This is a genomic window from Paracoccus albus (genome assembly GCF_027913035.1).
GTDB classification, from domain to species: Bacteria; Pseudomonadota; Alphaproteobacteria; order Rhodobacterales; family Rhodobacteraceae; genus Paracoccus; species Paracoccus albus.
In genome coordinates, this window is record NZ_CP115775.1 from 1182641 (window position 1) to 1237687 (window position 55047).

General features: G+C 60.9%; 62 protein-coding genes and 1 pseudogene (2 of these 63 only partly in view). 54 read left to right on the forward strand and 9 right to left on the reverse strand.

The window, feature by feature from the left end; translation table 11 throughout:
* From PAF20_RS05880 to PAF20_RS05895, 4 genes are all read left to right on the forward strand, one after another.
* Window positions 1-828, forward strand: partial view of a YcjX family GTP-binding protein gene (locus tag PAF20_RS05880; protein WP_271072782.1) — the 3' portion only. Its footprint begins 552 nt before the window's first position; the window shows 828 of its 1380 coding nt (coding positions 553-1380); its start codon lies beyond the left edge, outside the window; the stop codon is at window positions 826-828.
* Entirely contained in the window at window positions 825-1907 is a 1083-nt protein-coding gene (locus PAF20_RS05885) for a YcjF family protein (RefSeq protein ID WP_271072783.1), read from the forward strand. Before PAF20_RS05880 ends, PAF20_RS05885 begins: the two co-directional genes overlap by 4 nt.
* A 93-nt stretch (window positions 1908-2000) precedes the next feature.
* Entirely contained in the window at window positions 2001-3125 is a 1125-nt protein-coding gene (locus PAF20_RS05890; RefSeq protein WP_271072784.1) for a Ppx/GppA phosphatase family protein, read from the forward strand.
* Window positions 3125-3898, forward strand: a complete 774-nt coding sequence (locus PAF20_RS05895) for an RlmE family RNA methyltransferase (protein ID WP_271072785.1) — start codon at window positions 3125-3127, stop codon at window positions 3896-3898. The genes PAF20_RS05890 and PAF20_RS05895 overlap by 1 nt, the downstream gene beginning before the upstream one ends.
* A gap of 6 nt (window positions 3899-3904) precedes the next feature.
* On the opposite strand, the gene miaA is transcribed toward PAF20_RS05895, so the two are convergent.
* Window positions 3905-4795, reverse strand: a complete 891-nt coding sequence (gene miaA, locus PAF20_RS05900) for a tRNA (adenosine(37)-N6)-dimethylallyltransferase MiaA (protein ID WP_271072786.1) — start codon at window positions 4793-4795, stop codon at window positions 3905-3907.
* A gap of 80 nt (window positions 4796-4875) precedes the next feature.
* Here miaA and pyrH point away from each other — a divergent pair, with 80 nt between their 5' ends.
* Window positions 4876-5643, forward strand: coding sequence for a UMP kinase (gene pyrH / locus PAF20_RS05905; RefSeq protein ID WP_271072787.1), 768 nt, complete (start codon window positions 4876-4878; stop codon window positions 5641-5643).
* Here pyrH and PAF20_RS05910 read toward each other — a convergent pair.
* Genes PAF20_RS05910 through PAF20_RS05920 form a run of 3 tightly spaced genes read right to left on the reverse strand, consistent with a single transcriptional unit; the run spans window position 5600 to window position 8849 of the window.
* The gene (locus PAF20_RS05910; RefSeq protein ID WP_271072788.1) at window positions 5600-6970 is read right to left on the reverse strand and encodes a cytochrome P450; all 1371 of its coding nucleotides are present in this window, start codon (window positions 6968-6970) and stop codon (window positions 5600-5602) included. The genes pyrH and PAF20_RS05910 overlap by 44 nt on opposite strands.
* On the reverse strand, window positions 6967-8136 hold the full coding sequence (locus PAF20_RS05915) for a hypothetical protein (RefSeq protein WP_271073262.1): 1170 nt from the start codon (window positions 8134-8136) through the stop codon (window positions 6967-6969). Before PAF20_RS05915 ends, PAF20_RS05910 begins: the two co-directional genes overlap by 4 nt.
* Window positions 8136-8849 carry a DUF599 domain-containing protein gene (locus PAF20_RS05920; RefSeq protein WP_271072789.1) on the reverse strand — a complete coding sequence of 238 codons (714 nt, stop codon included), beginning with the start codon at window positions 8847-8849 and terminating at the stop codon, window positions 8136-8138. The genes PAF20_RS05915 and PAF20_RS05920 overlap by 1 nt, the downstream gene beginning before the upstream one ends.
* 125 nt (window positions 8850-8974) lie before the next feature.
* Between PAF20_RS05920 and PAF20_RS05925 the strand changes: the two genes are divergently transcribed.
* From PAF20_RS05925 to gluQRS, 6 genes are all read left to right on the forward strand, one after another.
* Entirely contained in the window at window positions 8975-10420 is a 1446-nt protein-coding gene (locus tag PAF20_RS05925) for an FAD-linked oxidase C-terminal domain-containing protein (RefSeq protein WP_271072790.1), read from the forward strand.
* A complete protein-coding gene (locus tag PAF20_RS05930; protein ID WP_271072791.1) occupies window positions 10410-11447 on the forward strand; it encodes an FAD-binding protein in 1038 nt (345 codons plus the stop codon). The genes PAF20_RS05925 and PAF20_RS05930 overlap by 11 nt, the downstream gene beginning before the upstream one ends.
* A complete protein-coding gene (gene glcF, locus PAF20_RS05935) occupies window positions 11444-12730 on the forward strand; it encodes a glycolate oxidase subunit GlcF (RefSeq protein WP_271072792.1) in 1287 nt (428 codons plus the stop codon). The genes PAF20_RS05930 and glcF overlap by 4 nt, the downstream gene beginning before the upstream one ends.
* A 317-nt stretch (window positions 12731-13047) precedes the next feature.
* Window positions 13048-13506 carry an Hsp20 family protein gene (locus PAF20_RS05940; protein ID WP_271072793.1) on the forward strand — a complete coding sequence of 153 codons (459 nt, stop codon included), beginning with the start codon at window positions 13048-13050 and terminating at the stop codon, window positions 13504-13506.
* 373 nt (window positions 13507-13879) lie between these two features.
* Window positions 13880-15214, forward strand: a complete 1335-nt coding sequence (gene trmFO, locus PAF20_RS05945) for a methylenetetrahydrofolate--tRNA-(uracil(54)-C(5))-methyltransferase (FADH(2)-oxidizing) TrmFO (protein ID WP_271072794.1) — start codon at window positions 13880-13882, stop codon at window positions 15212-15214.
* Window positions 15196-16038 carry a tRNA glutamyl-Q(34) synthetase GluQRS gene (gene gluQRS, locus PAF20_RS05950; RefSeq protein WP_271072795.1) on the forward strand — a complete coding sequence of 281 codons (843 nt, stop codon included), beginning with the start codon at window positions 15196-15198 and terminating at the stop codon, window positions 16036-16038. The genes trmFO and gluQRS overlap by 19 nt, the downstream gene beginning before the upstream one ends.
* Window positions 16039-16217: 179 nt before the next feature.
* Here the strand turns inward: gluQRS and hisI are convergent, their stop codons facing one another.
* On the reverse strand, window positions 16218-16577 hold the full coding sequence (hisI, locus tag PAF20_RS05955) for a phosphoribosyl-AMP cyclohydrolase (protein WP_271072796.1): 360 nt from the start codon (window positions 16575-16577) through the stop codon (window positions 16218-16220).
* A gap of 58 nt (window positions 16578-16635) precedes the next feature.
* Between hisI and PAF20_RS05960 the strand changes: the two genes are divergently transcribed.
* Together PAF20_RS05960 and PAF20_RS05965 are read left to right on the forward strand one after the other, a co-directional pair.
* Complete coding sequence (locus PAF20_RS05960; RefSeq protein WP_271072797.1) at window positions 16636-17091, forward strand: iron-sulfur cluster assembly scaffold protein; 456 nt, start codon at window positions 16636-16638, stop codon at window positions 17089-17091.
* A gap of 102 nt (window positions 17092-17193) precedes the next feature.
* Window positions 17194-18442, forward strand: a pseudogene (locus PAF20_RS05965) (IS256 family transposase).
* Between the two features lie 274 nt (window positions 18443-18716).
* Here PAF20_RS05965 and PAF20_RS05970 read toward each other — a convergent pair.
* Entirely contained in the window at window positions 18717-19130 is a 414-nt protein-coding gene (locus tag PAF20_RS05970) for a DUF7282 domain-containing protein (RefSeq protein ID WP_271072798.1), read from the reverse strand.
* Between the two features lie 100 nt (window positions 19131-19230).
* The gene (locus PAF20_RS05975; protein WP_271072799.1) at window positions 19231-19395 is read right to left on the reverse strand and encodes a hypothetical protein; all 165 of its coding nucleotides are present in this window, start codon (window positions 19393-19395) and stop codon (window positions 19231-19233) included.
* A gap of 258 nt (window positions 19396-19653) precedes the next feature.
* On the opposite strand from PAF20_RS05975, the gene rpmC reads away from it, so the two are divergent.
* The 32 genes from rpmC (at window position 19654) to pdeM (ending at window position 43859) form a co-directional block, all read left to right on the forward strand.
* Window positions 19654-19860 (forward strand): 50S ribosomal protein L29, encoded by a 207-nt coding sequence (gene rpmC / locus PAF20_RS05980; protein WP_271072800.1) that lies wholly within the window; start codon window positions 19654-19656, stop codon window positions 19858-19860.
* A gap of 10 nt (window positions 19861-19870) precedes the next feature.
* Entirely contained in the window at window positions 19871-20119 is a 249-nt protein-coding gene (rpsQ, locus tag PAF20_RS05985; protein WP_271072801.1) for a 30S ribosomal protein S17, read from the forward strand.
* 65 nt (window positions 20120-20184) lie between these two features.
* Complete coding sequence (rplN, locus tag PAF20_RS05990; RefSeq protein ID WP_036703723.1) at window positions 20185-20553, forward strand: 50S ribosomal protein L14; 369 nt, start codon at window positions 20185-20187, stop codon at window positions 20551-20553.
* A complete protein-coding gene (gene rplX / locus PAF20_RS05995; protein ID WP_147095529.1) occupies window positions 20553-20858 on the forward strand; it encodes a 50S ribosomal protein L24 in 306 nt (101 codons plus the stop codon). Before rplN ends, rplX begins: the two co-directional genes overlap by 1 nt.
* A complete protein-coding gene (rplE, locus tag PAF20_RS06000) occupies window positions 20858-21418 on the forward strand; it encodes a 50S ribosomal protein L5 (RefSeq protein ID WP_271072802.1) in 561 nt (186 codons plus the stop codon). Before rplX ends, rplE begins: the two co-directional genes overlap by 1 nt.
* 19 nt (window positions 21419-21437) lie before the next feature.
* Entirely contained in the window at window positions 21438-21743 is a 306-nt protein-coding gene (gene rpsN / locus PAF20_RS06005) for a 30S ribosomal protein S14 (protein ID WP_271072803.1), read from the forward strand.
* Between the two features lie 10 nt (window positions 21744-21753).
* Complete coding sequence (gene rpsH / locus PAF20_RS06010) at window positions 21754-22152, forward strand: 30S ribosomal protein S8 (protein ID WP_271072804.1); 399 nt, start codon at window positions 21754-21756, stop codon at window positions 22150-22152.
* Between the two features lie 10 nt (window positions 22153-22162).
* Complete coding sequence (rplF, locus tag PAF20_RS06015) at window positions 22163-22696, forward strand: 50S ribosomal protein L6 (protein WP_271072805.1); 534 nt, start codon at window positions 22163-22165, stop codon at window positions 22694-22696.
* Between the two features lie 11 nt (window positions 22697-22707).
* A complete protein-coding gene (rplR, locus tag PAF20_RS06020; protein ID WP_271072806.1) occupies window positions 22708-23067 on the forward strand; it encodes a 50S ribosomal protein L18 in 360 nt (119 codons plus the stop codon).
* 118 nt (window positions 23068-23185) lie between these two features.
* Window positions 23186-23779, forward strand: a complete 594-nt coding sequence (gene rpsE, locus PAF20_RS06025; RefSeq protein WP_271072807.1) for a 30S ribosomal protein S5 — start codon at window positions 23186-23188, stop codon at window positions 23777-23779.
* A 12-nt stretch (window positions 23780-23791) separates the two neighbouring features.
* Window positions 23792-23980, forward strand: coding sequence for a 50S ribosomal protein L30 (gene rpmD / locus PAF20_RS06030; RefSeq protein ID WP_271072808.1), 189 nt, complete (start codon window positions 23792-23794; stop codon window positions 23978-23980).
* A 127-nt stretch (window positions 23981-24107) separates the two neighbouring features.
* The gene (locus PAF20_RS06035; RefSeq protein WP_271072809.1) at window positions 24108-24539 is read left to right on the forward strand and encodes a hypothetical protein; all 432 of its coding nucleotides are present in this window, start codon (window positions 24108-24110) and stop codon (window positions 24537-24539) included.
* A 66-nt stretch (window positions 24540-24605) separates the two neighbouring features.
* Window positions 24606-25232: a phosphatase PAP2 family protein gene (locus tag PAF20_RS06040; protein ID WP_271072810.1), complete on the forward strand. Its 627-nt coding sequence runs from the start codon at window positions 24606-24608 to the stop codon at window positions 25230-25232.
* 530 nt (window positions 25233-25762) lie between these two features.
* Complete coding sequence (gene rplO, locus PAF20_RS06045) at window positions 25763-26248, forward strand: 50S ribosomal protein L15 (RefSeq protein ID WP_271072811.1); 486 nt, start codon at window positions 25763-25765, stop codon at window positions 26246-26248.
* 120 nt (window positions 26249-26368) lie between these two features.
* Window positions 26369-27742, forward strand: coding sequence for a preprotein translocase subunit SecY (gene secY, locus PAF20_RS06050; RefSeq protein ID WP_271072812.1), 1374 nt, complete (start codon window positions 26369-26371; stop codon window positions 27740-27742).
* A 39-nt stretch (window positions 27743-27781) separates the two neighbouring features.
* Entirely contained in the window at window positions 27782-28435 is a 654-nt protein-coding gene (locus PAF20_RS06055; RefSeq protein WP_271072813.1) for an adenylate kinase, read from the forward strand.
* 217 nt (window positions 28436-28652) lie between these two features.
* Window positions 28653-29021 carry a 30S ribosomal protein S13 gene (gene rpsM / locus PAF20_RS06060; protein ID WP_271072814.1) on the forward strand — a complete coding sequence of 123 codons (369 nt, stop codon included), beginning with the start codon at window positions 28653-28655 and terminating at the stop codon, window positions 29019-29021.
* Window positions 29022-29033: 12 nt separating this feature from the next.
* Entirely contained in the window at window positions 29034-29423 is a 390-nt protein-coding gene (rpsK, locus tag PAF20_RS06065) for a 30S ribosomal protein S11 (RefSeq protein WP_271072815.1), read from the forward strand.
* A 118-nt stretch (window positions 29424-29541) separates the two neighbouring features.
* Complete coding sequence (locus PAF20_RS06070) at window positions 29542-30558, forward strand: DNA-directed RNA polymerase subunit alpha (RefSeq protein ID WP_271072816.1); 1017 nt, start codon at window positions 29542-29544, stop codon at window positions 30556-30558.
* A gap of 116 nt (window positions 30559-30674) precedes the next feature.
* Window positions 30675-31094, forward strand: a complete 420-nt coding sequence (rplQ, locus tag PAF20_RS06075) for a 50S ribosomal protein L17 (protein ID WP_271072817.1) — start codon at window positions 30675-30677, stop codon at window positions 31092-31094.
* 268 nt (window positions 31095-31362) lie between these two features.
* The gene (locus PAF20_RS06080; protein WP_271072818.1) at window positions 31363-31974 is read left to right on the forward strand and encodes an autoinducer binding domain-containing protein; all 612 of its coding nucleotides are present in this window, start codon (window positions 31363-31365) and stop codon (window positions 31972-31974) included.
* A 299-nt stretch (window positions 31975-32273) separates the two neighbouring features.
* On the forward strand, window positions 32274-33602 hold the full coding sequence (locus tag PAF20_RS06085) for a replication-associated recombination protein A (protein ID WP_271072819.1): 1329 nt from the start codon (window positions 32274-32276) through the stop codon (window positions 33600-33602).
* 157 nt (window positions 33603-33759) lie between these two features.
* On the forward strand, window positions 33760-34134 hold the full coding sequence (gene crcB / locus PAF20_RS06090; protein ID WP_271072820.1) for a fluoride efflux transporter CrcB: 375 nt from the start codon (window positions 33760-33762) through the stop codon (window positions 34132-34134).
* On the forward strand, window positions 34131-35177 hold the full coding sequence (locus tag PAF20_RS06095) for an RluA family pseudouridine synthase (RefSeq protein WP_271072821.1): 1047 nt from the start codon (window positions 34131-34133) through the stop codon (window positions 35175-35177). Before crcB ends, PAF20_RS06095 begins: the two co-directional genes overlap by 4 nt.
* Complete coding sequence (locus tag PAF20_RS06100; protein ID WP_271072822.1) at window positions 35174-35827, forward strand: HAD-IA family hydrolase; 654 nt, start codon at window positions 35174-35176, stop codon at window positions 35825-35827. The genes PAF20_RS06095 and PAF20_RS06100 overlap by 4 nt, the downstream gene beginning before the upstream one ends.
* The gene (locus tag PAF20_RS06105) at window positions 35824-36534 is read left to right on the forward strand and encodes an ATP12 family chaperone protein (RefSeq protein WP_271072823.1); all 711 of its coding nucleotides are present in this window, start codon (window positions 35824-35826) and stop codon (window positions 36532-36534) included. Before PAF20_RS06100 ends, PAF20_RS06105 begins: the two co-directional genes overlap by 4 nt.
* Before the next feature lie 120 nt (window positions 36535-36654).
* Window positions 36655-37680 (forward strand): amino acid ABC transporter substrate-binding protein, encoded by a 1026-nt coding sequence (locus PAF20_RS06110; protein ID WP_271072824.1) that lies wholly within the window; start codon window positions 36655-36657, stop codon window positions 37678-37680.
* A 104-nt stretch (window positions 37681-37784) separates the two neighbouring features.
* Window positions 37785-38258 carry a pyridoxamine 5'-phosphate oxidase family protein gene (locus PAF20_RS06115; protein WP_271072825.1) on the forward strand — a complete coding sequence of 158 codons (474 nt, stop codon included), beginning with the start codon at window positions 37785-37787 and terminating at the stop codon, window positions 38256-38258.
* Window positions 38259-39266, forward strand: coding sequence for a ligase-associated DNA damage response exonuclease (locus PAF20_RS06120; RefSeq protein WP_271072826.1), 1008 nt, complete (start codon window positions 38259-38261; stop codon window positions 39264-39266).
* Window positions 39266-40846 (forward strand): cisplatin damage response ATP-dependent DNA ligase, encoded by a 1581-nt coding sequence (locus PAF20_RS06125; RefSeq protein ID WP_271072827.1) that lies wholly within the window; start codon window positions 39266-39268, stop codon window positions 40844-40846. The genes PAF20_RS06120 and PAF20_RS06125 overlap by 1 nt, the downstream gene beginning before the upstream one ends.
* The gene (locus PAF20_RS06130; RefSeq protein ID WP_271072828.1) at window positions 40843-43242 is read left to right on the forward strand and encodes a ligase-associated DNA damage response DEXH box helicase; all 2400 of its coding nucleotides are present in this window, start codon (window positions 40843-40845) and stop codon (window positions 43240-43242) included. Before PAF20_RS06125 ends, PAF20_RS06130 begins: the two co-directional genes overlap by 4 nt.
* The gene (gene pdeM / locus PAF20_RS06135; RefSeq protein ID WP_271072829.1) at window positions 43239-43859 is read left to right on the forward strand and encodes a ligase-associated DNA damage response endonuclease PdeM; all 621 of its coding nucleotides are present in this window, start codon (window positions 43239-43241) and stop codon (window positions 43857-43859) included. The genes PAF20_RS06130 and pdeM overlap by 4 nt, the downstream gene beginning before the upstream one ends.
* On the opposite strand, the gene PAF20_RS06140 is transcribed toward pdeM, so the two are convergent.
* Window positions 43856-44365 carry a MarR family winged helix-turn-helix transcriptional regulator gene (locus PAF20_RS06140; protein WP_271072830.1) on the reverse strand — a complete coding sequence of 170 codons (510 nt, stop codon included), beginning with the start codon at window positions 44363-44365 and terminating at the stop codon, window positions 43856-43858. The two genes, pdeM and PAF20_RS06140, sit on opposite strands and share 4 nt — an antisense overlap.
* A 342-nt stretch (window positions 44366-44707) precedes the next feature.
* Between PAF20_RS06140 and PAF20_RS06145 the strand changes: the two genes are divergently transcribed.
* From PAF20_RS06145 to PAF20_RS06170, 6 genes are all read left to right on the forward strand, one after another.
* Window positions 44708-46294 carry an ABC transporter substrate-binding protein gene (locus PAF20_RS06145; RefSeq protein WP_271072831.1) on the forward strand — a complete coding sequence of 529 codons (1587 nt, stop codon included), beginning with the start codon at window positions 44708-44710 and terminating at the stop codon, window positions 46292-46294.
* An 80-nt stretch (window positions 46295-46374) separates the two neighbouring features.
* Complete coding sequence (locus tag PAF20_RS06150; RefSeq protein ID WP_271072832.1) at window positions 46375-47382, forward strand: ABC transporter permease subunit; 1008 nt, start codon at window positions 46375-46377, stop codon at window positions 47380-47382.
* A 3-nt stretch (window positions 47383-47385) separates the two neighbouring features.
* On the forward strand, window positions 47386-48294 hold the full coding sequence (locus PAF20_RS06155; protein ID WP_271072833.1) for an ABC transporter permease subunit: 909 nt from the start codon (window positions 47386-47388) through the stop codon (window positions 48292-48294).
* A gap of 3 nt (window positions 48295-48297) precedes the next feature.
* A complete protein-coding gene (locus PAF20_RS06160; protein ID WP_271072834.1) occupies window positions 48298-49287 on the forward strand; it encodes an ABC transporter ATP-binding protein in 990 nt (329 codons plus the stop codon).
* Window positions 49284-50270, forward strand: a complete 987-nt coding sequence (locus PAF20_RS06165; protein WP_271072835.1) for an ABC transporter ATP-binding protein — start codon at window positions 49284-49286, stop codon at window positions 50268-50270. The genes PAF20_RS06160 and PAF20_RS06165 overlap by 4 nt, the downstream gene beginning before the upstream one ends.
* A gap of 66 nt (window positions 50271-50336) precedes the next feature.
* Complete coding sequence (locus PAF20_RS06170; protein WP_271073263.1) at window positions 50337-51788, forward strand: TrkH family potassium uptake protein; 1452 nt, start codon at window positions 50337-50339, stop codon at window positions 51786-51788.
* Window positions 51789-51825: 37 nt separating this feature from the next.
* On the opposite strand, the gene PAF20_RS06175 is transcribed toward PAF20_RS06170, so the two are convergent.
* A complete protein-coding gene (locus PAF20_RS06175; RefSeq protein ID WP_271072836.1) occupies window positions 51826-53262 on the reverse strand; it encodes a peptidoglycan-binding domain-containing protein in 1437 nt (478 codons plus the stop codon).
* Window positions 53263-53385: 123 nt separating this feature from the next.
* Between PAF20_RS06175 and PAF20_RS06180 the strand changes: the two genes are divergently transcribed.
* The 3 genes in view from PAF20_RS06180 to glyS are tightly spaced (each overlapping or abutting the next) and all read left to right on the forward strand, a layout consistent with a single transcriptional unit that may run on beyond the window.
* Complete coding sequence (locus PAF20_RS06180; protein WP_271072837.1) at window positions 53386-54318, forward strand: glycine--tRNA ligase subunit alpha; 933 nt, start codon at window positions 53386-53388, stop codon at window positions 54316-54318.
* On the forward strand, window positions 54315-54788 hold the full coding sequence (locus tag PAF20_RS06185; RefSeq protein WP_271072838.1) for a DUF6446 family protein: 474 nt from the start codon (window positions 54315-54317) through the stop codon (window positions 54786-54788). The genes PAF20_RS06180 and PAF20_RS06185 overlap by 4 nt, the downstream gene beginning before the upstream one ends.
* Window positions 54788-55047 carry the 5' end (the start) of a glycine--tRNA ligase subunit beta gene (gene glyS / locus PAF20_RS06190; RefSeq protein ID WP_271072839.1) on the forward strand. Its footprint extends 1987 nt past the window's final position, so the window shows 260 of its 2247 coding nt (coding positions 1-260); it begins with the start codon at window positions 54788-54790; its stop codon lies off the right edge, out of view. The genes PAF20_RS06185 and glyS overlap by 1 nt, the downstream gene beginning before the upstream one ends.

Sequence of the window (55047 nt, forward strand, 5' to 3'; positions counted from 1 at the left end):
CAATCCCTTGCCGCCGCCTATACCCAGCACCTCCAGGCTGCGCGCGAGGCCGGTTGGTCCGATTGCACGCCGGGGCGCTTCCTGCTTCCGGGCGAGATGGCGGGTTCGCCGGCGCTGACCTTTGCGCCCATCCCGCCGGTTGAGGGGAAATCCCCGCTGCGCCGTGAATTTGCGCGGCGCTATGAATCCTACAAATCCCGGATCGTGAAACCCTTTTTCCGCGATCATTTTGCCCGGATCGACCGGCAGGTGGTGTTGGTCGATGTGCTGGGCGCGATCCATTCCGGTCCGCAGGCGCTAGAGGATCTGCGCCGCACCATGGCGGACATCCTGTCGGCCTTCAACCCCGGCCGCTCTGGCTGGCTTGCGCAGTTGCTGGGTCTGCGGCGGGTGGAACGTATCCTGTTCGCTGCAACCAAGGCCGATCACCTGCATCACAGCCAGCATCAGCGGCTGGCGCATATCGCGACGGCCCTGTTGCGAGATGCGCGGGACCGGGCCGATTTCGCCGGTGCCCGGACAGAGGCGATGGCGATTGCCTCGCTCCGCGCCACGACAGAGGCGATGATCGAGCAGAACGGGCAGGAGCTGCCTGCCGTGCGCGGCACGCTGATGGATGGCAGGCGGGCGGCCTTCTATCCGGGCGAGCTTCCGTCTGATCCCGCGCAACTTCTCGTTCCCGCCCGTGAGGGCAAGACCGAATGGCTGGATGGTGATTATGCCGCAATGAACTTCCGCCCCGCCGCCGACACTTCTCGTCCCGGTGACGGTCCGCCCCATATCCGGCTGGACCGCGCCGCCGAATTCCTGATCGGAGACCGCTTGTGAATGATCAACGCCGTCACGGCCCCGTTCTGATCGAACTGGAAGAGGAAGCGCCGCGTGATCGGACGCGCACCAACCCTGCCGATGCCGAACCGATCCGTGATGCGGATGCGGATGCGGTGCTGCCGAAACCTGCGACGATGGATCTGGTCACGCGGATTGCCGGGCGCGGCCCTTCGCCCATGACTCGGTTTTTCTTCAACGCCGGGGCTGCTCTGCTGACGTTTCTTCTGTCGGTTGCGGCGCTGAACTATATTGACCGGCTGATGACCCGCTGGCCGGTTCTGGGCTGGGTCGGGGTGGCGCTGTTTGCGCTGTTCACCCTTGCCGTGTTGGGGTTGGCCTTTCGCGAATATCGCGCATGGGGCCGATTCGCGCAGATCGACCAGATCAACCGCGATGCGGGCAAGGCTCTGGCGGATGATGACCTGAAGGCTGCGCGTGGCGTGGTCAGCAGGCTGGACGCGATCTATGCAAATCGGCCAGAAGCCCAGTGGGGGAGATCCAACCTCGCGGACCGCAAGGAAGAAGTTTTCGATGCACAGACCCTTCTGACTCTGGCCGAAGCCCAGCTTCTGGCCCCGCTGGATCAGGAGGCCCGGCGCGAGATCGAGGCCGCAGCCCGCACCGTCGCGACCGCAACTGCCCTGATACCGCTGGCCTTCGCCGATGTCGCGGCAGCACTTGCCGCCAATCTTCGTATGATCCGCCGCATGGCAGAGATCTATGGCGGTCGTGCCGGCGCTGTCGGTGGCTGGCGGCTGGCGCGGACGGTGATGACCCACCTTGTCGCCACCGGGGCTGTCGCGGCGGGTGATGATCTGATCCACACTGTTGCGGGCGGCGGCTTGCTGTCCAAAGTCTCCCGCCGGTTTGGCGAGGGCATCGTGAATGGCGCTCTGACCGCCCGTGTCGGAATCGCCGCGATGGAGGTGTGCAGACCGTTGCCATTCATCGCGCAGCCCCGGCCCAAGGTCGGCAATCTCGTCTCTCGCGGGCTTGCCGGTCTATTTGGTTCGGGCAGCACAAAGGATACCGCGCCAGTGCCTGCTGACGAAGATCAGCGCCCGCCAGGCGATTGACGCGACGCGGCGTGTCGCGAACCCTTTCGGCCCCTTGAACCGGCGGCACGCGCTCGTTACCTTGGGGATAACTTGATATCGGAGGGCGTGACCATGGCGCCCAGGCGTCCCGCGGGTGCGGACGCGTTCCCGGCACCGAAGGTTGAGCCGTCAGGCACCCGCCACCCCGATTCGGGGCCGCTCTACGCGGCTTTGGATTTGGGAACAAACAGTTGCCGGATGCTGATCGCCCGACCGACGGGCAGTCAGTTCCAGGTTGTCGACAGCTTTTCGAAGCCCGTCCAGCTCGGCCACGGGCTGGAAGCCTCGGGGCGGCTGTCGCGTGCGTCCATGTCGCGCACCGTGCATGCCTTGCAGGTGTGTCGGCGCAAGCTGGAGCAGCACAAGGTCAGAAATATGCGCCTCGTCGCGACCGAGGCCTGTCGCCGCGCGCGCAATGGCCGCGATTTCATGCGCATGATCCGACGCGAAACCGGCCTGCCGATAGAGGTGATCGGGGCAGAGGAAGAGGCGCGGCTTGCCGTGATCTCTTGCGCGCCGCTTGTGAATCAACGGACCGAGCAACTGCTGGTTGTCGATATCGGGGGCGGTTCAACGGAACTTGTCTGGATCGAGCTTGCCGATGTCGAACCGCGCGAACGGTCCCGCGCCATCATGAAGCTGGGCAACGGCTTTACCCCAATAGAACCGGGCGGGGCGCGGGTGGTCGACTGGATCAGCGTGCCGCTTGGCGTGGCCACCCTGCGCGACCAGTTTGCCGATGTCACCGACGACCCCGGCCGTTTCGCCCTGATGAGCTGGTATTTCGAAGAAATGCTGGCCGATTTTGCACCATATGCGAAGGGCGCACCGGATCGCGGCTTTCAGATCATCGGGACTTCGGGGACCGTCACCACGGTCGCCGCCAGCCATCTGGGTCTGAAACGCTATGACCGCACCAAGGTCGATGGGCTGACCATGACAAGCGCCGAAATCGACGCTGTGATCCGCACTTACCTTGTCCTCGGGCCAGAGGGTCGTCGTGCCGATCCACGCATCGGACGGGAACGGCACGCTTTGATCATGTCCGGTGCAGCGATTCTGCAGACCCTGATGCGGATCTGGCCGACCCGTCGCCTTTCTGTTGCAGATCGTGGCCTGCGTGAGGGTTTGCTTTACTCGCAGATGGTGCGAGACGGTGCCATAACAGATGACGGGTTGAACGGGGTGGTAACCTGATGGCGAAGAAGCCGGGCGGCGTTAACGGGCCGCGTGAACGAAAATCATCCGGGCGCGGGCAACGTGACCTGCGTGTGCGGGTCAAATCCGCCAAGGGCCGCAAGCTCAGCTCTACCCTCTGGCTGGAGCGTCAGCTGAACGATCCCTATGTGCAGCGTGCAAAGCGTGAGGGTTTTCGCGGGCGGGCCGCGTACAAGATCATGGAACTGGACGACAAATATCGCTTTCTCGTCCCCGGCGCCCGCGTGGTTGACCTTGGCTGTGCGCCGGGCGGTTGGCTTCAGGTTGCGATTCCGCGCATCAATGCGCTTGGCGAGAAATCCGGCAAGAAGCAGGGCCGGATCATCGGCGTCGATATCCAGGAGGTCGACCCGGTTCCGGGCGCCGAAATCCATGTGCTGGACTTCCTTGAGGAAGGTGCCGACGAAAAGGTAAAGGACTGGCTTGGGGGACAGGCGGATGTGGTCATGTCCGACATGGCGGCCTCATCCTCTGGCCATCAGGGTACCGATCACCTGCGCATCGTCGCATTGGTCGAGGCGGCGGCCCAGCTTGCCTTTGACGTGCTGGCACCGGGTGGGACGTTTGTCGCCAAGGTTCTGGCCGGCGGGGCAGAGCAGGGGATGCAGACCCTGCTCAAGCAGAATTTCGACAAGGTCGCCAATGTGAAACCCCCGGCTTCACGATCCGATTCGTCCGAGAAGTTCGTCGTCGCCACCGGCTTTCGCGGTCGCGGCGACAATGTGCCGGATGTGGAACAGGCGCTGTCCTGACGGGGCTTATCCCGCCGGACCGACGCGCAGCTTGTCCCATCCCTTCATGCGTGAGCGGAACCAGATCCGCTGCGATTTGGCATATTGCCGCGTCGCCACGATGGACCGGGTCTTTGCTGTCTTGGCGTCGATTTCATCGCGCAGATAAGCAGCGATTTCCGGCGCACCTATGGCGCGGGCCCATTGGGCGCGTTCGTCCCATTGCGGCATCATGGCGCGGACCTCTTCGACAGCGCCTTCGCGCCACATCTGTGCAAAGCGGACGAGGATGCGCTTGGCCAGCCAGTCGCGATCCGAGGCCAGCACAAGGCATGTCGCATCTTCCGGTGCAATCAGCGGTGGTGGCGTGTCGTTTTGCCAGTCAACGATGCCGCGTCCCGTGGCCTGCAAAACCTCCCATGCGCGCTGCACGCGGGCGGGGTTCTGCAGGTCGATCTTCTCGCGCGAGGCATCGTCCAGTCCCGCAATCATATCCTCCAGCCCGCCTGCGGCCAGAATCGCATCGCCCGTGTCCCGGATTTCCGGCGGAACCGGCGGGATATGGGCCAGACCGGATGTCAGAGCGGTCAGGTACAGCCCTGTTCCGCCTGCAATAATCAGCCGTCCCTTTAGCCTTGCCACATCGGACAGCCAGTCCCCGACGGAATAGCTTTGCCCCGGATCGACATGGCCATAAAGCGCGTGGGGGGCTTCGGCCATATCCTTCGCGTCAGGTCTTGCGGTCAGCACCCGCCAGCACGACCATATTTGCAGCGCATCGGCATTGACGATCGTTCCGCCCTGACTTTGCGCAATCTCTAGCGCCAGTGCCGACTTGCCCGAGGCCGTCGGCCCCGCAATCACCACATGGCGGTCAGGGTCGATTGCCTCGATGGCCTGACTGTAATCCGTTCCCATAACTGTCTATTCCGGCGGTTGATCATTAACCCCTTTTGCGACATTTTGCGCCGCAGTTGAACCGCTGGAAGGGAATCTTGATGAGCGACGCTGAAACGAAAGCCCCGACCAGCTACGACCGCGTCATGCTGAAAATCTCGGGCGAGGCCCTGATGGGCGATCAGGGCTTTGGCCTGCACCCGCCGACCATCGCCCGCATCGCGGATGAGGTCGAATCAGTCGTCGATCTGGGGGTCGAGGTCTGCATGGTCATCGGCGGCGGAAATATTTTCCGCGGTCTTCAGGGCTCCGCGCAGGGGATGGAGCGTACGACCGCCGACTATATGGGAATGCTTGCGACCGTCATGAACGCGCTTGCGATGCAATCCGCGCTTGAAGCCAAGGGCATCCACACCCGCGTCATCACCGCGATCCGCATGGATGAGGTGGCAGAGCCCTATATCCGCCGCCGCGCCGTGCGCCACCTTGAAAAAAAGCGGGTCATCATCTTCGCAGCAGGCACCGGAAACCCCTATTTCACCACCGACACCGCCGCGACCCTTCGCGCGTCAGAGATGAATTGCGAAGCGATCTTCAAAGGCACCAAGGTTGACGGGATTTACGACAAAGACCCGAACAAATTCGACGACGCCAAGCGCTATGAAGAAGTCACCTATGATGAGGCGCTGCAAAAAAATCTTGGTGTGATGGACGCATCGGCCATCGCGCTTGCCCGCGACAACAAGCTGCCGATCATCGTCTTTTCGCTGGATGAACCGGGCGGTTTCCGGGGAATTCTTGCGGGCGAGGGCACCTATACCCGCGTCACGGATGGCCGGAGCCCCTCGGGTCGCGAGGTGAAATCATGACCTTTATTCCGTTCTGACCGCGCACGGTCAGCCGCGCGACGGGAACCGGCGGGGTTTCTGTCACCGTCAGCCTGTAGTCGCGCAGAATCATCGACAGAATCAGCGGACCCTCCAGCATGGCAAACCCCGCACCGGGACAGACCCGGTTGCCTGCCGAGAACGGGATATAGGCATTTCTGACGGATTTCTTCGCCGCCGGACACTCCCACCGTGAGGGGTCGAAGCCATCAGGGTTCTGCCAAAGGCGTTCATGACGATGCAGGTGCCAGGGCGAGATGACGATCTGTGCACCTTTTGGCACGGTACGCTGCCGGAATGTAACCGGACAGGCCGCCTCTCGCACCATCATCGGGACCGGAGGGTACAAGCGCAGGGCCTCGCGGAAAACAGAGCGGCTTAAATTCAGTTTCGAACTATCTGACATTGTTGAATTATCGGACAGTAAGGCCGCAGATGCTTCCGAGGCGATCCGGTCCTGCCAGTCAGGGTTTGCGGCCAGCAGCCAAAGCGCCCAGGCAAGTGCGGATGCGCTTGTTTCATGGCCAGCCAGAAAGAAGATAGCGACCTGATCGACCATTTCGCGCGGCGTGAATGTCTGGCCGGTGACCGGGTCGGGCGTAGTCATGATCTTGGTTGCCAGATCGTCAGGTGCGGTGCCGTCCGCGATCTGTTTTGCGCGCGCATCGACCATCGTCTCGATCAGTTGGCGGATCTGCGCGGCCGTCCTGCGTGTCCGAGACGAATGGAATCGCGGGAACCATCGGGGCAGAGGCAGCAGCGCACCGGCATTGACGATCGGCTGTTCTTCCTGATGGGCGCGAAATGCACTGAAGACGCTGGCGGCGGTTTCATCTTCAATGGGTACCGAAAACAGCGTCCTGAAGATCACATCCGCCGCCGCCCGCGACGTGATCGGTTCCAGGTCGACCTCACCCTGCGGCAGCGTGGCCGCCGCCCTCTGCGCCGCTTCAAGAATATGCGGAAAGACCTCTCGCAGACGCCCGCCTTCGAATGCCGGGTCGATGATGCGACGCTGACGCTTCCATTCTTCACCATTGGTGACAAAGACCGACCGGCCCAGAAGCGGGGCCAGCCCTTCGCGCAGCCGGTTGGATTTCGGGAAATCATCCGGGCTGTCACGCAGCACGCGCGACACCAGTTCGGGGTCGTTGCACAAAAAGCTGTGTATTGGCCCGGTGCGAAACTCTGCCATCCAGGCCCGATAAAGCCGCGCCGGCATGGCCGACAAAAGGTCGCGCCGGAAGTTGCGCAGATAGTGGAAAAACCCGGTGCGGCCTTCCGCAGATGCGGGTTTGGGCGGGATCATGGATGGTGCCAGCGATTGGCGGGAACAGCAATGCGACCGGGGGAGTGGTGGCGTCCAGAAAAACGCGCGGCCAATGTCTGCGCCCCGGCTGTAATCAGGAAATAGTCATAATCGCCGGGACGGTCGAAGGCGCAAAGATACTGGAAGTGCCGCCGAAACCAGCGGAAGCGCATCGACCGTTGCTTTTCAGGCGACAGTGTTTGGGTAAACGCGGCTGAAAGAACCAGAGGCCCGCCACCATTTTCCGGCGCGCAGCGCGACACGGCCACCGGATCGCACAGCCCGAACGAACAGGCGTCACCCGGCGCGCTGACATCGACCCATGTCAGATCGGTTGCCGCCAGATCATGCAGGTCGCGGCGCAACCCCTTTGCCCCCGGCAGGAACGACGCCATCGGAACGACATGACCAAGGCTGAGAAAGGCGATCTTGTCGGTCAGCCGCCCGGCCCGCGCCAGACCAGCCAGAACCGACACGCCGATATACGCGCCAGAGCTGTGGCCGATCACCAGCACCTCATCCCAGTCCTCACCCGCAACGGTGGCGATACGTTCGGCAAACTGGTCAATGCGTTCCCGCAAAGAGGCGGGATAGGCCCCGTTCTGGCGGGCCGTGAACGCATAATCATGCATCAGGTAATAGGCAAAGACCTTCCGGTCCATCCTGGGCCATTGGCGCATGATGAGCACAAAGACCGTCAGCGCCACGGGCAGGCCCAGCCACCACGTTGCCACCAACGATGCTGCCCAACCCGCAAGCCAGCCTGCCAGCACTGCCACAATGGCCTGCGCCAGCAGCGTCGCGATCGGATAAAGCGCCGCAATGACCGGACCGCGCCGCAGCCTCATCAGCCGCCAAAGCGCGCCGGATGCGATATAAGCCCATGCCGTCCGCAGCAATTGACCATAGGTCGCCACAACCGACTGTCCCATTGATCGCGAAACGATGTCAGACCAGACCAGAACCTCGAACTCTGCGGTTGAGATATGGCCGTCCTGTTCGATCCCGGCCCCCCAACCAAAGCCCGTGCGATCATCTCTTGCACCGGTCGTAAGGGTATAGCCGCTGATTGCGGCCTGATCGGCGCCTTCGCGCTTGTAAAGCTCTCGGTAGCGGCGCGGTGGGATCGGATCGTAGCCGGGGATATAGAACACCCTGCGGCGCATCAGATCGGCCCGATCGTCGGCAGATCGCGCAACATCACCTGCCGCGAATGCGAGGCAAATTCGCGCCGCCATGTAACGCCCAGCACGATGCTTGCCGTGACCGCAAGTGCCAGCGGACCCAGCAGCCAGCCCAGTGCCGCCAGCGAGAAATAGATATTCCGCAGCCCCATATTGAAGCTTTTTGCGGCGGTGACATTCAGCTCTGCCGCCTGATGGGCGCGGGGCAGGGCCAGCGGATCATCAATGTCATTGGGGACAGAGGCCATGACAATCGCGCAATATCCGAACAGCCGGTGCGACCAGATGAACTTCAGCAATGCATTGGCCACGAAGAACAGCGCGACGAGCACCTTGACCTGCCACAGCACGGTGGGGGCCTGACCCAGCTCCAGCTCTCCGGCGACTTGTCGCAGACGCTCGGGGTTGCCGACAAGGGCCATGCCGCCGCCGATGGCGATCAGGCAGGCAGAGGCGAAGAAGGTCGGTCCTTCGCGCAGCGATTGCAGGATGGCGCTGTCGAAGATGCGCGGCTGACGCGTGATGAACTGGCGCATCCATTCGTGGCGGTAACGCACCATCAGCGCCGCGACCGAGGGATGATTTCTGGGCGGATGTTCGGTCAGCCAGCCGATCCCGATCCATGCCGCGAAAAGCCAGATCAGCGCGGCAATATCGCCGGGGGAAAGGACGGAAAGGATCGTGGGCACATACATGGGTTACTTCTAGGTTCTGTTCGTCACGGTTGCCAGCGGTTAAACCGATGCCTAACAATGAGACCTTAACGATCTGAGCAAGCAATAACTTTATCCGTCACCAAAGACGACAGGAGCGAGCCGATATGGAGATGCCAGCACCTGATACGGCGGTCATCGCCCGCCGCGATGCGGTTGCGGCGCGGTTGCGTCAGGCGCTTGGAGATCCAGCGGCCGTCATCACCGATCCGGTTGAGACGCGGGCCTATGAATGTGATGCGCTGTCGGCCTATCGCTGTCCTCCGCTTATGGTGGTTCTGCCCTCGACCACTGAAGAGGTGTCTGCCGTTCTGAGAATATGCAGTGAAGAGGGTGTGCCGGTCGTGCCGCGCGGCGCAGGGACAAGCCTTGCCGGCGGCTCTATGCCCACGGCGGATGCGGTGATTGTCGGGCTGGCGCGGATGAACAAGGTGCTGGAAATCAGCACTGATGACCGGCTGGTCCGGGTGCAGACAGGGCGCACCAATCTGTCGGTTACCGATGCGGTTGCCGGGCACGGTTTCTTTTACGCCCCCGATCCCTCCAGCCAGCTGGCCTGCGCGATCGGCGGCAATATCGCGATGAACTCCGGCGGGGCGCATTGCCTGAAATACGGGGTGACGACCAACAATCTGCTGGGCGCAACCGTCGTGCTGATGGATGGCGCGGTCGTCGAACTCGGCGGGCCGATGGGTGAAGGGCAGGGCCTTGACCTGCTGGGCGTTGTCTGCGGATCAGAAGGCCAGCTTGGCATCGTCAGCGAAGCCGTGCTGCGTATCCTGCCCCAGCCCGCTGGCGCCCGCCCGGTCCTGATTGCCTTCGACAGCCCGGTGACCGCCGGTGCCTGCGTGGCGGCGATCATCCGCTCCGGCGTGCTGCCGGTTGCCATCGAGTTCATGGACCGCCCCTGCATCGCCGCGACAGAAGATTTTTGCGGTGCGGGCTACCCCGATTGCGAGGCTTTGCTGATTGTAGAGGTGGAAGGCACAGAGCCGGAAATCGACGAGCAGCTATTCCTGATCCGGCAGATTGCGCAGCGCTTCGATCCGCTGGAGTTCCGCGAATCCCGCTCGGCACAGGAATCTCAGCGGATCTGGCTTGGACGCAAATCCGCCTTTGGCGCGATGGGGGTGATCAGCGATTATATGTGCCTTGATGGCACGATCCCGGTCAGCCAGCTTCCGCATGTGCTTGGGCGCATCGCCGAGCTTTCGCAGGAATGTGGTTTGGGCGTCGCCAACGTCTTTCATGCGGGCGACGGGAACATGCATCCGTTGATCCTCTATGACGCCAACAAACCCGGCGATCTGGAACGGTGCGAGGCGCTTGGCGCCGATATCCTGCGCCTGTGTGTCGAGGCCGGCGGATGCCTGACCGGCGAACATGGCGTCGGGGTCGAAAAGCGCGAATTGATGTCGGCGCAATACGATCCACCCGATCTGGAGATGCAGATGGCCGTCAAGGACGTCTTCGACCCTGAATGGATGCTGAATGCCGCAAAGGTGTTTCCTCTGGCCGTTTCAGCGCCGCGCCGGGGGCAGAATGCAGCCTGAGAATGAGGAAGAGCTTGCCGCGATCATTCGCGGATCGAATGGCCCATTGCGCGTGACGGGCGGCGGAACCCGTCTTTATCCGGGCGAGATGGGCGGCTCGCGGCTGGATATCAGCGCCATCGCCGGCATCACCCTTTATGAGCCAGAGGCGCTGACCCTTGTTGCCCGCGCCGGAACGCCGCTTGCTGACATTCAGGCGGCACTCGCCTCTGAAAACCAGATGCTGGCCTTCGAACCCGATCCGCGCGCGGGTTCCACAATCGGCGGCGTCGCTGCCGCCAACGCGTCCGGCCCGCGCCGCCTGTCTGCCGGGGCATGCCGCGACGCGATGCTGGGCGTGCGCTTCGTCACCGGCGCGGGTGAGGTGGTGAAGAATGGCGGCCGCGTCATGAAGAATGTGACCGGCTATGATCTGGTGAAACTGATGGCAGGCTCGCGCGGGAAACTGGGTGCGCTCACGGAAATTGCGCTGAAAACCGCGCCTGTGCCGCCCGCACGCGCCACGCTGTCGCTTAGCGGGCTGGATGACGCTCAGACCATCGCCGCGATGACAACGGCGCTGAGCGGCCCCAGCGACGTGATTGGCGCGGGCCGCTTGCCCGATGGGCGCGTGATCCTGCGGCTGGAAGGTTTGCCCGGCTCGGTCGAGTTGCGGGCCAAAGCGCTGAAACAGATGCTGAACAGCTATGGCGACGCAGAGTTGACCGAAGGCGATACCGATTTCGCCATTTTGCGCGATTTTGCGCAGAATGTGACCGTGCCACTCTGGCGGATCGTGCTGCGTCCGTCACAAGCCGCACCACTTCTGTCCCAGCTTCCAGGTCGCCATGCGGTTGACTGGGGCGGGGCTCTGATCTGGGCCGAGGCGCCGCCCGACTGGATGCCCGTCCTTCCGCCCGGCAGCCGCGCAACCCGCGTTGTGGGCGAGGCTGCATCCCTGCCCGAACCGGATGCCGTGACCACGCGTCTGAACGCCGGGCTTCGGACGAAATTCGATCCGCGCGGCGTTTTCGGGGGTGAGGCATGAAAACCGAATTTACAGCCGAACAGCTGACCGATCCCGGTCTGGCAGAGGCCAATAAAATCCTGCGGTCCTGCGTGCATTGTGGTTTCTGCACAGCCACTTGCCCGACATTCCTCATCCGCGGGGATGAACTCGACAGCCCGCGTGGCCGTATCTATCTGATGAAGGATATGCTGGAATCCGGTCGCCCCGCCGATGAAAAGACCGTCACCCATATCGACCGCTGCCTTGGCTGTCTGGCCTGCATGACGACCTGTCCCTCTGGCGTGCATTACGCGCATTTGCTGGAGGTCGGAAAGGCGCATATCGCCGCCACATATAAACGCCCGTGGCGAGACCGTGCGCTACGCTGGATGCTGGCGCGGGTTTTGCCGCATCAGGGTCGGTTCCGGCTGGCCATGCTGGGTGCAAAGCTGGCGCGGCCCTTCCGTCGGCTGATGCCGGATGCACGGCTGAGGGCGATGCTGGATATGGCCCCGCCCTCTCTGCCGCCGCGCAGCAAGAATGACGATGCGCAAACTTTCGCGCCGGTGACGGAAAAGCGCGCCCGCGTGGCCCTGATGATCGGCTGTGCGCAACAGGCGCTGAACACAGATATCAATGAAGCGACCATCCGCCTTCTGCGCCGCGCCGGATGCGAGGTCGTGATCCCGAAGGATTTCGGCTGCTGCGGTGCGATGACCCTGCATATGGGGCGTGAAGATGATGGCCGTGGCTCGGCCCGCGCCGCGATTGCTTCGCTGATCGCGGCTGATCGGGATGGCTCTCTGGATGCGGTGATCATCAATACATCGGGCTGCGGAACGACGATCAAGGATTACGGGCATCTTTTCGCGGGCGATGACATCGAAGCTGACGCCAACCGAATTGCCGCGCTTGCAAAGGATGTGACCGAATTCCTTGCAGCCCACGGGCTGCCGGAAACGATCCCGCAACCGGCGCGTGTGGCCTATCACTCTGCCTGCTCGCTTCAGCATGGCCAGCAGATCAAGGCCGCGCCGCAAAGCCTTCTGCGCAGCGCAGGATTTGAGGTGGTGGAGCCGGAAAATCCGCATCTCTGTTGTGGCTCTGCCGGCACCTACAATATGCTGCAGCCCGAACTTTCGGCGGAGTTGAAGCGCCGCAAGCTTGCCACGCTGGACGCCACCGCGCCGCAGATCATCGCGGCGGGCAATATCGGCTGCATGGTCCAGATCGGCTCCGGCACCGATACGCCCGTTGTTCATACGGTCGAGTTGCTTGACTGGGCCACCGGCGGGCCGAAACCGGCAGCACTGGGCGCTTGATCCCCGTCGCCGGTCGGCGCATGCCCATCCGCCGTGCGGTGTATATACGGATTATATACGCGATATAGACAGCATATTTACGCTTTATCTACGGCATATTCCGCAGCAATCGCCTCCCACGGTGGTAAGCTGAACGCAGAGCAGCATCGCCCACATCTCAGGCGACAGCCATAAGTAAATCACAATGCGCCCGTAACCCTTGAAACCGTCCCGATCCATCCCAGATTCAGGTCACGGGACGCCACAACGGGTCCTGCTTCACGCCGCCCGGTCATCCGGGGGCATTACATAGACATCGCTTCGAAAGGATGTACGACATGCGTAACTTTGATCGCGCACCGCTCTACCGTGCTTCGGTCGGCTTCGACCGTATGGCCGACCTGATGGACCGCGCCCTGTCCGCTGACAGCGCCACCCAGTCCTATCCCCCCTACAATATCGAAAAGACCGGCGACGATACCTACCGTATCTCTATCGCCGTGGCGGGCTTCGCCGCTGACGACCTGAATGTCGAGTTGCGCGACGGCTCTGTCATCGTCTCGGCCAAGAAGGCTGAAGAGGATGATTCGCGCACCTTCCTGCATCGCGGCATCGCCACCCGCGCCTTTGAGCGTCGGTTTACCTTGGCCGAACATATCCGCGTTGAAGGTGCATCGCATCAGGATGGTATGCTGCATATAGAGCTGATCCGCGAAGTGCCCGAGGCCCTGAAACCCCGCCGGATCGCGATTGATCGGGTGGAAGACAGCAAGCGCGTCGAGAAACTGGATTCGTAATCCTGTCGTCACGACAGAACGAAGGCGCGGGAAGATCCCGCGCCTTTTTTTGCGTCCCGCGACGGAGTGTTTTGGGATGCCTCTACAAACCCACCCGGAATCAAGGCGCAAAGCGCCGCCGGGCAGCGTCCGACCGCCCCCTCGGACGGACCCTTTGCTGCCCGTCCTCGCCGAACGCCCGTTCGGCGGGATGTCACCATAAACTGCGTCGCTCTACCCGCAGAGCGTCCACCCGCCGGCCTGACGCTGCCCTCTGTCACGCATGAGTTGGAAAGAGATCTTGCGGCGCTATCTGTCTTTCTTCCGGCTGCGCATCGCTGGTGCTGTTCTCTCAAGCTTGCACCGCCCGGCAACACGCATTAGCTCCCCACTCATGGAACCCATTCATATCATCGGTGCCGGTCTGGCCGGCTCAGAAGCTGCGTGGCAGATCAGCCGCGCGGGCGTCCCCGTCGTGCTGCACGAGATGAGACCAAATGTCGAAACATTCGCCCACAAGACCGGCGATTTCGCAGAAATGGTCTGCTCGAATTCCTTCCGCTCGGATGACGATCAGAACAACGCCGTGGGCCAGTTGCACTGGGAAATGCGGCAGGCAGGCGGGCTTATCATGGCGATGGCCGACCGTCACAAGCTGCCCGCGGGCGGTGCCTTGGCGGTAGATCGCGACGCGTTTTCCGCCGATGTGACTGCCGCGCTGCGGGCCGAGCCGCTGATCACGGTTGAAACCGGTGAAATCACCGCGCTGCCCGCTGACGGCCGCTGGATCATCGCCACCGGCCCGCTGACTTCGGCGGCTCTGGGCGACGCGATCCGGGCCGAGACCGGGGCCGATGCGCTTGCCTTTTTCGATGCCATCGCGCCCATCGTCTATGCCGATACGATTGATATGGACATCGCCTGGCGGCAATCACGCTATGACAAGGGCGAGACCGAGGAAGAGCGCACGGCCTATATCAACTGCCCGATGAACAAGGCGGAGTATGAGGGTTTCATCGATGCGCTTCTGTCCGCCGACAAGACCGAGTTCCATGAGGGCGAGACCGCCGGTTATTTCGATGGCTGCCTGCCCATTGAAGTGATGAGCGAACGGGGCCGCGAAACCCTGCGCCACGGGCCGATGAAGCCGGTCGGGCTGACCAATACGCATAAGCCGGATGAAAAGCCATATGCGGTGGTGCAGCTGCGTCGGGATAACGCGCTCGGGACACTCTATAATATCGTCGGGTTCCAGACCAAGATGAAATACGGCGCGCAAACCGATGTTTTCCGTATGATTCCCGGCCTGCAGAATGCCAGCTTCGCGCGGCTCGGCGGTATCCATCGCAACAGCTTCCTGAACTCGCCCACGCTGCTGGACGACCGGATGCGGCTGCGCTCGCGTCCGAACCTGCGCTTTGCCGGGCAGGTGACGGGGGTCGAGGGCTATGTCGAAAGCGCCGCGATGGGGCTGCTGGCCGGGCGCATGGCCGCCGCCGAGGCAAAGGGGCGCGATCTAGCGCCGCCGCCAGGCACGACGGCAATGGGTGCGCTGATCCATCACATCACCGGCGGGGCCGAGGCAAAGACCTTCCAGCCCATGAATGTGAATTTCGGGCTGTTTCCCCCGGTTGAGGCCAAGGGCGGCAGGCGGGGCCGCAAGGACCGCTATCCGGCCTATACCAATCGTGCGAAAGAAGATTTTACCGCATGGCTGGCCGGGGCGTGACGCGCACGCGCTTTGCACCCTCGCCCACGGGGCTGCTGCATCTGGGTCATGCGTTTTCGGCGCTCGTCTCGGCAGGGAAGGCCAGTCCCGGCCAGTTCCTGCTGCGGATCGAGGATATCGACCGCGACCGCTGCAAGCCGGAATTCGAGGCGGCGATATTCGAGGATCTGGCCTGGCTCGGTCTGGAATGGCGCCAGCCGGTGATGCGGCAATCTGACCGTATGGCGGTTTATCGGGATGCGCTGTCTTATCTTGGCGATCTCGGCGTGACCTATCCCTGTTCCTGCACGCGAGGCGACATCAAGGCGGCGCTTTCGGCCCCGCAGGAGGGCGCGTTGATTCACGGCCCGGATGGGCTGATCTATCCCGGAACATGCCGGGGGCGGTCGATGCGTGATCTGCGTGAGGACGACGTGATACGTCTTGATGCGGGCCGCGCCTTTGATCTGATCCGCGACAACATGCTGAGCTTTCGCGACGGTCGCGCGCAGGTTCTTGGCCGTGACGCTTTCCTGAGCGGGATCGGGGACGTGATCCTTGCGCGGCGGGGGATGGGGACGTCTTATCATTTGTCGGTTGTGCTGGACGATGCGGCGCAGGGGATCGGGTTGGTGACGCGCGGGCTGGATCTGTTCGATTCGACCTGGATTCATGTACTGCTGCAACGGCTGCTGGATCTGGAAGCGCCGGACTATCACCACCACCGGCTGATCCGGGATGAGGACGGCAAGCGATTGGCCAAACGCGACGATGCGCGGAGCCTGCGAGAGTTGCGCGGGCAGGGGCTGAGCGCGGCGGAAATCAGGGCGTTGGTCGGAATGTGAAACCGGCCCGGAATCAAGGGCGATGCCCACCGGGTCAGCGGCCGACCGTCCCTTGGGCGGCGGTTGGCGCGGAAAAGCGGTTCGGCAAGCTTGCACGATAAAGCGCCCCGCCCCTACGCTTGCAGCGGCAACCCACAGTTGATCGCTGGCCCTCTCTCAGTTGCAAGGGCCGTATCAGCCTATCCTGCCATCGGCTCCATTATCTCGACCTCTTCCCCCTCGCGCACTGCGGTATAAAAGCAGCTTCGCCGGTTCGTGTGACAAGCCGGCCCTTCCTGTTCCACCAGCATTAGCAGACAATCCCGATCGCAGTCCACGCGCATCTCGACCAGCTTTTGCACATGACCAGAGCTTTCGCCCTTGATCCAGAAACTCTGCCGCGACCGGGACCAGTATGTCACCCGCCCAGACTCCAGCGTCCGCGCAACGGATTCGGCGTTCATCCAAGCCATCATCAGCACTTCGCCGCTGCTCGCGTCCTGAGCGATGGCGGGGATCAGCCCGTTTGCGTCGAAGCGCAGCGTGGAAGGATCGAACATCGGGTTTCCTTTCAACCTGTCGATGCCTATCTAGACATTCAGTCAGCCGGGGAAAACCATGTCCGACGCAGATATGATGCAACTTTATTCCAAGCGTATTCTCGCATTGGCGGCCGATATCCCGCATCTGGGCAAGATCGAGGATGCGCAGGGCAGCGCCATGAAGCGTTCGCCGCAATGCGGATCGACGGTGACGGCGCATGTCCGGCTGCAAGATGGCCGCATCGCGGGTTTCGGGCAAGAGGTGAGGGCCTGCGCCCTTGGTCAGGCCTCGGCGGGGGTCCTGGGGCAGGGCGTCATGGGTGCCACCCGCGAAGAGATCGCCAAGGGTGCGGAACAACTGCGTGCCATGCTGAAAGAGGCCGGGCCGGTGCCGGACGCGCCATGGGATGGGCTGGAGGTGTTGATTCCGGCGCGCGAATACCCCAACCGCCACGCCTCGATCTTGCTAAGCTGGCATGCGGCACTGGATGCTATTGATCAGGCTGACGTCCAATCAACGGCGCAGCGTTAGGAGAGGAGAAATAGCTGAAAGTTGGTGATGGCCCCTGAGGGGCGGCATATCATGGCGGTGTTCAAGACGCCGTCAATTCTCGTAGAGAAAGGGATATGCCACATGAGAGAAGATACCATCACCGGCTTGCCTGATCCATCCGGATTTTCCGCCGATCCGCTCACCGACCTGATCCGGTCTGGAGCGCGGCAATTGATCGAACAGGCGCTTGAGGCTGAGCTTGGCGCGTTGCTTGCGCAGTTTGCCGATGACAGGACACCGATGGGGCATGCTCGGGTCGTCCGACATGGCCACTTGCCAGAGCGCGAGGTCATGACCGGCGTCGGCCCTGTGGCCGTGAAAGTGCCGCGCGTTCGGGACCGCGGTGAGCAGGCTGAGAAGGTGCGCTTCACCTCGTCGATCCTGCCGCCGTATCTACGCAAGGCCAAATCCGTCGAGGAATTGCTGCCCTGGCTCTATTTGAAGGGCATTTCCACGGGTGATTTCCAGGAAGCCCTGGCCGCGCTGCTTGGCCCGACTGCGGCTGGCCTGTCATCCACCACGATTTCGCGCCTCAAAGCCGACTGGTGGGAGGATTATGCACGTTGGCAGAAACGCGACCTCAGTGCCCGGCGCATCGTCTATGTCTGGGCGGACGGCGTGTATTTCCAGCCACGAATGGAAGAGAAACAATGCGTCCTGGTTCTCATTGGCGCGGATGAATGGGGTCGAAAGGAAATTCTGGGCCTGACGGACGGCTTATCGGGAAAGCACCCAGAGCTGGCGTGAGCTGCTCCTCGATCTCAAGCGACGCGGCCTTTCTCACGCACCCGATCTGGCCGTTGGCGACGGCGCACTCGGGTTCTGGGCAGCCCTGCGCGAGGTGTTTGGAGACCCCTGTGAACAGCGCTGCTGGTTCCACAAAACCGGAAATGTCCTGAATGCGATGCCCAAGTCGGTCCAGGCCAAAGCCAAGGGCCATCTGCATGATATCTGGCAGGCGGAGACGAAGGCCGAGGCCAACGCTGCCTTCGACTTCTTCGTCGAAACCTACGGTGTGAAATACGAAAAGGCGGTGGCCAAGCTGGTCAAGGACCGCGAGGGGCTACTTGCTTTCTATGACTTCCCTGCGGAACACTGGAAACATATCAGGACAACCAACCCCATCGAAAGCACCTTCGCCACCGTCCGTCACCGAACCGGCAAAACCAAGGGCTGCTTGAGCCGCAAAACCGGGCTGGCAATGGCGTTCAAACTGATGATGTCAGCGCAGGGCAAATGGCGAAAACTCGACGGATCAAACCGCATGCCTGAGATCATTCAGGGCATTGCATTCATCGACGGCATCAAGCAACTTCAACCGGCCGCCTGATAACGCCGTCACCAACTTTCGGGCATAGCTCGCTGCGGTATTCGCCCCATTCGATGGGCCGCTTGCCGCGGTGGAAGCTGGTAGTGCCCTTCCATTGGTTTGCTCCGCTGTAATGAGTGGAAAGGGATCAGCGCTACAAGTAAATAGCGGATGGAGATTCCTGTCGACTCTGACAAAACAGCTATACGGTGCCGCGAATCGCATCAGCTAAACAAATGCCCCCGCGGCGGTGCCGCAAGGGCGCACTCGCTAACACAAACTAATTACCGCAGGCTTACTGCGCCGTAATAGTCGCCATCACCAGCTCCTCATCCACCCGGATCGGCCCATCCTCTGTCGCGCCGAGTGTGTATTCGAAGGCTCCGGTCGTCTCGCCGCCCTCTTCGCCATGGACCATCAGCATCAGCATGTCACCGCTGGCGACCTCTTCGGTCAGGATGGCGGCGACGTCGCTGGTTTCGCCCATGCGGATGGGGGCGTAGCCGACGACGGGGCCGGGCTGCATTTCGGCATCGGTGCGGTGCACGACCATCCAGCCATTGGCGGGTGCGACAATGCGCGTGGCGCTGACGACGCCATTGCTGACGTCCTGATCGGCGGCTTCGACCATCGGGGTCATTGCATCCTGCGCGAACGCAGCGCCGGTGCCGAGAATTGCGATAGCGGTCGTCAGTGTCAGAATTTTCATAACTATACTCCGTCAAAAGGCTGGCCGTTATTGGACAGCTTGACGAAGGGACGGCGCGCAGGCGGCGAAAGTTGCGGCGATCACGGGGTCGTGAAGGCAACTATTTCCTGCCGCCACCCATCGGGAACCACATGCCCAGCCAGATATCGAACCAGGCATTCTGCCAGTCGCGGATCATCTGGTTCTGGGCCTTGTGCATCTCGGCCATCATCTGCCCGCGCGAGGCGCCGGCGATGCTGTTCGCTGTGGAAAGCCAAACACTCATCCAGGGATTCTTCATAACGATCTCCGGCTTAAATTGAGGCCATCGCAGTTACGCAGATGCAGGCGGCAAAATCAACGGCTATGAGGGAAGAGTTATGTGCATCCTCATATGCAGCGCAAGCATCGGCGAAAAATCCAAGAAAATGCTTGTCACCACGGGCAAAGGCGCATATAGGCACGGCTTCATCACGAAACTCCACCGGATCAAGGGTGGCCCGCAATGCGGGGCTCTCCGGTGATGTTGAAAGGAAGAAGCGCAATGAAAGCGCAGGAATTGAAAGAAAAAACGCCCGAGCAGCTGAATGAGCAGCTCGTCGCGCTGAAAAAGGAAGCGTTCAATCTGCGCTTCCAGCAGGCCACCGGCCAGCTCGAATCGACTGCACGTATGCGCAGCGTCCGCCGTGACGTGGCCCGCGTGAAGACCGTTCTGAACCAGAAAGCGGCAGAAGCCGCCTCGTCGAAGTAAGGGGACCGATATGCCCAAACGCATCCTGCAAGGCAAAGTCGTCTCGGACAAGAACGAGCAGACCGTAACCGTTCTGGTGGAACGCCGCTTCAAGCACCCGCTGCTGCACAAGACCGTGCGTTCGTCGAAGAAATACCGCGCCCATGACGCGGATAACGCATTCAAGGTCGGTGACACCGTTCGTATCGTCGAATGTGCGCCGGTCTCGAAGACCAAACGCTGGACCGTTCTGACGGATGACGCAGCCGCGTCGGCCTGAGGTCCAGTAATATTCGAAACCCTGGGGCGGCATGCATCGCCGTCCCCAAAGGTCGGGAGTAAACCATGATCCAGATGCAAACCAATCTGGATGTAGCTGACAACTCCGGCGCTCGCCGGGTGCAGTGCATCAAGGTTCTGGGTGGTTCGCACCGTCGCTATGCGTCGGTGGGCGACATCATTGTCGTTTCCGTTAAGGAAGCCATCCCGCGTGGTCGCGTGAAGAAAGGTGACGTCCGCAAGGCCGTCGTCGTGCGCACCGCCAAAGAAGTGAAACGCGAAGACGGCACCTCGATCCGCTTCGACCAGAACGCCGCCGTCATCCTGAACAACCAGGGCGAACCGGTCGGCACCCGTATCTTCGGGCCGGTCGTGCGCGAGCTGCGCGCGAAGAACTTCATGAAGATCATCTCGCTCGCTCCGGAGGTGCTGTAATGGCTGCCAAGCTGAAAAAAGGCGACAAGGTCGTCGTCCTTGCCGGCAAGGACAAGGGCAAGCAGGGTGAGATCACGCAGGTTCTGCCGAAAGACGGCAAGGCTGTCGTCGACGGCGTGAACATCGCGCTGCGTCACACCCGTCAGTCGCAGAATTCGCAGGGCGGCCGTGTTCCCAAGAACATGCCGATCGACCTGTCGAACCTGGCTCTGCTGGACAAGAACGGCAAAGCGACCCGCGTCGGCTTCCGCGAGGAAGACGGCAAGAAGGTCCGTTTCGCCAAGACCACGGGAGACGTTATCTGATGCTGGACCAAGCACAATACACCCCGCGCCTGAAGTCGGCATACAAGGACAAGGTCCGTGCCGCACTGAAGGAAGAGTTCGGCTATAAGAACGACATGCAGATCCCGCGTCTGGACAAGATCGTCCTGAACATGGGCATCGGCGAGGCCGTCAAGGACACCAAGAAGGTCAAGCAAGGCGCGGATGAGTTGTCGCTGATCGCCGGTCAGAAAGCCGTGATCACGAAGGCAAAGAAGTCCATCGCCGGCTTCCGCGTCCGTGAAGAAATGCCGCTGGGTGCCAAGGTAACCCTGCGCGGCGACCGGATGTACGAATTCCTGGATCGTCTGATCAACATCGCGCTGCCCCGCGTCCGCGACTTCCGCGGTGTTAAAGGCACGGCTTTCGACGGCCGCGGCAACTATGCCATGGGCCTGAAAGAGCACATCGTTTTCCCGGAAATCAACTTCGACAAGGTCGACGAAGTTCTGGGGATGGATATCATCATCTGCACCACCGCGAAGACCGACGCGGAAGCGAAATCGCTGTTGAAGCAATTCAACATGCCGTTCAACAGCTGATCGCGGAGGGAAAGAAGATATGGCTAAGAAATCCATGATCGAGCGCGAGAAGAAGCGCGAACGTCTCGTCAAGCAATACGCCGAAAAGCGTGCCGAACTGAACGAGATCATCCACGATCAAGAGCGTCCGATGGAAGAGCGCTTCAAGGCTACGCTGAAGCTGGCCGAACTGCCGCGCAACTCTTCGGCGACGCGCCTGCACAACCGGTGCCAGCTGACCGGCCGTCCGCATGCGTATTACCGCAAACTGAAACTCAGCCGGATCATGCTGCGCGAGCTTGGTGCTCAGGGCGCGATCCCGGGCCTGGTCAAATCGAGTTGGTAAGGGGGCGACAATGAATATGAACGATCCTCTCGGCGATATGCTGACCCGTATCCGCAACTCGCAGTTGCGCGGCAAATCGACCGTCCGCTCGCCGTCCTCCAAGCTGCGCGCCTGGGTTCTGGATGTGCTGCAGGCCGAAGGCTATATCCGCGGCTATGAAGAAGTCACCACCGAGGCCGGCCATACAGAGCTGGAAATCTCGTTGAAATACTTCGAAGGCCAGCCGGTTATCCGCGAACTCGCCCGTGTGTCCAAGCCGGGTCGCCGCGTCTATGCCGGTGCCAAGGAAATCCCGCAGGTCCGTCAGGGTCTGGGCGTTTCCATCGTCTCGACGCCGAAAGGCGTGATGTCGGATGCAAATGCACGTAACGCCAATGTCGGCGGTGAAGTGCTCTGCACCGTATTCTAAGGAGGGCAGGATGTCTCGTATTGGTAAAAAACCGGTCGAACTGCCCAAGGGTGTGACGGCCGAGATCAAAGGTCAGACGATCGAGGTGAAGGGTCCGAAAGGCACCCGCAGCTTCACCGCGAATGACGATGTCGAACTGAAACTGGAAGAGGGCAACGTTGTCGTTTCCCCGCGTGGCTTGTCCAAGCGTGCGCGCCAGCAATGGGGTATGACCCGCTCTATGGTTGCCAATCTGGCGACTGGCGTGTCGGAAGGCTTCAAGAAAGAGCTGGAAATCCAGGGCGTCGGCTATCGTGCGCAGATGCAGGGCAAAACCCTGAAGCTGTCGCTTGGTTATTCGCATGAGGTGAATTTCGAAACGCCCGACGGCGTGACGATCACCGCACCGAAGCAGACCGAAGTCGTTGTGGAAGGTATCGACCAGCAGCTTGTTGGTCAGGTTGCCGCGAATATTCGCGAGTGGCGCGCGCCGGAGCCCTATAAGGGCAAGGGCATCCGCTACAAGGGCGAGTATGTCTTCCGCAAGGAAGGCAAGAAGAAGTAAGGGGCGCGAAAATGGCACTGAAAAAGAGAGATCTGTTCCTCAAGCGCCGCCTGCGCAACCGGAACAAACTGCGCGCGGAAGGCTCTGGCCGCCCGCGTCTGTCCGTCCACCGTTCGTCCAAGAACATCTCTGTCCAGCTGATCGACGACGTCCAGGGCCGCACCCTGGCCGCTGCCTCGACACTGGAAAAAGATCTTGGCGTCGTGGGCAAGAACAACGTCGAGGCTGCCGCCAAGGTCGGCGCAGCCATCGCGGAACGTGCGAAAAAGGCCGGTGTCGAAGAAGTCGTCTTCGACCGTGGCGGTTTCCTGTTCCACGGCAAGATCAAGGCGCTTGCCGACGCAGCCCGCGAAGGCGGTCTGAAATTCTAAGACCCGTGGGCGGCGTTCGCGCCGTCCCGATGATCCGGGGGCAGGGGCCTTGTGCTGTCCTGCCCACCTGGATTGAGCCAAACGGCGCGAAGCTGCGCCACCACTGAAAGGATGCCTTATGGCAGAACGTGAAAACCGTCGGGGCCGTCGCGAAGACCGCGATGAAACCCCGGAATTCGCCGATCGCTTGGTTGCGATCAACCGTGTGTCGAAGACCGTCAAGGGTGGTAAGCGCTTCGGCTTCGCCGCTCTGGTCGTTGTCGGCGACCAGCGGGGCCGTGTCGGCTTCGGCAAGGGCAAAGCCAAAGAGGTGCCGGAAGCGATCCGCAAGGCAACCGAACAAGCCAAGCGCAACATGGTCCGCGTGCCGCTGCGCGATGGCCGCACGCTGCACCACGACATCGAAGGTCGCCACGGTGCGGGCCGCGTCGTGATGCGCACCGCGGTTCCGGGCACCGGGATCATCGCCGGTGGTCCGATGCGCGCCGTGTTCGAGATGCTGGGTGTTCAGGACGTCGTTGCGAAATCGCTGGGTTCGCAGAACCCTTACAACATGATCCGCGCCACGCTGGACGGTCTGAAGTCCGAGGCTTCGCCCCGTTCGGTTGCGCAGCGTCGTGGCAAGAAAGTTGCCGACATCCTGCCCAGCCAGGAAAAGGCACCCGAAGCGACTGTCGGCACCGACGCCACCGTCACCTCGGCTGAAGCGTAAGGAGAGGCAACAATGGCTAAAACCATCGTCGTCAAGCAGATCGGCTCGCCGATCCGCCGCCCCGCCATCCAGCGTGAGACGCTGAAGGGCCTGGGCCTGAACAAGATGAACCGCACGCGCGAGCTGGAAGATACGCCGGCTATCCGCGGCATGGTCGCCAAGATCCCGCATCTTGCCGTGATCATCGAAGAAAAGAACTGATGAACAGGCCGGGGCGACCCGGCCTTTTCTTTGAGCCGACCGGCCAGTCTGGCAGCCTCTGCGCCTGCAGTTGCGGGATGTCGCAAGGTCGGTTTCACTTCGGCATGCGATTGCAGGATTTTGTTTCATGGCCGAGGATATATTCCCGGATAAGCGCCCTCCTATTCGTGCCCTTGGCGATGCGCCGCCGGTTTCGAACGACTGGCGTGTTCCCGACTTGGTAGAGAGGGCAACGAATTACGGCAACCAGGTGGCCGTCATGCCGCACATGCCGAAAGAACTGCTACGTTTCCTGCACCTTAAGCTTTATGAATCGGCGCGGATGCGCAAACGCGCCAGATGGCCGGGCGGCGGGTTCTTGAACTGGGCCCTTGGCGAGGGAGAGCCGGACTATATCCATTGCGCGGGCTCTCACTTGCGCCAGATTCTTGAAGTGCTCTCTGTCGAGCCGCCGGCAAATATTGAGAGGATGGCTCAATATGCCCTTTCCGTCGGTTGGGCGCAGCAGGCCTATGACCGGCTCTGCGATGAGATGGGCGTCAAGAAGACCCGTTTCTGAGGTTTCCCTGCGCAACCTGCAGCACCATCCGGGCGTTGGGTCGGATATTCAGTGCAGGTATTTCCAATGACCCAAAAAACAAAGAACGGTCGGGCCGAACCGATCGAGAAGGAACCCGAAAGCGCAGCGGAGGAGGCAGAGCAGGCCGAGGTTGAGGCGACGATGGAAGTCGCGCGCCACGCAGATCATCCCGCAATCAAGGTGCTAGGCTTCATCAGTGAGATTTCGGATCAGCCGCCGGCATTTACGCTTGCGACAGTTGCGGGACTAGCTGGATTTCTCGCCGGGAAACCTCGTCTGACAGAGGCCGGGTTGCGCTGCTTTGCAGCGCTTGCCGTGGCCACTGCCGCAAAATCCATGGTGAAAGCCAGCGTCACCCGGACGCGACCTTTCATGCTACGCGAACATGGGCATTACGACCGGCGAAAGGGTGGGCCAAATGACGGGCCGTGGAACTCTTTTCCTTCGGGTCATACCGCCAATGCTGTCGCGGTCGCGCGCGCAATTTCGCGGGTTTATCCGCAGGCCCGCGCGCCTGCTTTTGCCGCTGCCGCCGCGATAGGCGCGATACAGGTGCCAAGGGCCAGCCACTATCCAAGCGATGTTGTCGCCGGTGCAGCCGTCGGCTTTGCGGCGGAGGCACTTGTCCATCGGCTTTGGCCGGAGGAAAGTGAAAAAAACGAAGTGATCTGAGGATGGAAACATGCCACGGATAGCGCAGCTTAACTAAAGAACTGCTGAACGTGTCTTCATCGCGTGGTATTAATCGGCTCTGGGAAGATCGTTACGAAAAAAATCGCTGGTTAACACGCATACTACAACACCCAGAGCCGATCGGATGGGATCGCCCCCAAATGCCAGTATCTGCGCTGAAACGGGCGTGGCCCGCCGGATCATCCTTAACTCAGCATCTTAGCGGGTCGGCAGTCCGCAGGTTCTCAGATGGATATTGTTATATCATTGATCTTCTGCATTGGCAATAATCCGCCTATGAAATATTTGTAAAATGTTAACTGACATCGGAAATTGTGACTCATGTGGGATGACATTGTGACGAGTCGTTGGTGACGTACGCTCGCATTTGTGGGCATTCCCGCGCTTGACCGCAGCTTCGTTTGACTATAGGTCACGCCGGTGCCGTTCGGGTACTGATTCAACAAGAAAGAAATGCCGCGTTCGTCCCCTTTCGCTTCATGGGGCGTTTCCGGCTTAGGAGAAGCGATATGAAACTGCATGAAATCCGCGACAATGAAGGCGCGAACCGCAAGAAAAAGCGCGTCGCCCGTGGCCCCGGTTCCGGCAAGGGCAAGACCGCTGGCCGTGGTATCAAGGGTCAGACCTCGCGTTCGGGTGTTGCGCTGAACGGTTACGAAGGCGGCCAGATGCCGCTGTACCGCCGCCTGCCGAAGCGCGGCTTCACGGCGCCGAACACCAAGAAATACGCTGTCGTCAATCTGGGCCAGATCCAGTCCTTCATCGACGCTGGCAAGCTGGACGCCAAGAAAGCCGTGTCCGAAGATGCGCTGCTGGAAGCTGGCGTTATCCGCCGCAAGCTGGACGGTGTGCGCGTTCTGGGCAAGGGCGAGTTGAAAGCGAAGCTGGACCTGACGGTCGCCGGTGCATCCAAATCGGCTGTTGAAGCCATCGAAAAGGCTGGCGGCAAGATCACCCTGACCGCTCCTGCACGCGAAGAAGCAGCGGCCGAGTGATTGTGCTTGTGAGGGGGCGCTGCTCCCCTTACATACTGCACCGAGTTTCCTTTAGCGCCGCGGGGTCTCAACCAGATCCGGCGGCGCAGTCATGATACGACCCGCGAATTGGGGGCAAATATGGCGTCAGCCGCAGAACAGATGGCCGCAAACCTCTCTTGGGGGGCATTGGGCAAGGCCACGGAACTACGTCAGCGAATCTGGTTTACGCTTGGTCTGCTGATCATCTATCGCCTCGGCACCTATATCCCGGTCCCCGGCATTGACGGGCAGGCGCTCCGCGACTTTATGGAGCAGGCGCAGGCGGGCATTGGTGGCATCCTGTCGATGTTTACCGGCGGCGCGCTTGGGCGGATGGGCGTGTTCGCGCTCGGCATCATGCCGTATATCTCTGCCTCGATCATCGTTCAGCTTCTGGCATCCATGGTGCCCGCGCTTGAGCAGATGAAGAAAGAGGGTGAGCAGGGGCGCAAGAAGATCAACCAATACACGCGCTATGCCACCGTGGCACTGGCGCTGTTCCAGGCCTACGGTCTTGCCCGTTCTCTGGAGGCGGGCGGTCTGGCCCATGATCCGGGATTCTTCTTCCAGGCTTCGGTGGTGATCACGCTGGTCGGCGGCACCATGTTCCTGATGTGGCTGGGCGAACAGATCACCGCCCGCGGCATCGGCAACGGTATCTCACTGATCATCTTTGTCGGTATCGTGGCGGAAATCCCCGGCGCGTTGGCGCAGTTCTTCAGCCAAGGCCGTTCGGGCGCGATCTCGACCCCGGTTATCATCGGCATTATCGTGATGGTTATTGCTGTGATCACCTTTGTGGTGTTCATGGAACGCGCCTTGCGCAAGATCACCATTCAGTATCCGCGCCGTCAGGTTGGCATGAAGGTCTATGACGGTCAGTCGTCTCACCTGCCGATCAAGGTTAACCCGGCAGGCGTTATCCCGGCGATCTTCGCATCCTCGCTGCTGCTGCTGCCGGTCACGATCTCTACCTTTTCGGGCAATCAGACCGGGCCGGTCATGTCGACGATCCTTGCCTATTTCGGCCCTGGTCAGCCGCTGTATCTGCTGTTCTTCGCAGGCATGATCATCTTCTTCTCGTTCTTCTATACCCATAACGTCGCCTTCAAAGCCGACGACGTGGCAGAGAACCTGAAAAATCAGGGCGGTTTCATTCCCGGCATCCGTCCCGGCAAGAAGACCGAGGGTTATCTGGAATATGTCGTTAACCGCGTTTTGACGATCGGTTCGCTGTATCTTGCTGCCGTCTGTCTGCTGCCAGAAGTCGTTCGCAGCCAGTTCGCCGTGCCGTTCTACTTTGGCGGGACCTCTGTGCTGATTGTCGTCTCTGTGACGATGGATACGATCAACCAGGTGCAAAGCCACTTGCTCGCGCATCAATATGAAGGTCTGATCGAGAAGTCGCAGCTGCGTGGCAAACGCAAGCCTGGCGACAAGCCGAGAAAACGTAAGGCACCGTCGCGCCGCTGACGCGACGGTAACCACTAGATAAGGGAAGAGGGACCCCCCATGACAGTGAACATCATCCTTCTGGGACCACCCGGCGCGGGCAAGGGAACGCAGGCACGCCGGTTGGTTGAGGAGCGGGGGCTGGTCCAGCTTTCGACCGGGGACATGCTGCGCGAAGCACGCTCTTCCGGAACAGAGATGGGCAAAGTCGTCGCGGAGGTGATGGATAAGGGTCAGCTTGTCACGGATGAGATCGTCATCGGGCTGATCCGCGAAAAGCTGGAAACGACAGATGCGCCGGGCTTCATCTTCGACGGTTTCCCGCGGACGCTGGCGCAGGCCGATGCGCTTGGCGATCTGCTAGGCGGGATGGGCCAGAAGGTTGATGGCGTGGTCGAGATGCGGGTGGATGACGAAGCACTCGTCGAACGTATCTCTGGCCGCTACACTTGCGGAAATTGCGGCGAGGTCTATCACGACAAGACCAAGCCGACGCAGAAGGAAGGTGTCTGCGATGTCTGTGGTTCGACGGATCTGCGCCGCCGTGCCGATGACAATGCCGAAAGCCTGAAAACGCGGCTGCTCGAATATTACAAGAAAACCTCGCCGCTGATCGGTTACTACTATGCCAAGGGCAACCTTCACCCGGTTGATGGCATGGCCGCCGTCGAAGATGTCGCGGGTCAGATGGCGTCGGTGGTTGAAGGGCTGTAAGCCGCATCTTCTGCACGGGATCGGGCGGGGAAAAATAGCGTGGAATAAGAATCTTGCCGAATGGTTGACAAGGTTCCGTTCCACCACTATTTGCAAGCAGCCCGAAAGGGGAATCACCATTCTGGTGAACTGGCTGAGGCCCGAAAGCAAATTTCGGGCCTTTGGTTGTGAAAAAAGGTTCCGGTGCTACGGAACCGCAACATGAAAAGGATAACGCGTGGCTCGTATTGCTGGCGTCAATATTCCGACGGGGAAACGTGTCCCCATCGCACTGACCTATATCCACGGGATCGGCCCTCATTTCGCCGGTCAGATCATTGAGGCTGTCGGCATCGACCCGACCCGCCGCGTCAATGAGCTGTCCGACGCAGAAGTGCTGCAGATCCGCGAATATATCGACGCAAACCTGACCGTTGAAGGTGACCTGCGTCGTGAGAACCAGATGAACGTCAAGCGTCTGATGGATCTGGGCTCTTATCGTGGCCTGCGCCACCGCCGGGGCCTGCCGGTCCGCGGTCAGCGCACCCATACCAATGCCCGCACCCGCAAGGGCCCGGCGAAACCGATCGCCGGCAAGAAGAAGTAAGGAGGCAGGCAGATGGCACGTGATAAGGTGCGCACCAAGCGCAAAGAGCGTAAGAACATCGCCGCTGGTGTGGCGCATGTGAACAGCTCGTTCAACAACACCAAGATCCTGATCTCCGACGTTCAGGGCAACGCAATCGCATGGTCCTCGGCCGGCACCATGGGCTTCAAGGGTTCGCGCAAATCGACCCCTTACGCCGCCCAGATGGCCGCCGAAGATGCTGGCAAGAAGGCACAGGACCACGGCGTCCGCACGCTGGAAGTCGAAGTTCAGGGTCCCGGCTCTGGTCGTGAATCCGCGCTTCGTGCTCTGGCAGCGGTCGGTTTCAACATCACGGCGATCCGTGACGTGACCCCGATTGCCCATAACGGCTGCCGTCCGCCCAAGCGCCGCCGCGTCTGATCGGACCTGATTTTCCCGTTCGCGCCCCCAATCGGCGGCGCGGACGGGTCTTTTCGTATTTCACCTCGGGCGTTTCGATTACTGGTCATGGGATCGGAACAGGTATGGAGGCAAACGCATGATCCATAAAAACTGGGCAGAGCTGATCAAGCCCGCGCAACTCGACATCAAGACTGGTGCCGATGCGACCCGCACTGCCACGGTCACTGCCGAACCGCTGGAGCGGGGCTTTGGCCTGACGCTTGGCAACGCGCTGCGCCGTGTGCTGCTCTCCTCGCTGCAGGGCGGGGCAATCACTTCGGTGCAGATCGATAACGTGCTGCACGAATTTTCGTCCGTCGCCGGCGTTCGTGAGGACGTGACCGACATCGTCCTGAACCTCAAGGGCGTCACGCTGAAAATGGATGTCGAAGGTACCAAGCGCCTGACGCTTTCGGCCAAGGGGCCGGGCGAGGTGAAGGCTGGTGACATTCAGGAAACGGCCGGGATCACTATCCTGAACCGCGACCATGTCATCTGCCATCTGGATGACGGCGCTGACCTGAATGTCGAACTGACCGTCGCCACCGGCAAGGGCTATGTCGCCGCCGACAAGAACCGTCCGGAAGATGCGCCCATCGGTCTTATTCCGATCGACGCGATCTTCTCGCCGGTCAAGCGCGTCAGCTATGAAGTCACGCCGACCCGCGAAGGTCAGGTGCTGGACTATGACAAGCTGACCATGAAGGTCGAAACCGACGGCTCGCTGACACCGGAAGACGCCGTGGCCTATGCCGCCCGTATCCTTCAGGATCAGCTGTCCGTCTTCGTGAACTTCGACGAGCCGGAAGCCGCACGCGCGCAAAGCGACGATGACGGTCTGGAATTCGATCCGCGTCTGCTGAAGAAGGTGGACGAGCTAGAATTGTCGGTCCGTTCGGCAAACTGCCTGAAGAACGACAATATCGTCTATATCGGCGACCTGATCCAGAAAACCGAAGCCGAGATGCTGCGCACCCCGAACTTCGGCCGCAAGTCGCTGAACGAGATCAAGGAAGTGCTTTCGGGCATGGGCCTGCATCTGGGTATGGATGTCGTCGATTGGCCGCCGGAGAATATCGAGGATCTGGCCAAGCGTTTCGACGACCAGTTCTAAGACCGGGCAGGGTGCGTTTCGGCGCACCCGCCTGAATTCGGGCATTCCGCCCCAAGGAGAGTGGCCCGCACGCATGGGCCGCCAGACAAAGCAAAAGACGTTAAAGGAGAAACATCATGCGTCACGCTCGCGGTTATCGCCGTCTTAATCGTACCCACGAACACCGCAAGGCGCTGTTCGCCAACATGGCTGGTTCGCTGATCGAACATGAACAGATCAAGACGACCCTGCCAAAAGCCAAAGAACTGCGCCCGATCGTTGAAAAACTGATCACGCTGGCCAAACGCGGCGACTTGCACGCACGCCGTCAGGCTGCCTCGCAGCTGAAGCAGGACCAGCACGTCGCCAAACTGTTTGAAGTTCTGGGCGAGCGCTACAAGGACCGTCAGGGCGGCTATGTCCGCGTTCTGAAAGCCGGCTTCCGCTATGGCGACATGGCACCGATGGCGATCATCGAACTGGTCGACCGTGATCTGGATGCCAAGGGTGCTGGTGATCGCGCCCGTGTCGAGGCCGAAGATTCCGCCGAAGACTGATTCGTCACTAATTCCTAAAACGCCCCGCTTGCCAAGTTGCAGCGGGGCGTTTTTCGTTCCGGAACGGGCTATAAAAATTAGTTTATTTACAAAACCATGCGTGGTTTTTGTCGTCAATTATAGTTTTTTTAGCGGTTTCACTGGCTTATGAGGTAGTTTAAGATAGAAACTACACCTTGTGATTGTGTGCTAGAAATTTACTTCACTTAACGGCAGAAAACGTCCATTCTTCAATAACTCTGAAAATTGAACTGAAAAATACCCCAACATGCCCTCAAGAGCCGAAGTAGCTGCCCTGTTAGCAAAACTGAATCCATTGGCGCCGACAGGTTATTTTATCGGGCTACACATTCGGTTTGCGGCTCCGATTATGCAGTTTCAAACCTATCCGCAGGAATGGTCCGACCATTATTCGAACAAGGCTTATGCGCTGCGTGATCCGACGATCGCCTGGGGTTTTTCGACCACCGGGTCTGTCAGGTGGTCGGCGCTGCCCGTGCCAGACCCGTTCGGCATCATCGAAGATGCGGCGAAGTTCGGTCTGAAATACGGCGTGGCGATATCTGCGGGTCCAATAAGTTCGCGCACCATTGCAGGTTTCACGCGTGACGATCGTGAGTACACCGACGTCGAGATCGAGGAAATCCTGGTGATCATCCGATTGCTGCACGACATCACTGAACCCCCGGATAGCTTGACGAAGGCTCAGATTGAGGCCCTTCGCTGTATTGCGGATGGTGATCGTCATGCCGCAGCAGCTGCAAAGCTTGGCATAACGGAAAGCGCGTTCAAAGCCCGACTTATCTCTGCAAGAGAAAGGTTAATGGCGAGAACCACTGCCGAGGCACTACAAAGAGCCAAGGAATACCGCCTTTTGTAAAATTTCTATCTTGGCCGCGTCCTGGTTATTCAATTTTTCCCGATGGGAATTCGCTGGACGTCCATGCAGAGCTTAACAAAGCGGTGAACATTGATGTGTGTGAATACATGCTGAGCCATATTGGGCAGATCGATGTAAACTAGCCGCGTTGGTAAAGCCTTTGTGTGATTAAGGGAAAAGCTTAGGGGTCCGGTCCTGCGTTTAAAAGACGGTGCATCTCAGGTCGTGGCGACGAATCTGGCGCGGAGCTTACGCTGACCCTTTTGCTTGGCTGATGGGCGGCGTATCCTTTGCCCGTTATGCCCGATCTATTCGACAATGCGCCCGACGGGCCAAGTGAGACCGCGGGTGAGAAATCCGTCAGGCCGGCACCGCTGGCTGACCGTATTCGACCGCGCAATCTGTCCGAGGTGATTGGACAGGAGGAGGTTCTGGATCGCGACGGTCCGGTGGGTGCGATGCTGGCGGCAGGCAGCCTGTCATCACTTATTCTTTGGGGACCGCCCGGTGTGGGCAAGACGACCATCGCACGTCTGCTGGCAGATGAAACCGACCTGCATTTTGTCCAGATCAGCGCCATATTTTCGGGTGTACCGGAACTGCGCAAAGTGTTTGAGGCCGCAAAGGTCCGTCGCCAGAACGGCAGCGGCACATTGTTATTCGTCGATGAGATCCACCGCTTCAACCGCGCGCAGCAGGACAGTTTTCTGCCACATATGGAAGATGGGACCATCCTGCTGGTGGGTGCCACCACCGAAAACCCAAGCTTTGAATTGAATGCCGCCGTTCTGTCGCGGGCCCAAGTCGTGGTGCTAAAGCGGCTGGATCTTTCGGACCTTGAACTTCTGGCTCAGCGCGCTGAGCGTGAGGTGGGGCGAGAACTGCCCTTGGACGGCGCGGCACGCGAAGCTCTGCTGGAAATGGCCGATGGCGATGGCCGCGCGGCGCTGAACCTGATCGAGCAGGCGATGGCGTGGAAGGTCGATGGCAAGCTGGGCACTGCGCAGCTTTCGCAGCGGCTGATGAAGCGGGCGACGCTTTATGACAAATCGGGGGATGAGCATTACAACCTGATCTCTGCTCTGCATAAGTCCGTCAGGGGCAGTGACCCCGACGCGGCGCTTTACTGGCTGGCGCGGATGCTGGAAGGGGGCGAGGACCCTCGCTACTTGGCACGGCGCATCACCCGCATGGCCGTCGAAGATATCGGGCTGGCAGATCCGGCGGCACAGCGCCACTGTCTGGACGCATGGGCGCTGTACGAACGTTTGGGCAGTCCCGAGGGAGAGCTGGCGCTTGCGCAGGCGGTGATCTATCTGGCGCTCGCCCCGAAATCCAATGCCGGTTACGTCGCCTATAAAGGGGCAAGGGCAGAGGCAAAGAAAACCGGCAGCCTGATGCCGCCAGCCCATATTCTGAATGCGCCGACAAAGCTTATGAAGGAACAGGGCTATGGCACGGGCTATGAATATGATCACGACGCCGAGGGCGCCTTCAGCGGTCAGAATTATTTCCCCGAGGGTATGAAGCGTCCCGTCCTGTATTCACCTGTCGAGCGTGGCTTTGAGCGAGAGCTGAAAAAGCGGTTGGACTGGTTTGTGCAGCAGCGCGCCAAACGAGGGGGGTGAGCTTGTGGTGTGGCCGCGGGTTTGCGCGGTTCGCTGAAGCGCACCCTACCATGCCGCCGGATCTGACCCGTAGGGTGCGCTTCAGCGCACCAGCACCTTTCCCGCCCGCCGCCCCATCAGCTTGACTTTGCCCCATCACCGGCACATTCACGAACCCATGATGAACCCTTTCCTTCAGGTGGCCCTTGGCGGCGCGATCGGTGCTGTGGCGCGTTACGGCGCGACGCGCGCGCTTTGGCTGCATGGTCCCGGCTTTCCGATTGCGACCGGTGTTGTCAATGTGCTGGGCAGTCTTCTTATGGGGCTTCTCGCGGCGCTTATGACCTATCGCTGGAACAACCATTTCGCCCCGCTACTGATGACCGGGGTGCTGGGTGGCTTCACCACGTTTTCCGCCTTTTCGTTGGATGCACTGACCCTTTGGGAGCGCGGCCAGCAGGTGGGCGCGATGATCTATATTCTGGCCTCGGTTACGCTGTCGCTTCTGGCGGTGCTCGCAGGTATGGCCATTGGAAGGGGGCTTTGGGCATGAGCCGTGTGCAGACGATCCGGATCGGCAGTGATGAGGCCGATCAGCGCCTTGATCGCTGGCTCAAAAAGCGTTTTCCGCAACTGACGCAAGGTGCCGTCGAAAAGATGTGCCGCAAGGGAGAGCTGCGCGTAGATGGCGGACGGGTCAAGGCCAATACCCGGATCGAAACGGGACAGGAGGTCCGCGTTCCGCCGCTGCCCGACGCAGCGCCCGCGCCGAAGACCGAGAGGCCGCGCATCACGGATTCCGACGCCGCGATGATAGAGAAGGCGGTGATCTGGAAGGATCAGCATATCATCGCGCTCAACAAGCCACCGGGGCTGCCTTCACAAGGTGGCAGCGGGCAGGGGGACCGGCACGTCGACGGCCTTAGCGAGGCGCTGAAATTTGGCTATAAGGAAAAGCCGAAGCTGGTGCACAGGCTGGACAAGGATACCTCTGGCATCCTGCTGCTGGCCCGCACCGACCGTGTGGCGCGTGGCTTGTCAGAGGCGTTCAGGCATCGCGATACCCGCAAGATCTACTGGGCTGCGGTCGCCGGTGTGCCCAGTCCGAAGATGGGTACGGTGCGATACGGTTTGGTCAAGGCGCCCGGTCACGGGCGAGGGGGCGAGGGCGAAAAGATGATTGCCGTCCTGCCGCGTGACATTGACCAGACCGAGGGCGCGAAGCGAGCAACCACGGATTATGCGGTTCTGGATAATCTGGCGCAGCGTGTCAGTTGGTGCGCGTTGGTGCCGATCACGGGGCGGACGCACCAGCTTCGCGCGCATATGGCCGAGCTGGGGCATCCGATTGTCGGCGACGGAAAGTACGGCGGCTCGGGGCAGGAAAACCTCGGCGATGGCTGGGGTGCGCAGCTTGGTGGAGAGATCAGCCGCAAACTGCACCTTCATGCCCGCAGCCTGTCCTTCACGCATCCGGTCACGAAGGAACGGATTACCCTGACCGCGCCGCTGCCGGATCATATGAAGCGGACGTGGAAGACGCTTGGCTGGTACGAAAATGACGTGCCCGCCGATCCGTTCGAGGAGGCGATTTGAAATTCGTTGTATTTGATGTCGACGGCACGCTGATCGACAGTCAGGCGCTTATTGTCGGCGCTATGGATGTGGCATTCGAAACGGCCGGACTTGATCCGATCGGGCGCGAACAAGTGCTGTCCATCGTCGGACTGTCGCTGCCTGTTGCGGTTGAGACATTGGTTCCCGATGCCCCTGCCGCGCAGCGCGACGCTGCCGTGGAGGCTTATCGTCAGGCCTTCATGACCCGCCGCATCGCGAATGAGGCGCCGCTTTATCCCGGTGCGCGCGACTGCCTGGAGGCGCTTCATCGCCGCGATGATCTGCTGCTTGGCATTGCCACAGGAAAGTCGCGCCGGGGGCTGGATGCGATGCTGGATCATCACGGCTTGCGGGGTCTGTTCGTCAGCCTTCGCACCGCCGATACACATCCCTCGAAACCGCATCCCGAGATGTTGTTGTCGGCCTGCGCCGATGCCGGGGCAGCGCCGGGCGATGCGGTCATGATCGGCGACACCGAATTCGACATGCAGATGGCGATGGCTGCGGGAATCTCTGCCATCGGGGTTTCGTGGGGCTATCACGGGGCGGACGCACTGCGGGCGCTTGGAGTCAAAGTCGCGCCGGATTTCGGTGCGCTTCAGATGATGGTCGAGGAGTGGGCGACGTGAGTGAATGGAAAGCGCGACGCTTCTGGAAGCAGGCAGCGGCAGAGCGGACCGATAGTGGCTGGCGCGTGACGCTGGATGGAAAGCCGGTGATGACGCCCGGAAAGCTGCCCCTCATCCTTCCGAACGAAGCACTGGCGCAGGCCATTGCGGCGGAATGGAAAGCGCAGTCAGGTGTGATCGACCCTTTGTCCATGCCCCTGACGCGGGCCGCCAATTCCGCTATCGAAAAGGTCACGCCTCAATTCGATGCCGTGGCCGGGATGCTGGCAGCCTATGGCGGCACGGATCTGCTGTGCTATCGCGCAGTAGAGCCAGAGCCGCTGCGCGAACGACAGCGGGCAGGGTGGGACCCGCTGCTTGACTGGGCTGACGAGACTATGGGTGCGCGGCTGGACGTCACGCAAGGAATGATGCCGATCCCGCAGAACCCGAACGCCTTGGTCCGGCTGCGCGACCGGATCGACCGGCTTGACCCGTTCCGGCTGACTGCGCTGCATGATCTGGTCACGCTGCCGGGGTCGCTGATCCTCGGTCTTGCGGTGCTGGAAGGGCGGCTGTCGGCAGCGGAAGCTCATGCCCTTTCGCGCATCGATGAAGAATACCAGCAAGAGGTCTGGGGAGAGGATGAGGAAGCGGCCGCTGCGGCCCGGAACCGATTGGAAGCAATGGAAAATGCCGAAAAACTGCTATCACTCCTGCCTAAGTGATCGGTAATAGGAGGTGCGCCGCTTGACGCATCGTCTCTGATCGGCACAATGTCGCCCATCGGATGATTTGCTGTGGTGCGAAGATTGGCGGAACGGCCGCCGGAACTGGAAGGAATTCAGATGAGGACAGCCGTCTTTCTTGGCGCAGCAGTTTCGTTACTGTGGACTGCGGGTGCAGGATTGGCTGCCGATGGCGAGACGCTTGCCAGTGTCAAAAGCCGCGACATGTTGAACTGTGGCGTGAATCCCGGCCTGATCGGCTTTGCCTCGCCCGACGCCAACGGCAATTGGAGCGGGTTTGACGTCTCTTTCTGCAAGGCACTTGCTGCTGCGGTCCTTGGCGACCCTAGAAAGGTTGCCTTCAAGGCAATGAGCGGAGAGGATCGCTTTGCCAGCCTGTCCGGCGGAGAGGTTGATCTTCTGGCGCGTAATACCACCTGGACTTATCTGCGCGATACAGAGCTGAAATTGGATTTCGCCGGCGTCAATTATTACGACGGGCAGGGCTTTATGGTGCCACGCTCTCTGGGGGTGTCATCCGCCAAGGATTTGGGCGGCGCGTCGATTTGCGTCCAGACGGGGTCGACGACGGCGCTGAACCTGGCCGATTACTTTCACGCCAACATGATGGACTATCAGGAAGTCAACGTCGACAGCAATGCCGAGGGAGAGCAGCAATATCTGGCCGGTGCCTGCGACGCTTATACGACCGACCGATCGGGGTTGGCAGCGACGCGTGCGGCATTTGCCAACCCTGCCGATCATATCATCCTGCCGGAGATCATCTCGAAAGAACCGCTTGGCCCTGTTGTCAGGCATGGTGATGCGGCTTGGGGCGACGTGGTTCGCTGGACGCTCTATGCGCTGATCGCGGCGGAGGAATACGGCGTCACATCTGCCAATATCGAAGAGCTTTCGAAATCGTCCGAGAGCCCCGAGGTGCAGCGCCTTCTGGGGTCATCCGACGATCTGGGTGAAAAGCTGGGGCTGGACAGGGAATGGGCGAAACGCGCCATCGCCGCATCCGGCAATTACGGCGAAATCTATGCGGCAACTATCGGTGAGCAGACGCCGATCGGGCTTGCGCGCGGATTGAACGCGCAATGGACACAGGGCGGGCTGCTCTACGCCATGCCCTTCCGATAAGCGGGCGGTAGGCCAGCCAGCAGGCATCATCTTCTGAAGATGTGAGCAGCGGGAACCCGACAGTAGGGTTCACGTTGTGTTCGCAACATCAACAGGAGGAAACGATGTCGGACGACCTCAAGACGGAATTCCATGACCGGCTGAAAAAAATCAACACCGGCATGCTGGAGGTCGACGGGCGCTTTCTGCCCATGTCGCACAGCATGATCGACGGTGATCCCAACCTTTGGTTCATCACCGCCAAGGATACCCCGATGGCCAAGGCTGCGGCGCAGGGTGCGGATGCGAACTACCTTGTCTGCAGCGACGGCAAGGGGCTGTATGCCGATGTCAGTGGCAAGCTGACCTTGTCCGACGATGCCGAAAAGCTGGACGAAATCTGGGGCGTCATCGCATCAAGCTGGTTCGAAGGCGGCAAGGCCGATCCCGACCTGCAACTGGTCCGCTATGCCCCCAGCAAGGCAGAGGTTTGGGTGACCGAAGGCGGTGCGCTTGGTTTCCTTTACCAGATTGCAAGGTCCAAGCTGACGGATCAAAAGCCTGACCTTGGTCAGCATGGCACGGTTAGTCTTGGCTGAATGGCGCAGAAGACGACGCCACTGATTTCCCGACCCGAGGGACTTTTCTGCCCCTCGGGCGATTTCTATATCGACCCGATGCGCCCGGTTGACCGCGCGCTTGTCACCCATGCCCATGCCGATCATGCGCGGGCCGGACATGGATCAGTGCTGGCGACCCGCCAGACGCTGGACCTGATGGCCATCCGTTATGGCGATGATTTTGCCGGGTCGCGGCAAGTGGCGGAGGGTGAGATCAAGATCGGCGGCGCAGAGGTCAGCTTTCACCCGGCAGGACATGTTCTGGGATCCGCCCAGATAGCTGTGCGGGCGGAAGGAACACGCGTGACCGTTTCGGGCGACTATGCCCGCGTGGCGAATCCGTCCTGTGCGCCGTGGCAACCGGTTCCCTGCGATATCTTCGTGACAGAGGCGACATTCGGCCTGCCCGTGTTTCGCCATCCCGACCCACAGGCAGAGGCCGCGAAGCTGCTGGAATCCGTTGCCTCTTTCCCCGAGCGGTCGCATATCGTCGGGGCCTATTCACTGGGCAAGGCGCAGCGGGTCATCATGCTGTTGCGGCAGGCGGGCTGGGACGCGCCCATCTATATTCACGGTGCGTTGCAGAAGATCTGCGATTATCATATCGCGCAGGGCGTGCCGCTTGGAGAATTGCGTCCCGCGACGACCGACACGATGAAAAAGGCCGAGTTTGCCGGGCAGATCATTATCGCCCCGCCCTCGGCCTTTGAGGCAACTTGGGCGCAACGCTTTCCCGACCCGGTGATCTGTTTTGCCAGCGGCTGGATGTCGGTGCGGGCGCGTGCGCGTCAGCGCGGTGTCGAACTGCCGCTTGTCATTTCCGATCACGTCGACTGGACCGACCTGACCCGCACGATAGAGGAACTTGATCCGGCAGAGACATGGGTAACGCATGGCAGAGAGGATGCCGTCATTCGCTGGTGCGAGTTGCACGGTCGCGCGGCACGTCCGCTGCATCTTGCCGGCTATGAGGACGAGGCGGAGTGATGCGCGAATTTGCCGAGTTACTGGAACGTCTGGCCTTCACTCCGCAGCGCAATGGCAAGCTGAGGCTGCTGTCGCGCTATTTCGCGGCGACCGATGATCCGGAGCGCGGCTTTGCACTGGCGGCGCTGACGGGTGATCTGAAGCTGCGTGCGGTGACACCGACGCTGTTGCGTGGGTTGGTGGCGGAACGTGTCGATGCAGAACTGTTCGCGATTAGCTATGACTTTGTGGGCGACCTGGCAGAGACGATTGCGCTGATCTGGCCAGAGCCTGAAGCGCCACCAAATGATCGTGACCTGCCTTTGCCGCAATTGGTCGATGAGCTGCTGAAGACCGGCAAGGCGGGGTTGCCGACGCTTATTGCGTCGCGTTTGGATGCGCTGAGCCCGTCAGAGCGTTATGCCTATCTCAAGCTGGCCACAGGCGGACTGCGCGTCGGTGTTTCGGCGCGTTTGGCGCGCGCGGCTCTGGCGGAGTTTGGTGAATTGCCGCTGACAGAGGTCGAAGAAATCTGGCACGGGCTGACACCGCCTTATCTGGAGCTTTTTGCGTGGGCCGGGGGCGGCGAAAAACCGGTTTCCGCTGCGCTTGCGCCGTTTCGGCCTGTGATGCTGTCGACGGCAACCGATCTGGATGCTCTGGCCTCGCTCGACCCGGCGGACTATGCGGCAGAGTGGAAATGGGACGGCATACGGGTTCAGGCGGTCTCCGATCAGGGCACGCGCAAGCTTTATTCGCGCACGGGAGAGGATATCGGCGGCGCATTCCCCGATGTTCTCGACCGGCTGAATTTCGACGGGGTGATCGACGGTGAACTGCTGGTCCGGCGTGGGGATAAGGTGGGCAGTTTCAGCGAGTTGCAGCAACGGCTGAACCGCAAGACCGTTTCGAAAAAGTTGCTGGAAAGTCATCCGGCTGGGCTTCGCGCCTATGATCTGCTGTTGTGGGGGGGCGATGACCTTCGACCGTTGCCTTTTGATCAGCGTCGGGCGGTGCTGGATAGTGTCATCCCCGGTCTTGCCGAACCGCAGATTGATGCCTCGCCTATGCTTCCATTCAAGACATGGGACGAACTGGCCGCGCTGCGCGCCGATCCGCCCGATCCGGTGATCGAAGGCGTCATGATCAAACGACGCGACAGCGCCTATCTTGCCGGGCGCATGAAGGGGCCGTGGTTCAAGTGGAAGCGTGATCCCATGGTGATCGACGCCGTGCTGCTTTATGCTCAGCGGGGGCACGGCAAGCGCTCTGGCTATTATTCCGATTTCACCTTTGGGGTTTGGGATGGCGATGATCTGGTGCCGGTTGGAAAGGCTTATTTCGGTTTCACGGATGAAGAATTGAAACAACTCGACCGTTTCGTCAGGAACAACACGGTAGATCGCTTCGGCCCGGTCCGCGCCGTTCGCCCGACCAAGGTTGTAGAGGTCGCGTTTGAGGGGCTGAACCGCTCGACCCGCCACAAGTCGGGCGTCGCCATGCGATTCCCGCGCATCAGTCGCATCCGGGATGACAAGCCCGCTTCCGAGGCCGACCGGATCGAGACATTGCGAGAGATGCTTGCGCCGGAACTGACATGACGCTGCCCGACCGGATTGCAGAATGGTTCAGCCAGCAAGGCTGGACACCGCACCCCCATCAGCTGGACCTGTTTGACGCAGACAGTGACACACTGCTGATCGCGCCCACCGGCGGCGGCAAGACACTGGCGGGGTTCCTGCCGACACTGGCTGCGCTGATGGATGGCCCGCATGAGGGGATGCACACGCTCTATGTCTCTCCTCTCAAGGCGCTGACGAATGATATCGCGCGCAATCTGGCGCGCCCGGTTGCCGATCTGGGCCTTGATATCCGGATCGAGGATCGCACCGGCGATACCGCTGCCTCGCGGCGGGCGCGTCAGCGTGTTGATCCGCCAGAGATTCTGCTGACGACGCCGGAGAGCCTTGCACTGATGCTGTCCTATCCCGAAGCGCCGAAGATATTCGGCGGGTTGAAGCGTGTTGTGATAGACGAAATCCATGCCTTGGCAGAGGGCAAGCGCGGCGATCAGCTTATGCTGGGGCTGGCGCGGCTGCGCAGTCTTGCGCCGGGGCTGCTTGTCTCGGCGCTTTCGGCCACCGTTGACGATCCTGCGGGGCTGGCCGCATATCTGGGCGGCGCGCAGATCGTCATGGCCGATCCCGGCCCCGCGCCCGATATCGCGATGCTGGAAACGCAGCAGCCGCCACCCTGGGCCGGGGGAGGGGGGCGACACGCCGCGCGAGATGTGATGGACGCGCTAAGGGCCGCGCGGCTGACACTGGTTTTCATCAATACCCGCGCACAGGCAGAGCTGTTCTTTCAGGCACTTTGGGATGTCAATGATGACAACCTGCCCATCGGCCTGCATCACGGAAGCCTGTCTCGCGATGTGCGCGCAAGGGTAGAGGCCGCGATGGCAGCCGGTGAGTTGCGGGCAGTCGTGGCGACTGGCAGCCTTGATCTGGGGATTGACTGGGGCGATGTCGATCTGGTCATTCAGGTCGGTGCGCCTAAGAACGTCAAACGGCTTGTACAGCGCATAGGCCGCGCGAACCACCGTTACAACGCGCCTTCAAAGGCCCGCATCGTGCCGGCAAACCGGTTCGAGGTTATCGAATGCGTCGCGGCCCTTCAGGCGGTGGCAGAGGGCGATCTGGATGGCGAAGGGCGTGGGTCGGTCGGACAACAGGGCGGGCTGGATGTGCTTTGCCAGCAGATACTGCTGACAGCCTGCGCCGGACCTTTTGATGCCGCATTGCTTTTTGACGAGGTCCGCGGCGCGGGACCATATGCCGATCTGACGCTTGCCCAATTCGACGACTGTCTGGATTTCGCCGCGACCGGCGGCTATGCGCTGCGTGCCTATGACCGCTGGCAGCGTCTGGTTGAACGCAACGGGATGTGGCACTTGCGCGATCCGCGCGCCGCCCGGATGATTCGCATGAATATCGGAACCATCAACGACGTCGAGACGCTGAAGGTCCGGCGGCGACACGGCGGCGCGCCCCTGGGCGAGGTCGAGGAAGGTTTTGCCGCCAGCCTTGCACCCGGAGACACTTTTCTGATCGGCGGGCAGACCGTGCGCTATGACCGCTTGCGAGAGATGATCGTCGAGGTGACGCCGCAACCGTCGAAATCGCCCAAGATTGCGGTATTCAACGGCACGAAACTGGCCACCTCGACAGAGCTTTCGGCGCGGGTTCTGGCGCTGATCGGTGATCCCGATGCGTGGGCGGCGCTGCCTGATGCGACGCGCGGCTGGCTGGAATTGCAGCGCGAGATCTCTGTCCTGCCGCAGCCCGGAACATTGACCTGCGAGACGTTCGAGCGTGGCGGCCGCGCTTATTTCTGCGCCTATAGCTTCGCGGGACGCAATGCAAATCAGACACTTGGCCTGATACTGACGCGGCGGATGGAGGATGCGGGTCTCGGCCCGCTCGGCTTTGTCGCGACGGATTATGCGCTGCTCATCTGGTCGATGGACCCGATCACAGATCCGGCGCCGTTTTTCGAACCCTCGACCCTGCGCGAAGGGCTGGAGGATTGGCTGGGTGAAAATGCCGTCATGAAGCGCAGTTTCCGAAATGTCGCGACGGTGGCGGGGCTGTTGCAGCGCAACCTGCCGGGTCAGCGCAAATCGGGCAAACAGGCGACGTTTTCCAGTGACATCATCTATGACACCCTGCGCCGCCACGAACCCGATCACCTCCTGATGCGTCTGACCCGTGACGAGGCGATGCGCGGCCTTGTCGATTTTGGTCGCGTTGAAGAGATGCTGGCGATGCGTCCGCATGTCGTCCATGCGAGGCCGCCCCATGTCACGCCGCTGGCAGCGCCGCTGATGCTGGAAGTCGGCAAAGTGCCGATACGGGGTCTGGGCGAAGATCGCCTGCTGGAAGAAGAAGCCGCCCGTCTGATGGCCGAAGCCGGGCTGGAGGCTGCCGCCGCATGACAGGCTATGCGTTCGATTTTTCCGGGCAGCGCCTGATCGCGCGGGCAGGCGGGGCATTGTACTGGCCAGATCAGGATATGCTGATCGTCGCGGATCTGCATCTGGGCAAGTCAGAGCGCATGGCGCGGCGTGGTGGATCGCTTCTGCCACCATTCGAGACGCGCGAGACCTTGGCGCGGCTTTCGGCGGAACTGGACGTGCTGCGGCCGTCACGGCTTGTTCTGCTCGGCGATATTTTCGACGACGATGCGGCGGCGCAAGGTCTGTGCCAGACAGACCGCGACCTGCTGGACCGGCTGGCCGGGCGCAGCACCACGATCATGATCGCGGGAAACCATGACCCTTTGCAGGGGCCGGATGCGTATCTGGAGCAAGGCATTGCCCTGCGCCATATCGCGGGTGAAGACCCTGATATTTCGGGGCATTTTCATCCCAAGATGCGCATCGCAGGCCGCTCCCGGCCCTGTTTTCTGGTCGCTTCCGGTCATCTTATTCTGCCTGCATTCGGGCATTACACCGGCGGCCTTGTTTATGACGACCCTGCGCTGCGGGCGATTGTCCCTCGCGGTATTGCGGTGCTGACGGGGCGAAAGGCGATTGCCGTGCCTTATGGCTAGCTGTCAGTGTCCGTTGCCTGCTCTTGGCCGTCCAGTTGATCGGTGTAATGAACGATCAATCTGCCCAGAAGCTGGAACAGCTTCTCACGCTCTCGCCCGTTCAGAGGGGCAAGCAGAGCCTCCTGCCGGACAAACATCTCATTTTTCAGAGCGCGCCATTTGTCCTCGCCCTCTGCGCTCAGGCGCAGGGCGTTATAGCGCCGGTCGGCCTTTGGCTTCTCCCTAATGACAAGCTGTTCCGCCTCCATATCGCTTATAAGTTTAGTAACAGCGGATTTTTTTAGAACAACTGTGGCCGCAAGATCATTCTGTGAAATGCCGGGATTGAGCCCGATAACCGACAAAAGTGCGGACCTGCCGCTCTGCGAATCATTTTCATGCGCCAGTTCGGCATTTGCCCACCTGATATGGGCTCGCAACACACGGGACATGAAGGAAATGTCTCGCGACAGGTAGCCGAGGTCGATTCGGCCTGAAAGAATTGAGATATTGTCAGGATCGGACATAAGTTTCCCTTGTTCACTCGGCGGACCCGACAAATCGTGAGCTATAATTTTCCCCGAAATGTCGAGCAGACAGCCATAAGTTCGTTCAAGTAGCAGAAGATGCGCTATACTCGTCAACGGAAATAACGGGCGATGTGGCGCGAAATCGCTTTTCTCTGCCCAGAAAGACAGGCGGGACGACCCCGTTCAGGCGGTTGCGAATGCCACTTGCAACCTTTGATTGTGTTCCGATAATGCTCGGTTCATGGCAATCTGCTTGCATCGACAGATGGGTTTGGGGCAGTTTGTCGACATGACAAGAACCGCAACGATGCGGATCAATGTCCAACACGGGAGTACAAAATGAAGAAACTTGTTGCGATCAGCGTGGCTGCCATGCTGATGGGTTCCGCCGCTTCGGCTGCCAATCTGGTATATTGTTCCGAAGGCTCGCCCGAAGGTTTTGACCCGGCGCTTTATACATCCGGCACAACTTTCGACGCATCCGCGCGCAATATCTATGACCGTCTGGTGCACTTCGTTCACGGCGAGACAGAGATTGAGCCGGGCCTGGCCGAAAGCTGGGAAGTCAGCGAGGACGGTCTGGAATATACCTTCAAGCTGCGCGAAGGCGTGAAATTCCACACGACCGACTATTTCACACCCACGCGTGACATGAACGCGGATGACGTGATCTTCAGCCTGACGCGTCAGGGCGAGGATGGCGGCGACTATCACACCATGACCGCCGGCGCGAGCTATGAGTATTTCAACTCTATGTCGATGCCGGACCTGATCGAATCTGTCGAAAAGGTCGATGACCTGACCGTCAAGATCACGCTGACCCGTCCCGAAGCACCGATGCTGGCCAACCTCGCCATGTCCTTTGCTTCGATCATGTCGAAGGAATATGCCGACAACCTGATCGAGGCTGGCACGCCCGAGATGCTGAACCAGCAGCCCATCGGAACCGGCCCGTTCCAGTTCGTCGCTTATCAGAAAGATGCGGTCATCCGTTACGCCCGCAACGACGATTACTGGCGTGAGCCGGCGGCGATCGAGAACCTGATCTTTGCGATCACGCCCGATGCCTCGGTGCGTTACCAGAAGCTGAAGGCCGGCGAATGCCACGTCATGCCCTATCCGAACCCGGCCGATCTGGAAGCGATGAACGCGGATGAAAACATCAACGTCGTCAGCCGCGAGGGTCTGAATGTCGGCTATCTGGCCTATAACACCCAGGTCGCACCATTCGACAACCCGGAGGTTCGCAAGGCGCTGAACATGGCCATCGACAAACAGGCCATCGTTGACGGTATCTTCCAGGGCGCAGGCAGCGTCGCGAAGAACCCGATCCCGCCGACCATGTGGTCCTATAACGACGCAATCGAAGACGATGCTCATGATCCGGAAGCCGCGAAGGCTGCCCTGGAAGAGGCAGGCGTCACCGATCTGTCGATGAAGATCTGGGCGATGCCGGTGCAGCGTCCCTACAACCCGAACGCCCGCCGCATGGCAGAGATGATTCAGGCAGACTTCAATGAAGTCGGTGTTGACGTCGAAATTGTGTCCTACGAATGGGGCGAGTATCTTGAGCGCTCGAAAGCAGAGGATCGCGATGGTGCGGTTCTGCTTGGCTGGACCGGTGACAATGGTGACCCGGACAACTTCCTTGCTGTTCTGCTTGGCTGCGACGGTGTCGGCGACGCCAACCGCGCCCAGTGGTGCAATGAAGAATTCGACAGCATCATTCAGCAGGCCAAGGTCGAATCCGATCAGGCAGAGCGGACTCGTTTGTATGAAGAGGCTCAGGTCATCTTCAAAGAGCAGGCACCCTGGGCCACCATCGCCCATTCCGTCGTGAATGAGCCGATCAGCACCAAGGTCGAAGGCTACAAGATTGATCCGTTCGGCGGGCACGTCTTCTACGGCGTCAGCCTGACCGAGTAAGCTTTTAGCCAAGCTTTGCGGCCGGGCAGCGATGCGCTGCCCGGTCGTTCCTTTATCTTGCCAAGCCCCGGAACACGCCGATGCTCAGCTTTCTGATCCGCCGACTGGCGACATTCGTGCCGACCTTTATCGGCGTGACTATCATCGCCTTCGCCTTCATCCGCCTGTTGCCGGGCGATCCAATCCTGTTGCTGGCCGGCGAACGCGGCGTCAGCCCCGAACGCTACGAGATGCTGCAGGAGCAGATGGGTTTTGACCAACCCATGTGGAAGCAATATCTCGACTATGTCGCCGGGATTCTTCAGGGCGACCTTGGAACCTCCTTCGCGACTAAGCGCCCCGTTCTGGATGAGTTCATGGCGCTGTTTCCCGCCACCGTAGAACTTTCGCTTTGCGCCATCATTCTTGCCACGCTGATCGGCATCCCGGCTGGGGTCATCGCTGCGGTCAATCGCGGCAAGTTCTTCGATCAGGCGCTGATGTCCTCGGCTCTTGTCGGGTATTCCATGCCGATCTTCTGGTGGGCGCTGCTGCTGATCATCGTCTTTTCCGGCACGCTCGGCTGGACGCCGGTTTCGGGGCGCATTGGATTGCAGTATTTCTTCGACACGCCGACAGGCTTCATGCTGATAGACAGCTTGCTTTCAGGGCAGTCCGGGGCCTTCCGCTCTGCCGTGGCGCATCTGATCTTGCCGACCATAGCGCTTGCGACGATCCCGCTGGCCGTCATCGCGCGCCAGACCCGTTCCGCCATGCTGGAGGTTCTGGGCGAGGATTACGTCCGCACCGCCCGCGCCAAGGGCATGTCGCCGATGCGCGTGAACGGCGTGCATGCGCTGCGCAACGCCTTAATCCCGGTGATCACGGTGATCGGCCTGTCGGTCGGCACGCTGCTGGCCGGGGCAATCCTGACAGAGACCATTTTCTCATGGCCCGGCATTGGCAAGTGGATGGTCGATTCGATTTTCCGCCGTGACTATCAGGTCGTTCAGGGCGGGCTGCTGCTGATCGCGCTTGTCGTGATGATCGTGAACCTGATCGTCGATGTCCTTTACGGGCTTATCAACCCCAAGATTCGAAAGGGCTGAGACATGGCAGATACCGCCAGCCTGAGCGCCAGCACCCCGACCGTAAAGCCGCCATCGCGCTTTCGGGAGTTCTGGTCATCCTTCAAGGAAAACCGCGGCGCCGTGATCGGCCTGTTCGTCTTCCTTGCCTTTCTGCTGATCGCCGCCTTCGCGCCGCTTCTGGCACCATATTCCTACAATGCACAGGACCGCAGCGCCCTGCTGGTGCCGCCGTTCTGGCAAGAGGGCGGATCGACGGCCTATCTGCTGGGAACGGACGCGCTTGGCCGTGACCTGCTGTCGCGTCTGATCTATGGCGCGCGCTACTCTTTCTTCATCGGCCTGCTGGTTGTGACGCTCGCGACATTCTGCGGCGTGCTGTTGGGGGTGATCGCGGGATTCGCGCCGCGTTGGCTGGACACTCTGATCATGCGGCTGATGGACATCATACTGTCATTCCCAAGCCTGCTGCTGGCGCTTGTGCTGGTGGCCATCCTTGGTCCCAGCCTGATCAATGCAATGATCGCCATCGCCATCGTTCTGCAACCGCATTTCGTGCGCCTGACCCGCGCGGCCGTGCTGTCGGAAAAGTCCAAGGACTATGTCACCGCAGCGCGCGTCGCCGGTGGTCAGCCGCTGAGGATCATGTTCCGCACCGTGCTGCCGAACTGCCTTGCGCCGATCATCGTTCAGGCCGCACTGTCGTTTTCCACGGCAATCCTCGATACGGCGGCACTCGGCTTTCTGGGCATGGGCGCACAGCCGCCGACGCCGGAATGGGGCACCATGCTGGCCGAAGCGCGCGAGTTTATCTTGCGTGCCTGGTGGGTCGTGACCTTCCCGGGCCTGTGCATTCTGATCACGGTTCTCGCCATCAACCTGATGGGCGACGGTCTGCGCGATGCGCTTGATCCGAAACTGAAGCGGAGCTGAGCGATGGCACTTCTTGAAATCCGTAACCTCAGCGTCGACTTCGCCACCTCTTCGGGCAAGTTCCGGGCAGTGGATGGCGTCGACGTCACCGTAGATCAGGCCGAACTGCTGGCGATTGTGGGTGAATCCGGCTCTGGCAAATCGGTCTCTATGCTGGCGCTGATGGGGCTGCTGCCCTGGACCGCCACGGTCACCGCCGACAAGCTGGAATTTGACGGGCATGACCTGCGCAATATTTCCGGACGGGCGCGGCGGCGGATCATCGGCAAGGATATCTCGATGATCTTTCAGGAGCCGATGTCATCGCTCAACCCGGCCTTTACCATCGGCTGGCAGATCAAGGAATCGCTGCGCAAACACACCAATATGAACCGCAGCCAGCGGCAGGACCGCGCCGTCGAATTGATGCGTCAGGTTGGCATCCCCGCGCCGGAGAAGCGATTGCAGGCCTATCCGCACCAGCTTTCCGGCGGGATGAGCCAGCGGGCCATGATCGCAATGGCTCTGGCGAACAAGCCCAAGCTGCTGATCGCGGATGAGCCGACGACGGCACTTGATGTGACCATTCAGGCGCAGATCCTCGAACTGCTGACCGGCTTGCAGGAAGAAACCGGCATGGCGCTTGTGCTGATCACCCATGATATGGGTGTCGTCGCCGAAACGGTGGAGCGTGTGCAGGTGCAATATGCCGGCCAGCGGGTCGAGTTGCAGGAGGTCGATAGTCTTTTCGAGAACCCGCACCACCCCTATACCGCTGCACTTCTGGCGGCATTGCCGGAGCGCGCGACCGAGAAGCGGCTGCCGACGATTCCCGGTGTGGTTCCGGGCCAGTTCGACCGGCCGAGCGGCTGCCTGTTCTCGCCCCGCTGCAAGTTCGCCGATGATCGCTGTATCGCGCAACGGCCTGTGCCTGCGGGTCCGGAAATGGGTCATGCGTTGTGCCACTATCCGCTGATGGACGGTCAGCCAACCGGGAAGGAGTCCGTAGCATGAGCGATCCGATCCTCACCGCCACGAACCTGAAGCGCCATTACGAGGTGAAGGGCGGCTTCATGAAACCGACCGCCACGGTGCGGGCACTCGACGGGGCGAGCTTTTCGCTGACACCGGGCAAGACGCTGGCCGTGGTTGGGGAATCCGGCTCTGGCAAGTCTACGCTCGCCCGTGTTGTCACCATGATCGAACCGCCGACCGAAGGTGAATTGTTCATCGGCGGGCGTCAGATCGGTCCGGATGGTGCGTCCGGTGACCGTGATCTGCGTTCGATGGTCCAGATCGTGTTTCAGGATCCTTACGGCAGTCTGAACCCGCGCCAGACCATCGGGCAGACACTGATGGAGCCTCTGCTTCTGAACCGTCCCGAAGTGAAACCGGCAGAGCGTGAAAAACGAGCGCGCGATATGCTGGGCATGGTCGGGCTGCGGCCGGAACATTTCGAACGTTATCCGCATATGTTTTCGGGCGGGCAGCGTCAGCGTGTGGCTGTGGCCCGCGCCCTGATGCTGGAGCCGAAGATTCTGGTGCTGGACGAACCCGTCTCGGCGCTTGATCTGTCGATCCAAAGTCAGGTGCTGAACCTGCTGATGGACCTGCAGGAACGCATGGACCTGGCCTATCTTTTCATCAGTCACGATCTGTCGGTGGTGCGCCATATCTCGGATGAGGTGTTGGTGCTGTATCTCGGCCAGCCGGTGGAGATCGGTCCGAAGGATGTGATCTTCGATGCGCCGCGCCACCCTTATACGAAGGCTCTGCTGTCAGCGACCCCGGTTGCCGATCCGGGCGAGCGGAAGGAACGCATCAAGCTGACCGGAGAGCTGCCGTCGCCGATGAACAAGCCCGAGGGATGTTCCTTCAACCCGCGCTGCTGGCGGCGTCAGGACATCTGCACCAAGGTCGAGCCGGAGCTGGAGGGGAAGGGGCATTGCTTTGCCTGCCACAACCCGATCCCGCTGGACGAGACGGAAGCGGCCTGAGCCATGTCCGCGCGTGGCGCAAGATCCCGGCTTGACGGGCCGGGCCGCGCGCGGCAACCAAGCACGATGATCGACATTCGTCCCGTAGCCCATGTGATAGGCAGGATCACCTTTGCGCTTGGCGCAATGATGATCTTTCCGACCATGATCGACTATGCGGCGGATAACGCGAATTGGCAGCGCATGGCGCAGTCGATGCTGATCGTCATGGTGCTCAGCGGTCTGGTCGTTGCCGCAACGCATTCCGCGCCCCGCGGCCTGACGATCGAGCAAAGCTTTCTTCTGACATCCGGCCTGTGGCTGATCCTGCCGCTTGCCGGCGCGCTGCCTCTGATGATCGGTGCGCCCGGCCTGACATTCACCGATGCCATGTTCGAGGCGATGTCCGGGCTGACCACCACCGGCACGACAGTGATTGTGCAGTTGGATAACCTGCCACCCGGTACGAATATGTGGCGGGGCATTCTGCAATGGTCGGGCGGATTGGGCATTGTCGTGGTTGCGATGGTATTTCTGCCGGTCATGAAAGTCGGCGGGATGCAGTTTTTCCGTTCGGAAGGATTCGACACGCTTGGCAAGGTTTTGCCGCGGGCCGGTCAGATAGCGGCGGAAATGACGTGGATCTATGTCGGGATTACAGCCGCATGTACCATGTTATATGTCATCACCGGGATGAGCTTTTACGACGCCGTGCTTCACGCCTTGACGACGTGTTCAACGGGCGGGTTTTCCAACTATGATGCAAGTTTCGGGGCCTTTATCGGACCGGCGGAATGGGTGTCGTCGCTCTTCATGGTTCTGGCCTCGATCCCCTTCGTGCGTATGATTCAGGCAACGCGCGGGGATTTTCAGCCGATCTGGCGCGATACGCAGATCCGGGCCTATCTTCGCTATATCTTTTATGCCGTCGCGGTGATCGTGATCTACCGGATGCTTTATATTCACCAGACATCCGACCCGTGGGAGCTGATCCGAGAGACCACCTTTAACGTCATCACGATCTTCTCTGGCACCGGCTATGCCTCGACCAATGTGCTGCAATGGGGACATTTGCCGTTTGCGCTGCTTTTCTGCGTCGCGCTGATCGGTGGCTGTACGGGATCGACCGGCTGTTCGGTCAAGATCTTCCGCTATCAGGTTCTGTTTCAGGCGGTACGCGCGCAGATCAAACGAATGCAATCGCCGCACCGGCTTTATCCGCTGCGACTTGCTGGCAAGCGGCTGGATCAGGAGGTCGTGAACTCCGTCATGGCGTTCTTCACCATGTTCGTGCTGACCTTCGGTCTGCTGATCGTCGGGCTGGCGCTGACCGGGCTGCATCCGAAGACGGCGCTGACTGGCGCATGGACTGCGATTGCCAATGTCGGGCCGGTCTGGGGGCCAGAGATCACGTCGAATGGCAGCATCAACAAATTCCCCGAAGCTGCGAAATGGCTGATGACCTTCGGCATGTATCTGGGCCGGTTAGAGCTTGTCAGCGTTTTCGTTCTTCTGCTGCCACGGTTCTGGCGCGGCTGAAGCAGGATTGTGGCGGCGAACGCTGCCGCCACGCCCATCAGTTTGGGGTCTGCGTTGCACCATCCGGCAAGGCAGCGGGCGTTTCAGCGCCGCCGTCGATTGCCTCTGCCGCATCATCAGAAGGCTCCGCAGCCGCCCGTTCTGCGGCACTCGGTTGGGCGCGGGTGAAGCTTTCGGCGATCTCATTGGCAAGGCGCGGTGCGTTTTCGGCATCGGCGACCGGCCAGATCAGCACCCAGCCTTCGACACGTCCGTCAACGATACGCGATTCCGAGCGTCCGATATGGGAATCATTCCGCCCGGTCAGCACGGCACTGCCCTTCCTGATCTGACGCTCCGGCGCGGGAACCCAGCCAAGTGCGGTGACGAGGCCGGCCAGATCTTCCATTTCCTGCTGCCCCCCGGGGGCGGAAAACAGGATCAGGGCCGCGCCGGATTCGTCTTTCGGACCATAAATCGAAAGCGAGCGGTCATTGCGCTCATGCTGAAGCATCCGCGCAGGCGCGACCAGAGAAAGGCCGGTGTGATCGTCGATCATCTCCTCCAGCCCCATCTCTTGGCGCCAGACCTCACGCTGTTCCGCCAGCTTCATCAGGGCAAGCGCGGGGTCGGCGGCTTCGCGTTGCGAGGCGACCTCTGCCGCGATTGCGGCGCGTGTTTTCGGGCCGCTTTGACCGTCAATCTCACCATCATAGAAGCCAGCCCATTGCAGCAGCTCCTGCACCTCTGCCGTATCGGGCATTTCAGGCAGCTTTTCCGGGTTTTCCGGCCATTCGGGCGCGGTGCCAGTGGCCACGTTCCGGCCCATCTCGGCCTCTGGCGTGATCATGCTGTCATCGGGGATCGCGCCGCCGTTCTTCAGCGCAGGCAGCCATTGATCGGCGGCAGCCCCGCTAAGCGGTCCGGCGGCGATGGCGAACCAGCCATTGGGCATCTCCCAAAGTCCGGCCTCCGGCACGGTCTCGCGCCATTTGGACAAGGCGGCATCCGCCTGTGTCCGATCCTGAAAGGCTTCCAGCCGGATGAACATATCCGGCGCGGGCGGCTCGACAATAATGGGATCTGGTTGCGCGACTTCGGCCACGCCAGAGGTAGAGGCGGCACCCGCAGGATTCTCAACAATACTGGCCGCGCCGGTCTGATCCGCGCGGATATTCGGCAGGGCGGTCGCATTAACGCCATCAGCCGGCGTAAGCAGGCTGTCGGCGGGGATCGTCCGTGCTTCTTTCAGCGCCGTCATCCTTGCCTCTGCCTGCTCGCGCGGCAATGGTCCGAAACCGATCGCCGTCCACGTCTGGCTGAGCGGAAAGATCACGGCGGGAATGTCGTTCACCCGGCCTTGCCACGCCGCCGCCGCCTCTGCCGCGGCTTCGTTGCCGCGCTTTGCCTCGACGCGGATAAACACATTCTCGGCGAATGCGGGGCCGATAAAAGCCGCGCTCAGCAGCAGAATGGCAAGTGGTTTCATCATCATCCCTGTCTTCTTCTTGTTCTGCCCGATTTCTTCTTCTGCCTTATGCCGGTCCGATTGACCATGCCCCGCGCGACGCCTAGAACACCGGCGAGTTCTGGCAGACATACGAAAAAGGATGCCCCAATGACCAGCCCCCGCAATGACGCAAAGCCGCGTTGTTTCCAGGATGTGATCCTGCGGCTTCAGGACCATTGGGCGAAATCCGGCTGCGCGATCCTGCAACCCTATGACATGGAGGTCGGCGCAGGCACGTTCCATCCGGCCACCACGCTGCGTTCGCTTGGCCCGCGCAACTGGGCGGCTGCCTATGTTCAGCCTTCACGCCGTCCGACCGATGGGCGTTATGGCGAAAACCCGAACCGCTTGCAGCATTACTATCAGTATCAGGTCATCATCAAACCCTCGCCGCCCAATTTGCAGGAGCTTTATCTGGACAGCCTGCGCGCCATCGGGCTGGATCCGATGGTCCATGACGTCCGCTTTGTCGAGGATGACTGGGAATCGCCCACGCTTGGTGCCTGGGGCCTCGGCTGGGAGGTCTGGTGCGACGGGATGGAGGTCAGCCAGTTCACCTATTTCCAGCAGGTCGCGGGCTATGATTGCCATCCGGTGTCCGGCGAACTGACCTACGGGTTGGAGCGACTGGCGATGTATGTGCTGGGTGTCGAGCATGTGATGGACATGCCGTTCAACGATCCTGACAGCGACATACCGCTTCTTTACGGCGATATTTTCACGCAGGCGGAACAGGAATACAGCCGCTGGAATTTCGACATCGCCGACACCGAGACACTGTTTCAGCACTTCAAGGATGCCGAGGCGGAATGTGAACGTATCGTCTCTGCCGCTGAAACCGACGGCGCGGGGCGTCAAATCCTCATGTCGCAGCCTGCCTATGATCAGGCGATCAAGGCCAGCCACCTGTTCAATCTGCTGGATGCGCGCGGCGTGATCTCTGTCACGGAGCGGGCTGATTATATCCGCCGTGTCCGTGCGCTGACCAAGAAATGTGCCGATCTGTTCATGCAGACACCGCTGGGGCAGGCTGCGGAATGAACTGGGGACGGGTCGCGGTCATTGCGCTGATCCTGTCGGCGGCGGGCGTTGGCGCCGGCGTCTGGTACGCGCAGACTTATGCCTTTTACGAAGAACTGGACCCTGCCACGGTCGACCTGACGGCGGTTGTGGATGGCCAGCAGGTGCCCTTGTCCGCTGGCGACATTCGCGCCATCGACGCGGGAAGCGCACCGCATCGCTGGCGGGTTTGTGCGACGCTGGACGAGCCGCTGCCCGAGGGTGCAGAACTGTTTGAGGGTGCGACGCCAACCTATGGCCCCGGCTGGTTCGATTGCTTCGACGCAGACCAGATAGGCCACGATCTGGAAGCAGGTGTCGCGACGGCCTATCTGGGCCGGTCCGAAATCCAGCCCGACATTGACCGCATCTTGGCGGTCTATCCTGATGGCCGCGTCTTTGGCTGGCATCAGGTCAACGACAAGACACCCGAACGCGGAGTGATGGACTGATGCCCGACCTGCTGATCGAACTTTTTTCCGAGGAAATTCCCGCCCGGATGCAGCCGAAGGCGCGTGAGGATCTGAAAAAGCTTGTCACCGATGGGCTGGTCGAGGCCGGTCTGACCTATGCCAGTGCAGGGGCATTTTCGACACCGCGCCGGCTGGCTCTTTCGGTCGAGGGTCTGACCGACGCATCGCGGGCCGTCCGGGAGGAACGCAAAGGGCCACGGGTCGATGCGCCCGAAAAGGCGGTGGAGGGCTTTTTGCG

Bases quoted from the DNA above. Each gene is read 5' to 3' on its own strand.
- PAF20_RS05890 (WP_271072784.1), top strand. From the start codon at position 2,001: ATGGCGCCCAGGCGTCCCGCGGGTGCGGACGCGTTCCCGGCACCGAAG.
- PAF20_RS05895 (WP_271072785.1), top strand. From the start codon at position 3,125: ATGGCGAAGAAGCCGGGCGGCGTTAACGGGCCGCGTGAACGAAAATCA.
- miaA (WP_271072786.1), bottom strand. From the start codon at position 4,795: ATGGGAACGGATTACAGTCAGGCCATCGAGGCAATCGACCCTGACCGC.
- pyrH (WP_271072787.1), top strand. From the start codon at position 4,876: ATGAGCGACGCTGAAACGAAAGCCCCGACCAGCTACGACCGCGTCATG.
- PAF20_RS05910 (WP_271072788.1), bottom strand. From the start codon at position 6,970: ATGATCCCGCCCAAACCCGCATCTGCGGAAGGCCGCACCGGGTTTTTC.
- PAF20_RS05915 (WP_271073262.1), bottom strand. From the start codon at position 8,136: ATGCGCCGCAGGGTGTTCTATATCCCCGGCTACGATCCGATCCCACCG.
- PAF20_RS05920 (WP_271072789.1), bottom strand. From the start codon at position 8,849: ATGTATGTGCCCACGATCCTTTCCGTCCTTTCCCCCGGCGATATTGCC.
- PAF20_RS05925 (WP_271072790.1), top strand. From the start codon at position 8,975: ATGGAGATGCCAGCACCTGATACGGCGGTCATCGCCCGCCGCGATGCG.
- PAF20_RS05930 (WP_271072791.1), top strand. From the start codon at position 10,410: ATGCAGCCTGAGAATGAGGAAGAGCTTGCCGCGATCATTCGCGGATCG.
- glcF (WP_271072792.1), top strand. From the start codon at position 11,444: ATGAAAACCGAATTTACAGCCGAACAGCTGACCGATCCCGGTCTGGCA.
- PAF20_RS05940 (WP_271072793.1), top strand. From the start codon at position 13,048: ATGCGTAACTTTGATCGCGCACCGCTCTACCGTGCTTCGGTCGGCTTC.
- trmFO (WP_271072794.1), top strand. From the start codon at position 13,880: ATGGAACCCATTCATATCATCGGTGCCGGTCTGGCCGGCTCAGAAGCT.
- gluQRS (WP_271072795.1), top strand. From the start codon at position 15,196: ATGGCTGGCCGGGGCGTGACGCGCACGCGCTTTGCACCCTCGCCCACG.
- hisI (WP_271072796.1), bottom strand. From the start codon at position 16,577: ATGTTCGATCCTTCCACGCTGCGCTTCGACGCAAACGGGCTGATCCCC.
- PAF20_RS05960 (WP_271072797.1), top strand. From the start codon at position 16,636: ATGTCCGACGCAGATATGATGCAACTTTATTCCAAGCGTATTCTCGCA.
- PAF20_RS05970 (WP_271072798.1), bottom strand. From the start codon at position 19,130: ATGAAAATTCTGACACTGACGACCGCTATCGCAATTCTCGGCACCGGC.
- PAF20_RS05975 (WP_271072799.1), bottom strand. From the start codon at position 19,395: ATGAGTGTTTGGCTTTCCACAGCGAACAGCATCGCCGGCGCCTCGCGC.
- rpmC (WP_271072800.1), top strand. From the start codon at position 19,654: ATGAAAGCGCAGGAATTGAAAGAAAAAACGCCCGAGCAGCTGAATGAG.
- rpsQ (WP_271072801.1), top strand. From the start codon at position 19,871: ATGCCCAAACGCATCCTGCAAGGCAAAGTCGTCTCGGACAAGAACGAG.
- rplN (WP_036703723.1), top strand. From the start codon at position 20,185: ATGATCCAGATGCAAACCAATCTGGATGTAGCTGACAACTCCGGCGCT.
- rplX (WP_147095529.1), top strand. From the start codon at position 20,553: ATGGCTGCCAAGCTGAAAAAAGGCGACAAGGTCGTCGTCCTTGCCGGC.
- rplE (WP_271072802.1), top strand. From the start codon at position 20,858: ATGCTGGACCAAGCACAATACACCCCGCGCCTGAAGTCGGCATACAAG.
- rpsN (WP_271072803.1), top strand. From the start codon at position 21,438: ATGGCTAAGAAATCCATGATCGAGCGCGAGAAGAAGCGCGAACGTCTC.
- rpsH (WP_271072804.1), top strand. From the start codon at position 21,754: ATGAATATGAACGATCCTCTCGGCGATATGCTGACCCGTATCCGCAAC.
- rplF (WP_271072805.1), top strand. From the start codon at position 22,163: ATGTCTCGTATTGGTAAAAAACCGGTCGAACTGCCCAAGGGTGTGACG.
- rplR (WP_271072806.1), top strand. From the start codon at position 22,708: ATGGCACTGAAAAAGAGAGATCTGTTCCTCAAGCGCCGCCTGCGCAAC.
- rpsE (WP_271072807.1), top strand. From the start codon at position 23,186: ATGGCAGAACGTGAAAACCGTCGGGGCCGTCGCGAAGACCGCGATGAA.
- rpmD (WP_271072808.1), top strand. From the start codon at position 23,792: ATGGCTAAAACCATCGTCGTCAAGCAGATCGGCTCGCCGATCCGCCGC.
- PAF20_RS06035 (WP_271072809.1), top strand. From the start codon at position 24,108: ATGGCCGAGGATATATTCCCGGATAAGCGCCCTCCTATTCGTGCCCTT.
- PAF20_RS06040 (WP_271072810.1), top strand. From the start codon at position 24,606: ATGACCCAAAAAACAAAGAACGGTCGGGCCGAACCGATCGAGAAGGAA.
- rplO (WP_271072811.1), top strand. From the start codon at position 25,763: ATGAAACTGCATGAAATCCGCGACAATGAAGGCGCGAACCGCAAGAAA.
- secY (WP_271072812.1), top strand. From the start codon at position 26,369: ATGGCGTCAGCCGCAGAACAGATGGCCGCAAACCTCTCTTGGGGGGCA.
- PAF20_RS06055 (WP_271072813.1), top strand. From the start codon at position 27,782: ATGACAGTGAACATCATCCTTCTGGGACCACCCGGCGCGGGCAAGGGA.
- rpsK (WP_271072815.1), top strand. From the start codon at position 29,034: ATGGCACGTGATAAGGTGCGCACCAAGCGCAAAGAGCGTAAGAACATC.
- PAF20_RS06070 (WP_271072816.1), top strand. From the start codon at position 29,542: ATGATCCATAAAAACTGGGCAGAGCTGATCAAGCCCGCGCAACTCGAC.
- rplQ (WP_271072817.1), top strand. From the start codon at position 30,675: ATGCGTCACGCTCGCGGTTATCGCCGTCTTAATCGTACCCACGAACAC.
- PAF20_RS06080 (WP_271072818.1), top strand. From the start codon at position 31,363: ATGCCCTCAAGAGCCGAAGTAGCTGCCCTGTTAGCAAAACTGAATCCA.
- PAF20_RS06085 (WP_271072819.1), top strand. From the start codon at position 32,274: ATGCCCGATCTATTCGACAATGCGCCCGACGGGCCAAGTGAGACCGCG.
- crcB (WP_271072820.1), top strand. From the start codon at position 33,760: ATGATGAACCCTTTCCTTCAGGTGGCCCTTGGCGGCGCGATCGGTGCT.
- PAF20_RS06095 (WP_271072821.1), top strand. From the start codon at position 34,131: ATGAGCCGTGTGCAGACGATCCGGATCGGCAGTGATGAGGCCGATCAG.
- PAF20_RS06110 (WP_271072824.1), top strand. From the start codon at position 36,655: ATGAGGACAGCCGTCTTTCTTGGCGCAGCAGTTTCGTTACTGTGGACT.
- PAF20_RS06115 (WP_271072825.1), top strand. From the start codon at position 37,785: ATGTCGGACGACCTCAAGACGGAATTCCATGACCGGCTGAAAAAAATC.
- PAF20_RS06120 (WP_271072826.1), top strand. From the start codon at position 38,259: ATGGCGCAGAAGACGACGCCACTGATTTCCCGACCCGAGGGACTTTTC.
- PAF20_RS06125 (WP_271072827.1), top strand. From the start codon at position 39,266: ATGCGCGAATTTGCCGAGTTACTGGAACGTCTGGCCTTCACTCCGCAG.
- PAF20_RS06130 (WP_271072828.1), top strand. From the start codon at position 40,843: ATGACGCTGCCCGACCGGATTGCAGAATGGTTCAGCCAGCAAGGCTGG.
- pdeM (WP_271072829.1), top strand. From the start codon at position 43,239: ATGACAGGCTATGCGTTCGATTTTTCCGGGCAGCGCCTGATCGCGCGG.
- PAF20_RS06140 (WP_271072830.1), bottom strand. From the start codon at position 44,365: ATGTCCGATCCTGACAATATCTCAATTCTTTCAGGCCGAATCGACCTC.
- PAF20_RS06145 (WP_271072831.1), top strand. From the start codon at position 44,708: ATGAAGAAACTTGTTGCGATCAGCGTGGCTGCCATGCTGATGGGTTCC.
- PAF20_RS06150 (WP_271072832.1), top strand. From the start codon at position 46,375: ATGCTCAGCTTTCTGATCCGCCGACTGGCGACATTCGTGCCGACCTTT.
- PAF20_RS06155 (WP_271072833.1), top strand. From the start codon at position 47,386: ATGGCAGATACCGCCAGCCTGAGCGCCAGCACCCCGACCGTAAAGCCG.
- PAF20_RS06160 (WP_271072834.1), top strand. From the start codon at position 48,298: ATGGCACTTCTTGAAATCCGTAACCTCAGCGTCGACTTCGCCACCTCT.
- PAF20_RS06165 (WP_271072835.1), top strand. From the start codon at position 49,284: ATGAGCGATCCGATCCTCACCGCCACGAACCTGAAGCGCCATTACGAG.
- PAF20_RS06170 (WP_271073263.1), top strand. From the start codon at position 50,337: ATGATCGACATTCGTCCCGTAGCCCATGTGATAGGCAGGATCACCTTT.
- PAF20_RS06175 (WP_271072836.1), bottom strand. From the start codon at position 53,262: ATGATGATGAAACCACTTGCCATTCTGCTGCTGAGCGCGGCTTTTATC.
- PAF20_RS06180 (WP_271072837.1), top strand. From the start codon at position 53,386: ATGACCAGCCCCCGCAATGACGCAAAGCCGCGTTGTTTCCAGGATGTG.
- PAF20_RS06185 (WP_271072838.1), top strand. From the start codon at position 54,315: ATGAACTGGGGACGGGTCGCGGTCATTGCGCTGATCCTGTCGGCGGCG.